This window comes from Enterobacter sp. 01-M-02-SI-ECC, from assembly GCF_047530595.1.
Classification (GTDB): Bacteria; Pseudomonadota; Gammaproteobacteria; order Enterobacterales; family Enterobacteriaceae; genus Enterobacter; species Enterobacter cloacae_M.
In genome coordinates this window covers 1-56197 of the sequence record NZ_JBLKCZ010000005.1, presented here as the reverse complement: position 1 = coordinate 56197, position 56197 = coordinate 1, and the positions used below count along the sequence as shown (strand labels likewise).

Genomic DNA, 56197 nt, shown 5'->3' with positions numbered 1-56197 from the left:
AGCCGTAAATTTTCAGCAGGTGGAATATGGCTCGCGCAAAACTGAAATTCCGGCTTCATCGCGCCGTGATTGTCCTTTCCTGTCTCGCACTACTAGTGGTGCTGATGCAAGGGGCATCGTGGTTTAGCCAGAACCATCAACGGCAACGCAACCCGCAGTTTGAAGAGCTGGCCCGCACGCTGGCCCGCCAGGTGACGCTCAACGTCGCACCGTCCATGCGTACCGAAACGCCGGACGATAAGCGGATAGGCCAGGTTCTACGCCTGCTCACGGAGAACAGCCGCATTCTTGATGCCGGCGTCTATGATGAGCAAGGCAACCTTATTGCCCGCGCGGGCGAGCACGTCGACGTGCGCGACAGGCTGGCGCTGGACGGGAAAAAAGCCGGGGGCTACTTTAACCAGCAGATTGTCGAACCTATTCAGGGGAAGAATGGCCCGCTGGGCTATCTGCGCCTGACCCTCGATACCCACACCCTGCCTACTGAAGCCAAACAGGTCGATAATACCACCAATATTCTGCGCCTGATGCTGCTGCTTTCACTCGCCATCGGCGTTGTGCTGGCGCGCACCCTGCTTCGCGGCAAGCGCTCGCGCTGGCAGCAATCCCCGTTCCTGCTGACCGCCAGCAAATCCGTCCCCGAAGACGAAGAGAGCGAGAAGAAAGATTAGTGATAAAGTAGGCGAACGATTCGGAAAAGGAACTTTGCCATGACGACGTTACGCCTGCTTATCTCTGACTCTTACGATCCCTGGTTTAATCTCGCGGTAGAAGAGTGCATCTTCCGCCAGATGCCCGCTACCCAGCGCGTACTGTTTCTCTGGCGTAACGCCGATACGGTGGTCATCGGCCGCGCGCAAAACCCGTGGAAAGAGTGCAATACGCGGCGCATGGAAGAGGACAACGTCCGTCTCGCGCGCCGCAGCAGCGGCGGCGGCGCGGTGTTTCACGATCTGGGCAATACCTGCTTTACCTTTATGGCGGGCAAACCGGAATACGATAAAACCATCTCAACGTCCATCGTCCTCAACGCGCTCAATTCACTCGGCGTGACGGCAGAAGCCTCCGGGCGTAACGATCTGGTGGTGAAAACCCCCGAGGGCGACCGGAAGGTCTCCGGCTCCGCCTACCGTGAAACGATGGATCGCGGCTTCCACCACGGCACCCTGTTGCTGAACGCCGATCTGAGCCGTCTGGCGAACTACCTGAATCCGGATAAGAAAAAGCTCCAGGCCAAAGGAATTACCTCCGTACGCGGCCGCGTGGCAAATCTGGTGGAGCTGCTGCCGGGGATCACGCACGAGCAGATTTGCGATGCCATCGGTGACGCGTTCTTTGAACATTACGGCGAGCGCGTTGAAGCACAAGTCATCTCCCCTGAAAAAAAACCGGACCTGCCCAACTTCGCCGAAACCTTCGCCCGCCAGAGCAGCTGGGAGTGGAACTTCGGTCAGGCTCCTGCGTTTTCCCATCTGCTGGACGAGCGTTTTACCTGGGGCGGCGTGGAGCTGCATTTTGACGTGGAGAAAGGCCATATCACCCGCACGCAGGTGTTTACCGATAGCCTGAACCCGGCACCGTTAGAGGCGCTGGCGGCACGTTTGCAGGGCTGTTTGTACAGGGCAGATATGCTGCAGCAGGAATGCGACGCGTTGATCGGAGATTTCCCGGAGCAGGAAAAAGAGCTGCGGGAGCTGTCGGCGTGGATTGCACAGGCCGTGCGCTAGGTGCGGTCTGGTGCCCTCACCCCGGCCCTCTCCCACAGGGAGAGGGAGGGAAGAGACAGAATTACTCTTTATCGCCCAGCAGAACGGATTCCAGCGCGATTTTGATCATGTCGTTAAAGGTAGTCTGACGCTCGGCAGCAGTGGTCTGCTCGTGGGTACGGATGTGGTCAGACACGGTGCAGATGGTCAGCGCTTTCGCACCAAACTCAGCCGCGACGCCGTAAATACCCGCCGCTTCCATTTCCACGCCCAGGATGCCGTATTTCTCCATCACGTCGAACATCTCGCCGCCGTCCGGGGCATAGAACAGGTCAGCAGAGAAGATGTTACCCACGCGCGCTTCAACGCCCAGCGCTTTTGCCGCGTCAACCGCGTCACGCACCATGCCGAAGTCAGCAATCGCCGCGAAGTCATGGTCTTTGAAACGCATGCGGTTAACTTTGGAATCGGTGCAGGCACCCATACCGATAACGATGTCGCGCAGCTTCACGTCCATGCGCACCGCGCCGCAGGAGCCTACGCGGATGATTTTCTTCACGCCGAAGTCGGTAATCAGCTCTTTGGTGTAGATAGAGCAGGATGGGATACCCATACCGTGGCCCATAACGGAGATTTTGCGGCCTTTATAGGTACCGGTGAAGCCCAGCATGCCGCGAACGTTGTTCACTTCACGCACGTCTTCCAGGAAAGTTTCTGCAATGTGCTTCGCGCGCAGCGGGTCGCCCGGCATCAATACGACGTCAGCGAAATCACCCATTTCTGCATTAATGTGAGGAGTTGCCATCTTCAGTTCCTTTTACATTGTTTATTCTTTTCACCCTCTCCCTGTGGGAGAGGGCCGGGGTGAGGGCATCAGACCTCACCCAACATGATTCAGAACATGGCCTTGCCATATTCCATGTCAGACGTACCAAAGTATTTCGCCAGAGTCTGGCCGATGTCCGCAAAGGTTTCACGGTGACCGAGCGAGCCCGGCTTCACTTTCGGGCCGTACACCAGCACCGGAATGTGCTCACGGGTGTGGTCGGTACCGGTCCAGGTTGGGTCACAGCCGTGGTCCGCGGTCAGGATCAGAATGTCATCTTCACCCACCAGCTCCATCAGCTCCGGCAGACGACGGTCGAACAGCTCAAGACCGGCCGCATAGCCTGCGACGTCGCGACGGTGGCCCCAGGAGGAGTCGAAGTCCACGAAGTTGGTGAAGACGATAGTCTTGTCGCCCGCTTCTTTCATCTCTTTGATGGTGGCATCAAACAGCGCATCCAGACCGGTGGCTTTCACTTTTTTGGTGATGCCGCAGTTGGCGTAGATATCCGCGATTTTACCCACGGAAACCACGTGGCCGTCTTTCTCTTCAACCAGCTTCTGCAGTACGGTCGGTGCCGGTGGCTCAACGGCCAGGTCATGACGGTTACCGGTACGCTGGAAGTTACCCGCTTTGTCGCCGATAAACGGACGCGCGATCACGCGGCCAATGTTGTAGCCGCCTTCGGTCAGCTCTTCACGGGCGATTTCGCACAGCTCATAGAGTTTATCCAGGCCAAACGTCTCTTCATGGCAGGCAATCTGGAACACGGAGTCAGCAGAGGTGTAGAAAATCGGCTTGCCGGTTTTCATGTGCTCTTCGCCGAGCTGATCCAGAATCACGGTACCGGAAGAGTGGCAGTTACCGAGGTAGCCCGGCAGGTTGGCGCGCTTCACTAGCTTATCGAGCAGCTCCTGCGGGAAGCTGTTCTCGTGATCGGAGAAGTAACCCCAGTCGAACAGCACCGGCACACCGGCGATTTCCCAGTGGCCAGACGGGGTGTCTTTACCGGAGGAGAGCTCGTGAGCCCAGGCGTAGGCGCCCACGACTTCCGCGTTGCCGTCCATACCGGCTGCGATTTTACCGGTAGAACCTTCATGCGCTTTCACCAGACCGAGGCGGGTCAGGTTAGGTAGAGTCAGAGGGCCTTTACGACCGTTATCCGCTTCGCCTTTCGCACAGGCTTCCGCGATGTGGCCCATGGTATCGGAACCCACGTCACCAAAACGTTCTGCATCTTCGGTTGCGCCGATGCCGAATGAGTCCAGCACCATAATAAATGCACGTTTCATAATTGTTCTCCGTACGTAGTGCTTCAAAAATTATCGATCAGATCAGTATACCGCTATTCGGTGATACGGCGATAGACAGTCGGTGTGGTTTCCGGCGCTTTATCGTCAAGCGTAATAGCCGCTTTCACCGCTTTAGCCGCTTCCTGCCAGCTGGCTTCGTCTTTGGCGTGGATCACCGCCAGCGGACGTTGACCGTCAACGCTGTCGCCCAGACGGGCCATATCGGTAAAGCCGACGCTGTAATCAATGGTGTCTGACGCCTGACGACGGCCGCCGCCCATCGAGACCACCGCCATACCCAGCGCACGGGTGTCCATCGCAGAGACAAACCCTTCGCTATCGGCATACACCGCTTTGCTGAGCGTCGCGGTTGGCAGGTATTTCGCGTAGTTTTCGACGAAATCGGTCGGGCCCCTCTGGGCTGCAACCATGCGGCCGAAAATGTCCGCCGCTTTGCCGTTATCCAGCACCGCCTGCAGCTTCGCGCGGGCTTCTGCGTCGTCTTTGGCCAGCTTGCCGGAGATTAACATCTCAACGCACAGCGCCATGGTGACGTCGAACAGACGCGGGTTACGGTATTCGCCTGTGAGGAACTGGACGGCTTCACGCACTTCGACGGCGTTACCGGCGCTGGAGGCCAGCACCTGGTTCATGTCAGTGAGCAGCGCGGTGGTGCGCACGCCCGCGCCGTTGGAGACCCCAACGATCGCTTCGGCAAGCGCAGCAGAAAGTTCATAGGTCGGCATAAAGGCGCCGCTGCCGACCTTCACGTCCATCACCAGCGCGTCCAGCCCTTCTGCCAGTTTCTTCGCCAGGATAGAGGCGGTGATCAGCGGGATGGAGTCAACGGTCGCGGTGATGTCGCGGGTCGCGTAGAAACGCTTGTCTGCCGGAGCAAGAGAGCTGGTCTGGCCGATAATCGCCACACCAACGTCTTTAATAATGTCGCGGAAGCGGTTGTCGTCCGGGAAGATATCGAAGCCCGGAATGGCTTCCAGTTTGTCGAGCGTACCGCCGGTGTGGCCCAGGCCGCGCCCGGAGATCATCGGGATGTAACCGCCGCAGGCTGCCACCATGGGGCCGAGCATCAGAGACGTCACGTCACCCACGCCGCCGGTGGAGTGTTTATCCACAATCGGGCCGTTAAGGTTGAGGCTTTTCCAGTCCAGAACGGTTCCTGAATCTCGCATCGCCATGGTCAGCGACACGCGCTCAGGCATCGACATATCGTGGAAGAAAATGGTCATCGCCAGAGCCGCAATCTGCCCTTCTGAGACGGTGTTATCACGAATGCCGTTGATGAAGAAGCGGATCTCTTCGTCGCTTAATGCATGACCATCACGTTTTTTACGAATAATTTCTTGTGCGAGAAACACGGTAACCTCCATGCGGAATCGGGGGAGTTGTGGCGGGTGGCGTGACGCTTACCCGCCCTACAATCCTGTCGGCCGGATAAGCGAAGCGTCATCCGGCATTGTCTGGCAATCAGTAGCTGCTTGCGCTCTTACCGTCTCCGTGACCCAGCGCTTTCAGCAGGCTAGCCAGCAGGCTGGACGCACCGAAGCGGTAGTGACGGGAATCGGCCCAGTCGGCGCCAAACAGCTCGTCGGCAATCGCCAGGAACTGCTGCGCGTCTTCGGCGGTACGCACGCCGCCCGCAGGTTTGAAACCAACGGTTTTGGATACGCCCATGTCGCGGATCACTTCCATCATGATGCGCGCGCTTTCCGGGGTCGCATTCACCGGCACTTTACCGGTAGAGGTTTTAATGAAATCCGCACCGGCTTTGATGGAGATTTCAGATGCTTTACGAATCAGCGCCTCTTCTTTCAGCTCGCCGGTTTCGATGATCACTTTCAGCAGCACGTTTGCCGCCGCGCACGCGTCTTTACAGGCTTTCACCAGGTCAAAACCGACCTGCTCGTTGCCGGCGATCAGCGCGCGGTACGGGAACACCACGTCGACTTCGTCTGCGCCGTAAGCAATCGCCGCGCGGGTTTCTGCCAGCGCAATCTCGATATCGTCGTTGCCATGCGGGAAGTTAGTTACGGTTGCAATACGCACGTCCGGCGTGCCCTGCTCTTTCAGCGTCTTACGGGCAATCGGGATAAAGCGCGGGTAGATACAGATGGCTGCGGTGTTACCCACCGGCGTTTTCGCCTGATGGCACAGGGCGATGACTTTTTCATTGGTGTCGTCATCGTTCAGGGTCGTCAGGTCCATCAGCTTCAACGCGCGCAGGCTGCTTGCAGTTAAATCGGTCATAACATTCTCCAACGGCAGTGCCGTATAAATTTTACCTTGCGGGTCTGTGAGTATTCTAACATTCACCCGCATCCACACTTCGACATTCATCACAGTTAATGAAAACTGCATACAAATTTGCATTACTGTAATGAGATCTTCTTCAAACTTTAGTGCGTAAGTTGCCGACTAAAGCAGCGATACCCCCTGTCGGATCAAAAGCCCCAACAGGCTGGCTTCCTACAATCCGTTCATCATCCGCAGAACACTCAAGGAAGCGACTATGCCCCACTCCAGCCCCGACGCCCTGCAACAACGTTGCCAGCACATTGTGACAAACCCGGTGTTAACCCCGGAACAAAAACGTCATTTTCTGGCGCTGGAAGCGGAGAACAACCTGCCTTACCCGGCACTTCCTGAGGCCGCACGAGCCGCGCTGGACGAGGGTTTTATCTGCGACATGTTCGAAGGCCATGCGTCTTACAAACCCCGTTACGTTCTGCCGGATTACGCAAAATTTCTGGCTAACGGTTCAGAGTGGCTGGAGCTGGAAGGCGCGAAAGATCTCGACGACGCCCTCTCGCTGTTAACCATCCTCTACCATCATGTTCCGTCCGTCACATCGATGCCGGTCTATCTCGGTCAGCTTGATGCGATATTGACGCCATATGTTAGAATTCTAACACAAGAAGAGGTCGATAGCCGAATAAAACGTTTCTGGCGCTATCTCGACCGTACGCTGCCGGATGCGTTTATGCACGCAAACATCGGGCCTGAAGATACGCCCGTCGCGCGCGCCATTCTGCGTGCCGATGCAGAGCTGAAGCAGGTCGCGCCGAACCTGACCTTTATCTACGATCCCGATATCACCCCGGACGACCTGCTGCTTGAGGTGGCAAAAAACATATGTGAATGCAGCAAACCGCATATTTCTAATGGCCCGATGAATGATAAAATTTTCACAAAAGGCCGTTACGGCGTAGTGAGCTGTTACAACTCCCTGCCGCTTGCTGGCGGTGGCAGCACTCTGGTGCGCCTCAACCTCAAAGCCATTGCTGAACGCAGCGCATCCATTGAAGACTTCTTCACCCGCGCGCTCCCGCACTACTGCCAGCAGCAAATTGCCATCATCGATGCGCGCTGCGGTTTCCTGTACGAGCAATCTGGCTTCTTTGAGAATAGCTTCCTGGTCAAAGAGGGGCTGATTGATGCGGATCGGTTTGTGCCCATGTTTGGCATGTACGGCCTGGCGGAAGCGGTGAATACGCTCTGTGAAAAGGAGGGCATTGAAGGCCGTTACGGAAAAGACGAGCAGGCCAACGCGCTGGGCTATCGCATCAGCGAACAGCTTGCGGCGTTCGTTGAAAGCACGCCGGTGAAGCACGGCTGGAAGCACCGCGCGATGCTTCACGCGCAGTCGGGGATCAGCTCCGACTCCGGCACCACGCCGGGCGCGCGCCTGCCCTACGGCGATGAGCCGGATCCTGTCAGCCACCTGCTGGCCGTTGCGCCGCATCACAAACACTATCACTCCGGAATCAGCGATATTCTCACCCTGGAGGAGACGGTCAAACGCAATCCGCAGGCGGTGGTTCAGCTTTGCCTGGGCGCGTTCAGGGCCGGCATGCGTGAATTTACCGCCAACGTAGCGGGTAACGATCTGGTACGCGTGACCGGCTACATGGTTCGCTTGTCGGATCTGGAGAAATACCGGGAAGCGGGATCGCGCACCAATACTACCTGGCTGGGGGAAGAAGCCGCACGCAATACCCGTATTCTGGAACGTCAGCCGCGCGTGGTTAGCCATGAACAGCATATGCGCTTTAGTTAGTCAGGTCATTCCTTTTTCCTGCGTGGACGGGCCGGGCAGCCGCCTGGCGCTGTTCCTGCAGGGCTGCAACCTGCGCTGCAAAACCTGCCACAACCCGTGGACGATCGGTCGCTGCAACGACTGCGGGGACTGCGTGCCCCACTGCCCGCACGACGCGCTGACGATTCAGGCCGGACGCGTCTGGTGGCAGGAGAGTGACTGCCAGCAGTGCGACACCTGTCTGCACCTGTGCCAGCAGCAGGCAACGCCTATGGCGCACCGCTTCAGCGTGGAAGAGATCCTCACTCATGTCCGCAAATCCTCCCCCTTTATCGAAGGGATCACCGTGAGCGGTGGTGAAGCCACAACGCAATTGCCGTTTTTGATCGCCCTGTTCACCGCGATCAAAGCCGATCCCGCCCTGCGTCACCTCACCTGCCTGGTAGACAGCAACGGTCTGTTAAGCGAAACCGGCTGGCAAAAGCTGCTGCCGGTACTGGATGGCGCGATGCTGGATCTGAAGGCGTGGGGGAACGAGCATCACCGTTTCCTGACCGGGCGCGAAAACCCGCAGATTAAGCAGAGCATCCGCTGGCTGGCAGATCGTCACCGTTTGACGGAACTCCGCCTACTGGTTATTCCGGAGCAGTGTGATTATCTGGAACATCTCAAACCGCTAACGACCTTTATCCACGGACTTGGAAATGTGCCGGTACGAATCAACGCGTTTCATGCGCAGGGCGTTTACGGTGAGGCGGCCTCATGGCGCAGCGCCACGCCCGAGGACGTTGAACCGCTGGCGCTGGCGCTGGAAAAACAGAAGATAACGGTGATCCGTCCGGCGCTTTACCTATAGCGTGATGCCAAATACCGAACGGGTATTTTCCAGCAGCGCATCGGCAATCACCTCTTCAGGCTCTTTTCGCAGTTCACACAGGGTGGTAAATACGCGCGCCGCCAGTTCCGGGCGATTCGGCTGGCCCTGAAAACCATTCAGCGGCATATCCGGCGCATCGGTTTCCAGCAGAAGCGCCGACAGCGGCAGCTGTGCCATCACGTCCCGGGTTTTACTGGCGCGCGGATAGGTGATGGTGCCACCGACGCCGATTTTATAGCCCAGCTCAATAAAACGCTGCGCCTGCTGCAGGCTGCCGGAGAAACCGTGCACGACGCCCCTGCGCGGCAGATCGATGCGTTTCAGGTGCATCGCCAGCTTATCGTGCGTGCGTCTTGAGTGGAGGATCACCGGCAGATCGTGGCGCTTCGCCAGTCTGAGCTGCGCGTCGAGGATCGTCTGCTGGCGCTCAAACTGCTGATCCTCGCGATAAAGATCGAGGCCGATCTCACCGATGGCGACAAGTTTGTCTCCTGCGGTTTGCACGATCTCATCAAGCCTCTCAATGTGCTCATCAAGATGCCGCTCAATCACAATCGGATGCAGGCCGAGCGCGGCATAGAGCGCGGAGTGCCGCGCGGAAAGATCCAGCACCCGGGAAAAATAGGCCGCTTCCACTGCCGGCACAATAATAGCCTGAACGCCTGCCTCAGCCGCTTTCGCAATGCTTTGCTCTTCATCCCCCGTAAACGGCGGAAAATCAAAGTGGCAGTGGGTATCGACAAAGCGGAGCGTCACGCCAGATCCTCGTTATCCAGTAAAGCGTCATTCGCCTGCGGAATATCCACCAGCGGCGTCGTCAGGGCGTCGTTGGCGACAATCGCAGGCGGCAAAATAATGCGTTTATGGCGATGAAGCGGCGGTTGCTCCGCCAGCATTTTCCCCACCGTCGCCAGGAAGTAACGCCCGCACAGCCGCCCCGTTTTGTAATCCATGCGCAGCGCAGGGATGCGGCTGCCCAGGGCCATGCTCAGCAGCGGCTTAGGCGGATAGATTTCAAAAATACGCAGCTTACCCGGCGGTTTTTCAATGAAGCGCTGCATCGCGCCGTAGGTGGTTTCATGCTGCTTCGCGATGTTCACCAGCGGCTGCAGGCTGCTGTCGCCCAACCAGCGCTCCATCCGTTTAAACCACTGCGGCGTGTAATACATTTGCGACGGTACGGTACGGATCACCACAATGGTTTTCGCCCCGCGCCGGGCGGCTTCCTGCACCGGCACAGCGTCACTGATCCCACCGTCCAGATAGCTAATGCCGTCCAGCAGGGCTCCCGTACGATAAAAGCCGGGGATCGCGCTGGAGGCGCGGATGATGTCCAGCCAGTTCTCCTTCTGAGGAGAAAAATAGCCCGGCGAATAGTCATCGCCCCGGCTGGCGCACATCCAGAACTCTTTGCCGCTATCAAACAGACGGGCAGCGGTATCCATGGCCAGCGGCATCTGGCTGGAGGTCGACTCCAGCAGCCAGTCGAGATCGATCAGGTTGCCGCCGCGCACAAAGCGCACCGGATTAAAAAATTCTTTTGCCGTGGTGTAGCGCATGATGACCTTTCGCGCATAGCCAGGCTGGTTACAAACATAGGCAGAGAGGTTCTGCGCCCCGGCAGAGGTGCCGAAGTAAAGGTCAAACGGGTTGAACTGCGCGCGCATAAATTCATCCAGCACGCCGGCGGTAAAAATGCCGCGCTGTCCTCCACCTTCGCAGACCAGCGCCAGTTGTCCTGCGCGAAACGGCTTTAACGTCAGCGGCGCAATATTGCCGAGCGTAACGGGAATTCGTTGCCCCACCTCTGCTTTCCTGTTTTGATTATTTTATAACACCACAGTAACGCACCCGACCTGTTACGCAAATAAGAAAAAGCCAGTCGCAGTGACTGGCTTTATTTTGTTGAAGGAATATTGCGTTTGCTACGGACGTCTGCGACCCGTAAACAGGCTGACCAGGAACAGAATAATACCTACAACGAACACAATCTTAGCTGCCCATGCCGCTGTACCTGCCAGTCCACCAAAGCCCAATGCGGCGGCAATTAACGCGATAACCAGAAATATAATGCCCCAACGAAACATAAGCTTCTCCTTTACCATAGTTAATGTCGGCCGCTAAACGTGAGCGCTCAGGTCACTCACCGGCGTTTTTCCAGAGTCGTTCTTATTTCGCCCGCAGGTTTTAACCAGACGGGCGAATGGTCCAGATTTACTTCGTTTTCAGATCGTTTTTAACGCTTTTCACACCGTCAATCGCTTTCGCGATGGACTCGGCGCGTTCACTTTGCGCCTGCGAATCTACCGTACCGGAAAGCTGAACCACACCATCGGTGGTTTCCACTTTCACCTTACGGGACGGCACGATGTCATCTGCTAAAAGTTTAGCTTTGATTTCGCTGGTAGTAGCGGCATCACCGGCATAACCTTTCACCGACGCGTTTTTACCGTCACGTACGTGCAGCTTATCGCTGACGGACGCAACGCCTTCAACGCCCTTCGCGACTTTCACCGCCTGTTCGGCCTGAGCCTGGCTTTCCACGAAGCCGCTCAGCGTGACCACTTTCTTGTCGGTCTTAACGGAAATATCGGTACTTTTGATGGATTCATCATCCACCAGTGCGGCTTTCACTTTTGCTGTGATTGAGCTGTCGTCCATGAAGTTGCCGACTTTATTCATAGAGCTATCGATTTTTTGCCCTGCGCTATCGGCCGTGGACTGGGCTTTATCCATTGTGCTGCTTTCCGCCAGAGCGGAACCGCTCACCAGAACGCTACCCAGGGTTACAGCCAGCAGAGTTTTCGAAATCTTCAGTCTTGTCATATTCATCGATCTATTCCTGTGTTTACCCGTTATTCGGGCTACATACTTCCTTAGTAGTTTTATATATTGCGAATAAACACGCGGGCAAAATGGATAACCTAAAGTCATGCATTGAACAGTTAATTTATCCACGCCCGGTGTTAAACACTGTGTTAAATATAGATCACTCTCACAGAGCCGCTTTCAGAATTGGGTAAAAAACGCGCGAATAGCGTGAAATTGCGTTGAATTAAGAACATTCCGCAAGGGATTAATAAGACAGGAATTAAAGAAGAGCACGGCGGGAGCCGTGCTCTGAGAGGGGATTAGTGCTCGCGGGTTTTACGGAACTGAACGTCAGGGTAACGTTCCTGCGTCAGGTTCAGGTTCACCATAGTTGGCGCGATATAGGTCAGGTTATCGCCGCCATCCAGCGCCAGCTGAATTTCGTTCTTACGCTTAAATTCTTCGAATTTCTTCACGTCAGAACACTCAACCCAGCGCGCGGTCGCGACGTTCACAGACTCGTAAATCGCTTCCACGTTGTACTCGCTCTTCAGACGCGCGACAACCACGTCGAACTGCAGCACGCCGACCGCGCCAACGATCAGGTCGTTGTTCGCGATTGGGCGGAACACCTGCACGGCGCCCTCTTCGGAGAGCTGAACCAGGCCTTTCAGCAGCTGTTTCTGCTTCAGCGGATCGCGCAGACGGATACGACGGAACAGCTCCGGTGCGAAGTTCGGAATACCGGTGAACTTCATCATTTCACCCTGGGTGAACGTATCGCCGATCTGAATAGTGCCGTGGTTGTGCAGACCGATGATGTCGCCCGGATACGCCTCTTCAACGTGCGAACGGTCACCCGCCATAAAGGTCAACGCGTCGGAAATCACCACGTCTTTACCGGTACGCACCTGGCGCAGCTTCATGCCCTTTTCATACTTACCAGACACCACGCGCATAAAGGCCACGCGGTCGCGGTGTTTCGGGTCCATGTTGGCCTGAATTTTAAACACGAAGCCGGTGAACTTCTCTTCTTTCGCTTCCACTTCACGGGTGTCGGTGTTACGCGGCATCGGCTGCGGCGCCCACTCCACCAGGCCGTCGAGCATGTGGTCAACGCCGAAGTTACCCAGTGCGGTACCGAAGAAGACCGGGGTAATTTCGCCGCTCAGGAACAGCTCTTTGTCGAATTCGTGAGACGCGCCTTTGACCAGCTCCAGCTCGTCGCGCAGCTGCGCGGCCAGCTCTTCGCCGACTGCCACGTCCAGCTCAGGGTTATCCAGACCTTTCACCACGCGAACTTCCTGAATGGTGTGGCCTTTACCGGTCTGATACAGATAGGTTTCGTCTTTATAAAGGTGATACACCCCTTTGAACAGCTTACCGCAGCCAATTGGCCAGGTGATGGGCGCACAGGCGATTTTCAGCTCGCTTTCCACTTCATCCATCACTTCCATCGGGTCACGGATGTCGCGGTCAAGTTTGTTCATGAAGGTGAGGATCGGCGTATCGCGCAGACGGGTGACTTCCATCAGCTTGCGGGTCCTGTCTTCTACACCTTTGGCGGCGTCGATCACCATCAGACAGCAGTCCACCGCCGTCAGGGTACGGTAGGTATCTTCGGAGAAGTCTTCGTGGCCCGGGGTATCCAGCAGGTTCACCAGGCAGTCGTGATACGGGAACTGCATCACGGAGGTGGTAATCGAAATACCACGCTGCTTTTCCATCTCCATCCAGTCGGATTTTGCATGCTGGCTGGAGCCACGGCCTTTAACGGTACCCGCAGTCTGGATCGCCTGTCCGAACAGCAACACCTTCTCAGTGATGGTCGTTTTACCGGCATCCGGGTGCGAGATAATGGCAAAAGTGCGGCGCTTGGCCACCTCTTGCAGATAAGGAGACAACGTCATAATTAAATCTTCTTTTATAAGCGCGGCAGCACGCCACGCATCATGGAATACAAAATTGCGGCTATTTTACCCATCAATGGGGGGCAGGCAATCATTGTTTACACAGGAGTTGCTCCAGTTCGTTCAACGACGTCACGGTCCAGGTCGGCTCGATGCCTTCAGGCTTCACGCGGCCATGCGCGTTGAGCCAGACGGTCGACAGACCGGCCTTCATGCCGCCCAGAATATCTGACTCTGCTGTATCACCCACCATCAGGACGCGATCGCGGTCGGGATTTCCGGCCTGCGCCAGCGCGTAGTCGAAAATTCGCGGATCCGGCTTCGGCACGCCAACCTCTTCCGAGATCACCAGCGCGTCGAAATGATCGCGCAGGCCGGTGCGCTCGAGGCGGATCTGCTGCAGGGCGGTAAAACCGTTGGTGATGATCCCCAGTTTCACCTTGCCTTTCAACGCATTCAGCAGGGAAACCGCACCCGGCAGTGGCGCACAGATATCCGCCATCGCGTTCAGGAAGGCATCATTCAGCGTCCCCGGACTGACCTTTAAGCGTTCCGCCCAGACGTCAAAGCGCTGGTGCTGAAGTTGTAACGCGGTGATGGCACCGTTCTGGTAATCCACCCACAGCGGCTTGTTTACCGCCTGATAGTCCTGAAAGTCTTCAGCGGTGAAGGTCACGCTATAGTCGAGAAACATCCGCTGCAGGCCGCCGAACGAATCGAACGTAAACAGCGTTTCGTCGGCATCAAAGAAAATCCAGTCCCATTTCATCGTTACAACCTTATATTCGTTATCCAATCGGCAGAGCCATTATGATGGCGTCTTCACGTCCCTCTGCGGTGGGGTAGTAGTTACGGCGGATTGTCGCCTCGTTAAAGCCTAAGCTTTCATAGAGCGCGATGGCGGCGACATTCGACGCGCGCACCTCCAGCCACAGGGTGAAAACGTCACGGGTTTCGAGCTCGCGAATGAGGTGCTCGAGCAGTTCTCTTCCCAGCCCACGGCGCTGAAACGCGGGATCAACCGCAATATTAAACAGCGTCGCTTCATCAAGAACAACCTGCGTGATCGCGAAGGCGGCCATGGTGCCGTCAACGTCCAGACGGAAGTTCAGATACCGTTCGCCCTGATTGCTGGCGAAGTTTTTTTCGCTCCACGGAAACGCGTGGGCGCGTGTTTCAATCGCAAACGCAGTGGTCAGGTCAGGCGTCGTGAGGGAAGAAATCGTGTTCATATTCGCAGATTTGTTGCCATAGCGCGCTGCGCGCTTTTGGGTTGGCTTTCAGTTCGTCCAGCGCTGGCGTGCAGATCTGGCTCCCCTGGAGGGGGATCTCGTTTGTTTCTCCGATACGCCAGCTGTTACAGCGGCTATCAGGAGGAAGCATCGCGACACGCTCTGGCGTCAGCTGTAAAACCTGGTCGGCCGTCATCTTCAGGCTGCGAAGGACATCATCGATCAGGGGTTCATTCAGGGCAGGCAGTTCTTCCGCCACCATCACCAGGCGTACGTGCGCAGGGATGGAAATGGCGATTTCGCCCTGCAACGCCGTCGGGCGACGCAAAGCCCACTGGGTAATGCCCAGCTGCTGCAACTGCCAGTCTCGTCGGGATGTCATAGGGAAAACTCCTGTCTCTCAGGCGCGCAAATATAGCAAATGTGTCGAAAGTGCGCCATCTACCTACTATAATCCCCGCCTGAGTTTATTGAGGAACAATTCATGTCTGCATTTACCCCGGCAAGTGAAGTCTTGCTGCGTCACAGTGATGATTTCGAAGAAAGCCGTATTCTGTTTGCCGGAGATATGCAGGATGACCTGCCTACGCGTTTCGACTGTGCTGAAAGCCGTGCCCACACCCAATACTACCACCACTGGCAGGTGCTGAGCCGCCAGATGGGCGAGCGCGCGCGCTTTAGCCTGGTGGCGGAGCAGAGCGATATCGCCGACTGCGATACGCTGATCTACTACTGGCCGAAGAACAAGCCGGAAGCCCAGTTCCAGCTGATGAACCTGCTCTCCCTGCTGCCGGTCGGCTGCGATATTTTCATTGTGGGTGAGAACCGCAGCGGCGTGCGTAGCGCTGAACAGATGCTGGAAGGCTACGCGCCGCTGAATAAAGTCGACAGCGCACGCCGCTGTGGTCTGTACCATGGCCGTCTGGAAAAACAGACAACGTTCGATCCACAGGCTTACTGGGACGAGTACCAGCTTGACGGCCTGACCATCAAAACCCTGCCGGGCGTGTTCAGCCGTGACGCGCTGGATACGGGCAGCAAGCTGCTGCTCTCCACCCTGACGCCGCACACCAAAGGCAAAGTGCTGGACGTGGGCTGCGGCGCGGGCGTGCTCTCTACCGTGCTCGCCAGCCATTCACCAAAAGTGCGCTTAACCCTGTGTGACGTGAGCGCCCCGGCGGTAGAAGCCAGCCGCGCAACGCTTGCCGCAAACGGCATTGAAGGCGAGGTGATTGCCAGCAACGTCTTCTCCAACGTCACCGGTCGCTTCGACATGATTATCTCCAACCCGCCGTTCCACGACGGCATGGAGACCAGCCTTGAAGCGGCACAAACGCTGATCCGTGGCGCAACCCGTCACCTTAACAGCGGCGGCGAGCTGCGTATTGTCGCGAACGCCTTCCTGGCGTACCCGAAAGTGCTGGACGAAACCTTCGGCTTCCACGAAGTGATCGCGCAGACCGGCCGCTTTAAGGTCTACCGTACCGTCATGACGCGCCAGGCCAAAAAGTAATCTCCACTCCAGCAGGCCGGATAAGCGCAAGCGCCATCCGGCTCCGCATGGCGCCTGCATCGGCCATTTTTGCAGCAATCAAGGCGTAGCGCGCACTTTTCTGTTGACGTAAAGCTGAAAACATCTAGAATGCGCCTCCGTGGTTACGATACTTTTACAGTATCGATGGTATGCGAAGGTGGCGGAATTGGTAGACGCGCTAGCTTCAGGTGTTAGTGTCCTTACGGATGTGGGGGTTCGAGTCCCCCCCCTCGCACCATAAATCACAATGATATTGCTCGCACTGGGCGAAGGTGGCGGAATTGGTAGACGCGCTAGCTTCAGGTGTTAGTGTCCTTACGGATGTGGGGGTTCGAGTCCCCCCCCTCGCACCAACGAGGCGATATCAACAATAGTAAGATGACTGTGCGAAGGTGGCGGAATTGGTAGACGCGCTAGCTTCAGGTGTTAGTGTCCTTAGGATGTGGGGGTTCGAGTCCCCCCCCTCGCACCAATTATCTTACATCCCTTCTGAAGTTCCTCTTGTTTTCCCTGTTATTTCAAACTCATCAGTATCACCAGAATTCCACTGACCAGTGCTACGCATGATGGCAGTAAAACAAAGTGGCGCAGCTGCTTATGCCAGATCATGCCTGACGTGACTAACAGTCCTGACACGATGATCGCTTTCCAGGTATCAAGGGAGAGATCGGCAAACATCAACCCGCCGAGAATGGCTCCCGGTAGCAATACCCCCCAACCACTGCCAAGCGCCCTGTTCAACATGATCTGCCCTCCCACAACGATAATGATAACCAGTATCATATGACACACATTATCATTTGTCAGCTGAATGAATCAAAATCCATCGACCTTTACCTTTCCCGTAATGACAGGAATTGCCTAAGGTGATAAATTGCACACCTGTTAACAACATCTAAAGATTTTCTGATAATTACTCTTTGAGTTTTTTGCATGTTTTATTGCGAAACGGCACCTACTTATTTGTTTTAATTAAATTTTAATAAAAACGCACGACTATGACATCACAATCCTGGCGGTCTTTGGTTCACAGAAAATATCAATTGTCGTTACGTTTATTTTTATTTCTGAACGCAACCTCGGCAGTGTTCTCGGTAACAAATCCGCTCAATTCTGTACGCCTGTTATCTGCCCCACTTATTGCTATTTTCTCCATCAGCACCGGCCTGTTCATCTGGCACTGGAGAAAGCGCGCGCGGAAGATAAATATTCCCGTTGTTTCAGGGATCTTCGGTATTTTGTGGGCCTCGCAAATTGTGTCTAAATTCGCCTTAATTACCCACGACCACGCGACATATTTGTTAATCGCCCTATTAACGGTGCTTTTTATCGGAACGCTGGCATTCGCCAGTAATATCAAAGCATTTACGCTGCACTCATTGCCCACCTTTATTGCCTGCCTGTGGTTAAGCGATCACGATATATGGCTGAGAATGACCTATTCTTTCGCACTTCCTGTGGTGGCAATTGCTATTCATAACATTTTGCAAACGCGTAACGATCGTTTCGCTCAGGAATTGCTCTCACGCCTGTTGGAAGAGCGAGAAACCCTTACCGATCTCAGCATGATGGACCCGCTTACCGGCCTCTATAATCGTCGCGGTCTGCAAAGCCGTCTGGAGAACCTGCCGACGGTAGAAAATGGCGAGCACTTTGTTCTGCTGATGGATATCGACCACTTTAAAGCCTATAACGATCATTATGGCCATATGATGGGCGACCAGGCGCTTAAGCGCGTCTCTGCGGCAATCCGCGACGCCGTGCGTTCTCGCGATATTGTGGCGCGTTTTGGCGGAGAAGAGTTTATGGTGCTGCTGACCAATATTTCTCTCGAACATGCCCGCCAGACGGCCGAGCGGATCCGTCAGAAAGTCTACGATTTGAAAATCCCGCATCTATTTAACGAGAGTGTCGCGACAAACGTCACCATCAGCATTGGTATTGCCATTTTCGAGGATGAAGACGTGGAAGGCGCGCTGGAAAAAGCGGACAAAGCCCTCTACGAAGCAAAGCATATGGGGCGCAATAACATTCTGTTGAGTGAAGAGCTGCAGACGGCGTAAACATCACGGCGGTGTCACCCGGACAAAAGTCTTGCCATTGGTATGAGCAATAGTTAGGATTGGCAATCATTATCATTTAGATTTCTATCTATACTATGGCTACGCATACCGCACACATCGTCGAACCCCTCCTCTGGCGAGCGCCCCTCACCAGCGGGAATGCTTCGCTTGCGGATGCCATACGGGATAAGATTGCAGAAACGCGCGCCCACCTGCTGGACTTTATCCGCCTTGATGAAGCGCACCCGAACCACGCCATGACGCTCTCAGAGTGGCGTAAACCAACAAAACTGCAGTCGCTATTGGCCACCTATTCCGACCATATCTATCGCAATCAGCCCACTCTTACGCGGGAAAATAAACCACTGCTCTCTCTTTGGGCGCAGTGGTATATCGGGCTGATGGTGCCTCCCCTCATGCTGGCGCTGTTAACCCAGAAGAGCATGCTGGAACTCTCGCCGGATAATTTCCACGTCGAATTTCACGAAACCGGGCGCGCAGCCTGTTTCTGGATTGATCTGCACGAAGACCAGAACGCGGAACGCCTGACGGCTCAGGAACGTATGGAGCGGCTTATCACTCAGGCCCTGATCCCGGTGGTGGAAGCGCTTGAAGCGACGGGAGAGATTAACGCGAAGCTTATCTGGAGCAATACGGGCTATTTAATCCACTGGTATTTAACGGAAATGAAGCCTCTGCTTGGTGATGAGAACGTTGATGCCCTGCGTCAGTCCTGTTTCTTTGCAAAACAGCTTTCCGATGGCCGCGACAACCCGTTATTCCGTACCGTCGTGCTCCGTGATGGGCTTCTGGTTCGCCGCACCTGCTGCCAGCGCTACCGCCTGCCGGATGTTAAGCAGTGCGGGGATTGCACGCTGAAGTAGTCGGCCCCGGCCTGATGCCCTCACCCACAGGGACAGGGAACAAACCCTAAAAACGGCAACCTGAGTTGCCGTTTTGCTTTTAGCTAAGCCACCTGCTGATTGTCCTCTTCCGCGTTACGCTGTGCCTCTTCCGCTTCCTGCTCCAGCAGCTGTTTCTCGTACACTTTGAAGAACGGGAAGTAGATGATTGCCGATACGCAGGCCAGAACCACAACCAGAATAGCCGCGCGGAAATCCCAGCCCAGAGCCCACGCTGCGCCTATTGGCGCCGGTGCCGTCCAGGGGACCACTGAGATGACGCGGCCAATCAGGTCAAACGTCATCGCCGCCCAGGCCAGCACTGCATTTACCATCGGTGCCAGCAGGAACGGAATAAAGAACACCGGGTTCATCACAATTGGCGTACCAAAAATGACGGGTTCGTTGATGTTAAAGAAGCTGGGTACCACGCTCAAACGCCCGATAGAGCGTAAATGCGCTGAACGGCTACGCAGATAGCAAATCACCAGCCCCATCGTGGCGCCCGACCCGCCAATCACGATAAAGAACGTCCAGAACGCCTCCATAAAAATATGCGGGAGAGGCTGGCTGGCGGCCAGCGCGGTCTGGTTCGCACCCAGGTTGGTCAGCCAGAACATCTGCAGCATCCCGGAGACGATGGCGGCGCCGTGGATCCCAGCGAACCACAGCAGATGGCCAATCAACACGGCCAGCAGGATCGCAGGCAGGGAATCCGCTGCGGAAACCAGAGGTTTAAAGACCGACATAATGGCCTGCGGGATCAGCATACCGAACTGAGACTGAATGAGCAGGCTCAGAGGATAGAGCGTCAACACCACCACCAGCACCGGGATAAGCAGATCAAAAGAGTTCTTGATCATCGGAGGTACCTGGTCTGGCAGACGAATACCGATGTTATGCGCCTTGAGGAAACGCATCATCTCAACGCAGTAGATCGCCACCAGAATCGCGGTAAAAATGCCCGTCCCACCCAGGCTGTCGACTGGCAGCGTGCCTTTGGTTTTCGGTGCCGCGACCAGCAGAAATGCCATCAGCGACAGCATGGCGCACATAAACGGGTCTAACTGGTGCGATTTGACATAGTGTTTGCCAAGGTTGTAGGCAATGGCCGCACAAATATAAATGGACATAATGCCCATCGTCATATCAAACGGCGTCAGGATCTGGCCTTCAAACTGCTTCGCCATATCCAGCCAGGCTCTGGCGAAACCCCAGGTGGTATCCGGCGAAAACGGCGGGTATGCGAACACTAACAAAAATGAACCCACAATCATAAATGGCATCGCGGAGATAAACCCATCACGGATAGCCATGACATGACGCTGGGAAGAGATCCGCCCGGCAATCGGGCTGACGTAATTTTCAACAAAACGGAATATCAGGTTAAACGCAGCATGGTTGGCAGACATGGCAGATCTCCTGTCAGACGTTTGTTACGGGCACATTTGCGCCGCACGTTGTTCCATAAATCACCTTCACAACCTTGCTGGCTTGTGGACCAGGGGTACTGCTCAGACGGAATGGTTTCATAATTTGCTCTTATTATTGGGTACAGGGGACGTTACGTACTCAGTATTAATCGACGCATCACGCTCTGCAACCGGTTACTGTAACCGGTTTCCGTGATTGTGAAGAGGATCCAGAAATTAGCCGTTCGGGATATTTGTTACTGAAGAGATATTTACAGAGCATAAATTCTTATGACAGATTACGCAGGATATTTGTCAGGAGGAAACAATGAGTTTGCAGTCTGTACAGCAGTTTTTTGCCGACAACGCGCCGGATATAGACGTTATTGAACTTAGTCAGAGTACCGCTACCGTTGCGTTGGCTGCTGCCGCCCATCGTGTTGAACCGGGACAAATCGCCAAAACCTTGTCATTAAAGGTGAAAAATGAGGTGATTCTGGTGGTAGCGAAAGGCGATGCGCGCCTGGATAACAAAAAGCTGAAAGACACGTTTGGTGCAAAAGCGCGCATGCTCAGCAGTGATGAAGTGGTGACCATCACCGGTCATCCCGTTGGCGGCGTATGCCCGTTCGGCCTGGAAAACCCGCTCGCGGTTTACTGCGATATTTCATTAAAGCAGTACGCCGAAGTCCTGCCCGCCGCAGGCGCAATTCATAGTGCCGTTCGTATCTCACCTGACAGAATGGCAGAGCTGACGTCCGCAAAATGGGTTGATGTTTGCATCTGATTGATGCGCCAGATCCTTTCTGGCGCGCAACAGGCAGGTTATAAAAAGGTCGGCTTGCTGAGTACCGAACTTCGCGGTTCTCTTGCAGAAAGGTGGGTAATAATATCCGCCGCATCGAGTAGCCCTACGTCAGAGTTTACCCCCAACTTCACCATCGCATTAAACTTATGCGCCCGGATGGTCTTAATATTGCGTTCAAGCTGTGCCGCGATTTGAGGAATGGAATAGCCGCAAGACATATAACGCAATATTGCCCGTTCCGTTGGGCTTAACATTCTGCTTTGACTCCGGTACCAGTGATTCATCATATTGTCATTGATGCGCAGGGTTTCACTCAGCAATACCATGAGTTCATTCTGCAGGCGCTCAAGCGTCAGCGATTTGCTGACCACACCGTGAAGGCGTGACGGGGAAAGATGACTAATTAATCTTGCTTCCATCTCATCAGCGACCAGGATAATGCGCTGGATATGGCCATGCGTAAACGCAAAATCCCGCAGGTGCGCCAGGCAGCTACGACGCTCTTCTCGCGCATCGGAATATGAATAGATCAGCGAGAAAAAATTGATGTGCTGAAGTGCTTTCTTAAAGCTGTCAAACTCACTAAACAGATGCAGCTGATAATGATTCAGGCCGGGCGTCGCAAAAAGATGCTTTAGCCCAACAGCACTCATCGTGCAATTTTCGACGATGGCGATATGTCTTGTTGAATCGGTTTTTTCCATTCCTCGAACTCTCCATAGGCTGACATCAAACTCAGCTCTCGCATTCCCTGTGTACTGTTTATCCAGGCGTACATATCGGCATTACTGCGTAATGACAGCCGTCGCATCGCACTGTTTTTCTGCGCACTGACGGTTTTATTGCTCTTCTTGAGCAATGTGGCGATTTGGTTAATCCCCCATCCTTTACCTAACAGCCGCAATACTTTGCGTTCGGAGTGCGTGAGCGCGATAACCTGTTCGTCTTCTTCCCCCATACTTTGAGGTTCCGGGGTTAGCAACGCCTGGCTTACCCGCTCTGCGCGTTCGCTACCTGCCCGAATAGCGTTAACCAGCCCTTCAATGGGTTCAATATCAGAAAGCAACGTACTTTCCGGGCGCACAAGTAACTCAACGGCAATAGGGTTAAGCGGACGCGAAACTAAAAAGATCCAGTGAATGTTCCGGTATTGATTCAATAAACTGAAATACTCTTCGAGCGCGCCCCGAGGATTCCAGTATTCGCCTGAAATATCGGCAATGATGACGTCAGCGCGGCGTAGCTGGAGCAGCGTTAACTCCTGCAATGAGCTGCAATAGGTCAATTCAAAATCGGGGAAATGGCGAGTCATCACGCCCCCTAACCCGTTTTGCATGACCGGTATCCGGCTAATGATAACGCTATGCTTACCGTGCAAAGACAACATAGACCCTCCGTGTCCATTCTTCATTTGATGAGTAACGTTAAAACGCATCAACGTATGAGTATTTTTCGTCCCTGAGTGTAAAGCAGGTTAATACAAGCAGAAGATGAGATGTATTCTTAGTTTAAGAAATGCCTAAACAGCAGTAATATCTCACAAAGCGAAATTAATTTTAATTGCAGTGTCATTAAAATAACTACAATATAAAATTAGAATAACTAAATATAAATAACTTATATTTTAATATTAATAATTCACCAAAATGATGAATTAATCCCAACCCCTTCCGCACTTAAGGGCAGCAACTGTTTGCATAAACCTTGATCTGACCCACAGCAAGAGGCACTGCACTTTGTGCTAAAAATAATCGCTATGGGCCAACCGGCAACTTTCCACCTTCTTCAGGACAATACATGCAGGCAGATCGGTCAACGCAGCGTGCTATCACGCGGCTATGTATTCAGTGCGGTCTTTTTCTGCTCCAGCACGGCGCGGAAAGCGCGCTGGTTGAGGAGCTTTCCACCCGGCTGGGACTGGCGCTGGGTATGGATAGCGTTGAAAGCGCTATTTCATCCAACGCCATCGTGCTGACCACGATCAAAGACGGACAGTGCCTGACCTCCACCCGCAAAAACCATGACCGCGGCATTAACATGCACGTCGTAACCGAAGTGCAGCACATCGTCATCCTTGCTGAACATAAGCTTCTCGATCTTCGTGAGATTGAAAAACGGTTCAGCCAAATTAAGCCATTACGTTATCCGCGCTGGCTTGTCGTGGTGATGGTAGGGCTGTCTTGCGCCTGCTTTTGTAAGCTCAATAAAGGCGGCTGGGACGGCGCGATCGTCACCTTTTTTGCCAGCAGTATCGCCATGTATGTTCGCCAGCTGCTGACGCACCGGCAGCTGCATCCGCAAATTAACTTCTGCATTACCGCGTTTGTCGCCACCACGGTTTCCGGCCTGCTGCTGCGCCTGCCGCAGTTTGCCACTACCCCGACGATTGCCATGGCCGCCAGCGTGCTTCTGCTTGTTCCGGGCTTTCCGTTGATCAACGCCGTTGCCGACATGTTTAAAGGACACATCAATACCGGTCTGGCACGCTGGGCTATTGCCAGCCTGCTGACGCTGGCGACCTGCATCGGCGTAGTGATGGCCATGACGCTCTGGGGGTTACGCGGATGGGCGTGATAGATTTTCTGCTGGCGCTGGCACAGGACATGCTTCTGGCCGCCATTCCTGCCGTCGGCTTTGCGATGGTGTTTAACGTTCCGCAACGCGCTCTGCGGTGGTGTGCGCTGCTGGGCGCGATTGGTCATGGCTCGCGAATGGTGATGATGACCGCAGGATTTAACATCGAATGGTCGACATTTATGGCCTCCATGCTGGTTGGCAGTATCGGCATCCAGTGGTCGCGCTGGTATCTGGCGCATCCCAAGGTGTTCACCGTCGCCGCCGTGATCCCGATGTTCCCGGGCATATCTGCGTATACGGCGATGATTTCCGCGGTGAAAATCAGCCATTTTGGCTACACTGAGCCGCAGATGATCCTCCTCCTGAGCAACTTTCTTAAGGCCTCGTCCATCGTCGGCGCGCTCTCCATAGGGCTGTCGATCCCCGGGCTGTGGCTGTACCGCAAACGCCCACGCGTTTGATATTTGTGTTATTTCGCTGCCATGGAGATAATCCTTCTGGTCCGTTTGGTGAAAATAAGGAAAGGATGTGGCTAACCCTGGCAGCGAACACCCCGAGCACAGCGAAGAATCCAGCCTGAAAGAGAAAATTTTTCAGAGCGCCATCGCGCTTTTTGCCGAGTATGGATTGAACGGTGCCCGCATGGAGCAGATCGCGGAGAAAGCGGGTACCACCAAACGCATGGTGGTTTACCATTTTAAGAATAAAGAGAATCTCTATCTCCTGGTTCTGGAACATGTTTACACCCAGATTCGCGCCAGTGAAAAAGCGCTAAGCCTGGCGGGAATGCCCCCCGTCGAAGCGCTGGTCAATCTGGTTGAAGCCACCTTTGACTATCATGCCGACCACCCGGACTACATCCGGATTATCTGCATGGAAAACATGCAGCGGGGCCGCTTTATGCAGCAGTCGAGCTATCTTCGCCAGGTCAACCGTAGCGCGCTCGACCTGCTGGAGAGCATCCTGCACCGGGGCAAAGAAAAGCAGCTCTTCAGCCAGACGGTTGACGCCCGCGATCTTCACCGCCTGATAAGCAGCTTCAGCTTTCACTACGTTGCCAACAGTTACACCTTCACGCTGCTGTTTGAAGACGGGGCGGACGAACAGGCTCAGCGCCAGCACTACCGCAAAATGGCCGTTCAGGTGGCGCTCCGCTACACCTGCCCATAAAATTGCTTGCAATTAAATCGCACACTACCTATATTCATTTCATGAACGCGAAAACGAACGACGCAACCGCTGCGCTCAAGCTGGATAACCAGCTCTGCTTTGCCCTTTATTCGGCAAATCTGGCGCTTAACAAGCTGTACCGGCAACTGCTGGCACCGCTGAACCTGACTTACCCGCAATATCTGGTAATGCTGGTGCTGTGGGAGCAGGATGACGTCACGGTGTCGGACATCGGCGAACGCCTGTTTCTGGACTCTGCGACCCTGACGCCGCTTTTGAAGCGGCTGGAAAGTGCCGGGTTAATCAACCGTCATCGTTCACGCAAAGACGAACGTCAGGTCGCCGTCACCCTGAGTGAAGCGGGACGTGAACTACAGCAGCAGGCATTGGGTATTCCCCATGCGGTGGGTTGCGCGGCGCAGTGTGATACCGACACTTTGCTGGCGCTCAAACAGCAACTCGAACTTTTGCGACAACAGCTACACCGCGCGTAAAGCTATACTTTATGCGTGATTATCACCCATATATATCGCACGCTATTTAATAGCACACATTAAAGCAAGATGAGGAATCTGCCATGTCTTTAGAAAAAGTTGTTTATACCGCCAAAGCAAAAGCAACCGGTGGCCGTGACGGTCGCGCGACATCTTCCGATGGCGTACTGGACGTAAAACTGGGCGTGCCAAAAGAGATGGGCGGCATGGGCGGAGAAGTAACTAACCCTGAGCAGCTGTTTGCTGCGGGCTACTCTGCCTGCTTCCTGGGCGCGATGAAGTTCGTGGCCGCACGCGACAAATTCACCCTGCCAAAAGATGCCTTTATTGAAGGCGAAGTGGGTATTGGACCGCTGCCAACCGGTTTTGGTATCGAGGCAAAACTGAACATCCACGTTGAGGGTATGGATCCCGCGGAAGCTAAAAAGCTGGTCGATGCGGCGCACATTGTTTGCCCGTACTCTAACGCGACCCGCGGCAACATCGACGTGACCTTGAATATCATCGCGTGATAAATGCCTGATGGTGCTGCGCTTATCAGGTCTATGACTGTAGCCCCGGTAAGCGCAGCGCCACCGGGGAAATCCCCTCCTTCCCTTTCCTCTCTCTGTGCTACCATAAGCCCATATCACGCCCGTAGTAATCAGTAGAGTAAGCGTTATGTCCTCCAGAATTCTGACCACCAGCATTGCTGGCATTGATGCCTTTATGCGCGACCCACGCGGTGTGTTGACCCATGCCGAAGGCGGCACGGTTGCGGTTTTTGCCGACAACGCGCCAGCGTTCTACGCAATCACGCCGGAACGCCTGGCGCAGCTTCTGGAGATTGAAGCGCAACTGTCACGCCCGGCGAGCGATATTACGCTGGATAACCAGTTCTTTGATGAACCGGTTAACGTCCCCGTGACCGTTCCGATGGGAAAATTTGCCCTGTACGCGGGCTGGCAGCCGGATGCGGATTTTCAGCGGCAGGCCGCGCTGTGGGGCATTGCGCTAACCCAGCCGGCCACCGCGGAAGAGCTCGCCGCGTTTACCGCCTGGTGGCAGGCGGAAGGGAAAGTCTTCACCCATATTCAATGGCAGCAAAAGCTCGCGCGTCATCTTCAAATTACCCGCGCCGGCAACAACGGCCAGCCCAAACGCGATATCAACGCGTTTTCCGAACCGGATAAACAGATCCCCAGCGGATTCCGAGGTGCGAAATGAAGAACGTCGGCGACCTGATGAAACGTCTGCAAAAAATGATGCCTGCCAACGTGAAGCCCGCGTTTACCACGGGTGAAGAGCTTCTGGCGTGGCAAAAAGAGCAAGGTGAGATCCGCGCCGCCGCGCTCGCCCGGGAAAACCGGGCGATGAAAATGCAGCGCACCTTTAACCGCTCCGGTATACGTCCCCTGCACCAGAACTGCTCGTTCGATAACTATAAAATCGAGACCAGCGGGCAGATGAACGCCCTTGCCGCCGCCCGTCAGTACGTGGATGAATTCGACGGCAATATCGCCAGCTTCATCTTTAGCGGCAAGCCGGGCACCGGAAAAAACCACCTTGCAGCCGCTATCTGCAACGAGCTGCTTCTGCGGGGTAAATCGGTTCTTATCATCACCGTGGCCGATATCATGTCCGCGATGAAAGATACCTTCAGCAACCGCGAAACCAGCGAAGAGCAATTGCTCAACGATCTGAGCAATGTTGATTTACTGGTCATCGACGAGATTGGCGTTCAGACAGAATCCCGCTATGAAAAAGTGATCATCAACCAGATTGTCGACCGCCGCTCCTCGTCCAAGCGCCCCACCGGCATGCTGACGAACCACAATATCGACGAGATGACCCGCTTACTGGGTGAACGCGTCATGGACCGCATGAAGCTGGGTAATAGTCTTTATGTCATCTTCGACTGGGAAAGTTACCGCAGCCGCGTTACCGGCAAAGAGTATTAAGACAGTTCCAGGAATCGCCGCCAGGGCATAGGTATATACTGGAACCCCTTCGGCCCAAAACGGACCTTTTTGAGAGAGCCAAGATGAAAAAACAGATTCTAATCAGCACCTTTTTAGGCGCGCTGCTGGTGAGCGGCGCAGCGCAAGCGGCGTCCTGGCAGGAGTCCCTGTCAAGCGCGGCAAATGAGCTGACCAAAGAGAGCAGCAGCTCTCAGGGTGGACTCTCCGCCTCTTCCCTCACCAGCCTGCTGGGCAGCAGCTCTCAGAGCCTCAGCGCGGGCACGATGAACAACGCGGCGGGGATTCTGGAATATTGCGCGAAGCAAAAGCTGGCCTCCGTGACCGACGCGCAAAACGTGAAAAACCAGGTGCTGGGTAAACTGGGTCTGGATACTCAGGAGCAGAAAGCGGACACCAACTATATGGACGGCATTCAGGGCCTGCTTAACGCGCAAAACGGGCAGCAGCTAAACCTGAGCACCCTCGGCAACTCTTCTCTGGCAAAACAGGTGAAAACCAAAGCCTGCGATCTGGTGCTGAAACAAGGCGTTAATTTCATCTCCTGATCCACCCCTTTTTCTGCCACAACACGCCGCGTTTAATGCGATAGTCTTGCAACGCGGCGCTAAACGAGCGTTTTTCCTGGTTGCCACCGTCTCAGCGTCCGTTTGTCAGGATGCGACCTTCTTCATAAAAACGATTTTCTAAACCAAATCCTAACAACAGCACACTTTCGTGACACTAAAATTGCAGCTTAACGACATCGCAATTACATTGTATGACCCAAAAAATAAACAGTTAGCCAGCGAAGCACCTGGCGTCATGAGGATATGCTGTTGTCAGAATTCATGTCTCTTATCCTTTTTCTGGCTTCTGTCGGCGTTTACGCCTGGAAAGCCGGCCGTCACACCTGGTGGTTTATCGCCACGCTGGTAGTACTCGGCATTTTTATTATTTTAAACATTACCTTATACGCCAGCGACTATTTTACCGGTGACGGTATTAACGATGCGGTGCTCTACACGCTGACGAACAGCCTGACGGGCGCGGGCGTGGGCAAATACATTCTTCCGGGGCTAGGCCTTATCGCCGCGCTGGTGACGATTTTTGGCGCGCTGGCCTGGGTGCTGCGCCGACGTCGCCATCACCCGCACCATCATGGCTATAGCCTGCTGGCGTTGTTCCTGGCGCTGGCCTCCGTCGACGCCAGCCCGGCGTTCCATCAGATCACCGAGCTGGTGAAATCCCAGTCTCGCGACGGCGATCCGGATTTCGCGGCTTACTACAAAGAACCGTCCAAAACGATCGCCAGCCCGAAGCTCAATCTGGTCTACATCTACGGTGAAAGCCTGGAGCGCACGTACTTTGATAACGATGCCTTCCCCAACCTGACGCCGGACCTGGGCGCGCTGAAAAATGAAGGTCTCGATTTCAGCCACACCATGCAGCTGCCCGGCACGGATTATACGATTGCCGGTATGGTTGCCTCCCAGTGCGGTATCCCGCTGTTCGCGCCTTTTGAAGGTAACGCCTCAGCCTCAATGTCGACGTTCTTCCCACAGAATATTTGCCTCGGCGATATCCTGAAAAACTCCGGCTACGAAAACTATTTTGTGCAGGGGGCAAACCTGCGCTTTGCCGGAAAAGACGTGTTCCTGAAATCCCACGGTTTTGACCACCTGTATGGCTCAGAAGAGTTAAAAACGACGGTTGCCGATCCGAGCTACCGCAACGACTGGGGCTTCTATGACGATACGGTACTCGACGAAACCTGGAAGAAATTCGAGGAGCTTTCCCGCGCGGGCAAGCGTTTCTCCCTCTTTGCGCTGACGGTGGATACCCACCATCCGGACGGGTTCGTCTCGCGCAGCTGCAAACGCAAAAGCTACGACGTGGACGGCAAAAACAACAAGTCCTTCAGCGCCGTCACCTGCAGTCAGGAGCACATTGCCGCGCTGGTCGAGAAAATCAAAGCCTCGCCCTGGTTTAAAAACACTGTCATCGTCGTTTCGTCTGACCATCTGGCGATGAAAAACAGCGCCTGGGATCGGCTCAACAAGCAGGACCGCAGCAACCTGTTCTTTGTCCTGCGCGGCGACCAGCCGCAGCAGGAGGTAATTGCCACCAAACGCAACTCCATGGATAACGGCGCAACCGTGCTGGACATTCTGGGCGGCGACAACTTTATTGGCCTGGGCCGCAGCACGCTGTCGGGACAATCCCTGTCGGAAGTGTTCCTCAACATGAAGGATAAAATCCTCGCCTGGAAGCCAGACATTATCCGCCTGTGGAACTTCCCGAAAGAGATGAAAGACTTCACCGTCGATCGGGATAAAAACACGATTGCCTTCTCGGGCAGCAGCTTCCGTCTGCCGCTGCTGGTGCGCGTGTCGGAGGGTCGCGTCGAGCCGCTGCCGGAAAGCGAGTACTCCGCGCCGCTGCGCTATCAGCTGGCCGATTTTGCGCCACGCGATAATTTTGTCTGGGTCGACAGGTGTTACAAAATGGGCCAGCTCTGGTCGCAGCCGCTGGCGCTTTCTACCGACTGGTGCGTCTCTCAGGGTCAGCTCGGCGGGGAGCAAACCGTGCAGCACGTGGATAAAGCCCAGTGGAAAGGCAAAACCGCGTTCAACGATACGGTGATTGATACCGCGCGCTATCAGCACAACATCGACATGCTGAAAGTCAGCGATAACGATATTCGCTACAAAGCGGACAGCTTTATCTTTAACGTGGCCGGCGCACCCGAGGAAGTGAAGCAGTTTAGCGGCATCTCGCGTCCTGAGTCCTGGGGACGCTGGTCAAACGCGCAGCTGGGCAACGAGGTGAAAATTGAATACACCCATCCCCTGCCGGAACAGTTCGACCTGGTGATCACTGCCAGAGCGTATGGCCCTAACGCTAACAAGCCCGTACCCGTGCGCGTGGGCGATCGGGAGCAGACGCTGACGCTCGGGAACGACGTGAGCACGCAGACGCTGCATTTTGAGAATCCTTCGCGCAGCAATACCCTGGTGATCGTGCCGCCGGACCCGCAGTCCACGAACGAGGGGAATATCCTTGGGCACTCACCGCGCGAGCTCGGGATCGGCATGGTTGAAATCAAAATCGTCAGCAAAGCGGGTTAACACGCGTCGCGCCCGGCGTGCTGCCGGGCGCTTATGAAAATAAATAATCCTATATCAGGATTATAAATTAGATAAAAACACTTTATATAAGCCATTTTTATCTATAAATATCCCGCAAAAATACAAATCCATAAAATGTGCGACTCCTGAAATCACAACGGAGCGTTACGCACTTTTATCATGCTAACCGGCTATAAGTTCGAATCCATCCGGGCACTGCGCAGTGAAAATGTGATTGCCTGGGAGGTATTGTCTACGGCAAAGCCCCACGTCAATCTTGAAGATTACTTTAGCTCGATGCCCGCGACGCAGCGTAAAGCGCACTTCTTTGCGCAGCTTCGTCATGCCATGTTTTGCAAGGATGGCGACAAGTATTATCTCAATGCGACATCGGATTTACTGCTGGAAACGGACTTCCTCGACAGGCTAAAAGAAGAGACACCCTGCCCGGAGAGACTTGCTATCGAGGTCACCGATCTCCATACGATGGTCCAGCTCGAGGATACGCAAAGCCTGGCACTGCGGAAATGCATCGCGACGCTCCATCAGTGGGGGATAGAAGTGTGGGCAGACGATGTCTGCGAAGACCTTCTTCCCGATCTTCTGACCAGCCAGATCCGCTTCTGCGGCATCAAAATTGACAAACATACCTTCTGGAACGGGCGGATCGAGCAGGCAAAGTTTCTGCATCTCACCCACCAGTGCAAGCGCGTCGCCAGCAAGGTGCTGATCGAAGGCATCGAAACCACGTGTGATTTCGCGCTGGCCCGCGCCAGCGCGGCCGATTACGGTCAGGGCTATCTGTGGGGTAGAAAATGACCCCTTTCATTCCGAATGCTGGTTATCAGGTTATCGTTCTGAGCGGGAATACGTTTTTATGGCTTGGCCTCACTTCGATGATCTCGACGGCCGTTACCCCGCGCCCGAAGATGTATTGGATCCATGACGTTAATCCTGAAGGGCTTTTGCACCTGCAGGAACGGCTGCTTAATACACACGCTGGAGAGAACTGGCTGGTATTTACGGATGCCGCGCGGGTCTGCGACGTTCACGCCTGCCTGCGCAACGAGCGGGTCCGAGTGGTCGCGGACAACCTCTCATTTGCGCAGCTAAGCCACTGTTTTAGCAACACGACATTCGCCATCGAAAACGCCGCCACGCTCTCGCATCAGGAGAGGCGGGTTTGCATGTTGCTCCATAAAGGATTTAGTCCGGTGCGCATCGCAAAAATCATGAATAAGTCCCCTAAAACGATCTACACCCACAAGCGTAACGCGATGAACAAATTCTGTTGTCACAGCCTGGCGGAATTCCATCGAAAACTCTGCCTGCTGGACGCTCAGTCATTCGCTTTGTAATTGCACTGTTACTCACGTCAGGAAATAAGATCATGAAAATTATTCCCACCCTTGTATGTTGTTCCGCTCTCCTGCTTCCTGCTGCTGCGATCGCCGCAGACAGTACCGCAAGCGCGACGATGCACGTATCACTTGAGGTCGTGAAGTCGTGCACCCTTAAAGCCAACGACCTCAACTTCTCGCGTCACGGCTCCGATGAGTCGAGCGAAATCCAGGCCAAAACGCAGGTCGATATTGTCTGTACCAACGGCACGCCTTTCACCCTTACAGCCACCAGCAACGACGGCGAAAACGGTACCTTCTGGCTGAAGCCGGAAAACGGCGAAACGGGCGCGCAGAAGATTGCGTGGAAACTCTTTGCCGACGAAGGCAAACAGACGCAAATCACCGGCACGAATGGCCTGGACGATACCGGCAACGGTGCGGAACAGGAGGAAACGCTGTATGGCGTCATTGACGCCGGGGCGCTGACAACCGCCCAGGCAGGTACCTACAGCGACGATATCACGTTAAAACTGGAGTACTGATCGTGCGTCGCTACCTTCCCTGCTTCATTCTGTGGCTCATGATGCTGGCGCTGCTGTCGCGCTACGCGCTGGCCGCCACGCTTCAGGTGGCCCCGGTAACGCTCGACCTGCAGAGCAATCAGCGGGCAGCGGCGGTCTATCTCACTAACAGTGGGAAAGCGGCCATCCATGCGCAGATTCGGGTGTACGAATGGACGCAAAAAAACGGTAAAGATGTTCTGGTGGCCACCGAGGAGGTGGTCAGCAGCCCGGCGATGACATCACTGGCGCCGGGCCAGCAGCAGCTGGTGCGCATTATCGTCATGCAGCCTGGCGTCCGTGCACAGGAGCAAAGTTACCGGCTGGTCATTGACGAGCTGCCGGACGCCACGTCCCGTGCCGCCAATCCCAACGCGGTGCACTTCCTGCTGCGCTACTCGATTCCGGTGTTTATTGCCGGGAACCAGGACGCGCCAGCCAGCCACGATGCACTGAGCTGTGAGCAGGCAGAAATGCCGGCCACCCTCCGCTGCTTTAACGCCGGAAACCGCCACATCCGCCTGAGCCACCTTGAGGCCCTGACGGCCGATGGGCAGGTTGTAGGGTCGATTAAAGGCCTGGCGGGCTATGTGCTCCCGGGACAAACCGCCCTTTTACCGCTTAAGCAGGCTTCACGACACGCGCTCAGCACGCTACGCGTCTATCTCAATGATGACCACCATGCCAGCCAGATACCCTTGCGCCCGCTCGCTTCTCGCGCTCCTGTTTTGGGTACCGCTCATGCTGTCAGCCCGGACTGAACCCGCCGACACCGTGCAATGGCTGGCCATTACCGTGAACCACGCTCCGCGAGGAGAGCTCTGGGCCTGCCGGGTGGTGGATAATGCGCTATGGATAAGCCGCAGCGACATGAAAAAGCTGGGGCTTCACGCCCCGGACGATGGCGCCGGGTGGGTTGAACTGACGTCCCTGCCGGGCCTGAAGGTCAATGTCGACGTGCTGTCCCAGCAGGTGTCGATTACCGCAGAGGCAGAGGCGTTCGAGGGCCAGCAGCATCTGACCGTCACAAAGCCCACGCCGCTGTTTCGCTATCCTGATGCGCAGCCCGTCAACGCTTACACGCTCGGATACGCGCTCTACGCCAGCGACGCGCAGGGGAAACGCCAGCTTAATGCCCAGACCATACTGACCGCGTCCGGAGGGCTACCCGGAACGTTCAGCAGCAGTTTTTCAAGCCATGCCGGGGAGGAAAACAGCGCCGGTCGACCGACCCACACGCGTCTCGAAACCCGCTGGCAGTGGGATAACACCGACTCGCTGACCACGCTGGCGCTGGGCGACAGCATCACCACCGGCACCCGCTGGAGCCGGCAGGTACGCTTTGGCGGTCTGCACTGGGCACGTAATTTTGAGCTCAATCCCCAGCTCAATACCGAACCGCGCAGCCGCTACAGCGACACGGCCGTGCTGCCTTCCACGGTCGATCTGTATATCGACGGCCTTAAGCAGAGCAGCCAGCGCGTCACGCCGGGAGACTTTCTGCTGGATACCCTGCCCTCCTTCACCGGAAGCGGGCAGGCGGAGGTGGTCATTACCGATATCAACGGCCAGCGTCGCGCCGTACAGCTCGATCTCTACGGCGCGCCGGGCATGCTGGCGGAAGGGCTCAGCAGCGGCTCGCTGGACATCGGCTGGATGCGGGAAAACTACGCCCTGCATTCCGACGACTATGCCGCCTCGCCTCTGCTGGACGCGGGCTGGCGCTATGGGGTTAATAATGACCTGACGCTGGCGCTGCATACGGAGCAGCAGCGCAGGCTGCGCAACGTGGGTATGGGCACTGACTGGCTGGTCTCTCCCGCCGTAGGGGTGGTCAGCCAGCACGTTGCCGTGAGCGACAGCCCTTACGGCCAGGGCGTTCAGTGGGGCCTCGGCTGGCAGTGGAGCGGCAGAGGAACGGGCATTTCAGCCAGCACCGTCCGTACCGGGGCGGATTTCACCGACAACGCCCGCATGAGCGGTGCTGCGCCCGTCAGACGCAGCGACAGCGTTTGGGTAAGCCACTCCGTCCCCCACTTCGGCACCGTGGGCGCGGGCTGGGTACAGCAAAACATTCAGGGCAGCACACAGCGCTACCTCAACGCCTCCTGGTCGCTGTCGCTGCCGGCACACATCTCCACCACGCTGAGCTATACCCGCTCGTTTACGGATTCATCGAGTCACGTTCAGCTGCTGTTTTCCGTCCCATTGGGTCGCGAGGACACGCTCTCCGTCCAGGCCAGCCGGGATAAACCGCGCATGGATTACCGCCACCAGCCGGACGATGAGGCCGGCGGCTGGTCATGGGAGCTGGGCCAGGGCTTTGGCGAACGACGTGAAAGATATGCGGACGTAGGCTATCTGGGCCGGGCGGGCGAATGGCACGTTGGGCTGCAGCAAAGTGCTCACCAGGGCAACCAGTACGCCTCAGCCGAAGGTAGCCTGACGCTGCTGGACGGCAGCCTGCACGCGCTGCGCTACATCCAGCAGGGCATGGCGCTGGTGTCCACGCGCGGCATTGGGCACGTACCGGTGATGCTGGAAAACCGCCCGGCCGGTGAAACGGATAAGAACGGTTATCTCCTGCTGACCGACCTGCCGCGTTACCACAACAGCAAAGTCAGCATTAACCCGCTCGATTTGCCTGCCGACGTGATCGCACCCGTCACCGACATGCATGCCAGACCGGGCAACAGCAGCGCGGTAAAAGTCGAGTTTAACGTCCATCACGCCGTCACGGTTCAGGCCCGGCTGGTCGACAGCCGCCGCAGGCCGCTCCCGCTGGGCAGCGTCGTGTCAACGCCGCAGGGTGCCACCATCGTAGGACGCGACGGCTTTATCTGGCTTGAAGATCCGCCTCTGCCGGGTGAACTGGTGGTGAAGACCGGTGAGGGGGAGTGCCGGGTCACGCTTCCGGCGCCGCGTACCGCGTCATCAATACAGAATATCGGAGAACAACTGTGTCATTAAGGGCGCCATTATTATTGCTGCTCGTCCTGTCCGTGAAGGCGATGGCGGCAGCCTGCTGGATCACCTCCACGCCCGCCATTAACTTTGGCAACGTCGTGGCGGGCAATACAACCTCCGTCAACACCGAGGTCAAATTTAGCTGCCAGGCCGACCAGGTCGACAACGAGGGCAGGATGGAATATATCAACGTCTGCCTGAGCAGCGTTGATGCACCGCCCATTGAGATGATCTCGCAGGGGGATCAGGAGGGGAAACAGTACACCCTCCTCTTCCGCCTGCTTAACGGCGCAGCGCGCTCTCAGGAGCTGGCGCCTGCCAGCAGCGGGAACCTGATCCAGCAGACCCTTGCCGCGAAAAGCAATGCCAACGTCAGCGGTATCTTTCCGCTTATCGCTACCATTCCGGCAGGGCAAAGCCAGCTCCCGGCATACCACTATTACAACTACAACATGAATCTGCGCATCGCCTGGCACAGCGCGGTGCGTCAGGATGCGCTGCAAAACTGCTCGGACGGTTCTGCTGAGGGAGAGCAGGTGCAGGGCGGCACCAGCGCGCAGGCCGAAATCAGCCAGGGATGCTACATCGAGCGCGTGACGCCGCTTAACTTCGGCACCCTGACCAGCACCGCTACCCTGCGCCCGACGCGATCCACCGCCACCGTCACCACGCGCTGTCCGGCCGGAATCGCGTTCACCCTTGCCATGGGCAACGGCAACCATGCCAGCGGTAGTCAGCGGCAGCTCTGTAACAGCGAGGGCCAGTGCCTGCGCTACGGGCTCTGGCAGGATGAGGCGGCCACGCAACGCTGGGGGGATCAAAGCAGCGGTGATGCGCTGCAGGTCACCAATCCCGCTGGCGGCACCCAGAACTACACCGTTTACGGCGAAGTCCCGGCACAGCCAACCGGTACCGGGGAATTTATTGATGACGTGATTATCACGCTGACTTATTAAACCACCCAAAATCCTGTCTGGATCAATGTTATCGGTAACAGTGGCGTTAAAATAGCCAGCAGTGCTGCCCGGAAGGCGTAAGCCTTCTCTTTTTATTCGTTATCTCTGTTTTTAATACAAGAACTTATGAAATACCTGCTTGCTGACGCCATCGTCTATAACGACGAGGACGGTTCTGTTTCTCTTATCAATGCGCCGGATGAAGATGCGCAGCTCCTCACCTGTACGGCGAATACCATCCTGAGGCTGCTGGTTCAGCATCATGGGAACGTGGTCGAACGGGAAACCTTTCTTCAGGAAGTCTGGGATCGGCGAGGGCTCCAGGGGTCTAACAACTCCTTAAACCAGTACATCAGCATTCTGCGCAAAATGCTGGCGACTCTGCTTCCCGACGAGCTCTTTATCGTTACCGTACCGAAAACAGGCTTTATGCTCAGCGCAGACGTCACGGTCACCCCGCTTGAGGAGGCCCCGCCGACCGCGGAAACGGCGAAACCGGCAAGGCGCGTTCGCCCGGAATGGCTGTTCTGCGGCGCGCTCACGCTGGTCGTCGTTGCGCTATGCCTCTGGATCGCGCTCATCAAGCCAGAAAACTCGCAGCGGGAGATCCATCTGCTCACGCATATAGGCACCTGTCCGGTCTACACCTTTACGCCGCTGGCGGACGTTTTTCACGGGAAGGCGATTACGCTCGCGCAAACGCTTCAAAAGGACGGCCATCTTCCGTGCCTGAAAAATTCGATTTTCTACATGCACATTCAGAGAACGCTTTTCTACGGCCACGAAGGGCGGCTGGTGCTCTCCCAGTGTTCCCTCACGCGGGGTAAAGCCAGCGCCTGTCGTACGCTTTACTATTACGAGTGGTGATATGAGACACAAAAAAGTTTGGCTAATCCTGATCCTGAACCTGCTGCTGCTGGGCTCCGCGCTGGCCTGGTACTTCCACACGCCCCCGCTCTCGGTAGCCTGCGATGGAAACCTGACCTTCTCCGACAGGCGCGACAGCCACGATTTCACCTTTGACGGTGAGATCATTATGCGTTTTCATCCCGACAAAACGGGATACATCACGCTAAACGGCAGCGTGGTGAATGCCCCGCGCAGCTGGGAGGTTTCCCGCCAGGAGATGTTTAAATGGCGTCACGTGGAGGGCGAACTGTATGAGATCGCTATTCAAAAAGTGGAGCGTTTTAGCCACGATGCCATGCCGCCAGGAGTCTTTGAAAAGTACGTCGCGGGCCTGACGCTGGGCAATAAAAGGCTCCTGACGATAGAGCGCACGCCGGAAGACGCGCTGGTGATCAGCAATTTTTACTCGCCGGTGCTGATCTGCTCGGAATAATGTCGACGGGTCAGGCTATACTTGCCGCCATGCACATTCATATTCGCCCCACTACCCCTAACGACATTATCGCCCTGCCCGCCATTGAACGCGCGGCGGGCGAGCGCTTTCGTGAAAGCCCGGATCTCGCCTGGCTTGCCGACGGCGAGGTCATTTCCGCTGAGCAGCACCTTGAGTATGCCGAACGTGGGCTAAGCTGGCTGGCGCTGGCGAACGACCAGCCCGTCGGGTTTATCCTTGCCGAGGCCCATCCTTCATCACTGTTTATTGTCGAACTCTCGGTTGATCTGGACTGGCAGGGAAAAGGGATCGGCAGGCAGCTCATCGCCTGCGTGGCAGACCATGCCCGTAAAAGAGGGCTGACAGCGCTGACGTTGACGACGTTCAGGGACGTACCGTGGAATGCGCCGTTCTATGCGCGGCTGGGGTTTGAAAAAATGACGACGCTGACGCCTGAACTGCGTCAGAAAAGGGAAGAAGAGACAGCGCACGGTTTCGCCTTTGAAACGCGCTGCGCCATGCGCCTGCCTCTGTAATATCGCCCGGTGGCGCTGCGCTTACCGGGCCTACAAAACCCTGAACCGTAGGCCGGGTAAGGCGCAGCCGCCACCCGGCACAACGCACCGGGTTAGAACGTTTCCCAGTTATCGCCTGAATCGGCCGTCGCGGTTTTACGCGCCATCACCGGCGTGGAAACCGCTTTAGCCGCAGCGAACTCGCGCGCTTTCATCTGCTCATGTTGAATGCGGAACACCGCCACGGCCTGAGTCAGACGGCTCGCCTGCTCTTCAAGCGCGGCCGCCGCTGCGGCAGATTCCTCAACCAGCGAGGCGTTCTGCTGGGTCACGCGATCCATCTCAGCTACCGCCAGACCCACCTGGTCGATACCGCGGCTCTGCTCGTCAGACGCAGAGGCGATTTCACCCATGATGTCCGTTACGCGGGTCACCGCGTTCACGATCTCACCCATGGTTTCACCGGCGCTTTCTACCAGCGTTGAGCCCACTTCCACGCGGCCCACGGAGTCTTCAATCAGGCTCTTGATCTCGCGAGCCGCCTGGGCGCTGCGCTGGGCCAGGTTACGCACTTCACCTGCCACCACCGCAAAACCACGACCCTGCTCGCCCGCACGCGCCGCTTCTACCGCCGCGTTCAGTGCCAGAATGTTGGTCTGGAAGGCAATGCCGTCGATCACGCTGATAATGTCGGCAATTTTCTGCGAACTGCCCGCGATATCACGCATGGTCTGCACCACGTTATCCACCACTTTGCCGCCTTTCTGCGCGGTTTCAGAGGCGCTCAGCGCAAGATGGCTCGCCTGACGGGCGTTTTCGGCGTTCTGCTTAACGGTCGCCGTCAGCTGCTCCATGCTGGCCGCGGTCTCTTCCAGGGAAGCGGCCTGCTGTTCAGTACGGGAAGAGAGGTCGTTATTGCCCATCGCAATTTCGCTCGCGCCGCTGTAGATCGCGTTCGCGCCGTTACGCACGTCGCCGACGGTACGCACCAGCTCACCCTGCATATGGCGCAGCGAATCGGCCAGTTCACCCATCTCGTTGGTGCCCTGAACCTCAATGCGCTTCACCAGGTCGCCGCTGGCGATATGGCGAATGTTGTCGATCAGACGATTCAGCGGAGAGATCAGCGTCTGCTTGATGTTGAGCCAGACGGCCACGATCACCACCAGCACGGCAATCAGGACGCCGATCAGCACCCAGATAGCCTGGCTGAAGGAGCTGTTGCTGTCTTCGACCGCCATCTGGTACAGCTTGTCGTTCTGCTGCAGGTAGCTCACGTACTGCTTCTCAAAACCGTCCTGATAACTCTGGGTCGGCTGGTCGAAGAAGGCGTTGATTTTGCCGGCACCCAGCAGCTGAATCAGCTCCGCCAGCGCGCCGTGGTAAATATCATAGTTGCGCTTGATCTCCATGGCATCCGCATCGCTTTGACGCGGATCGCGCGGCAGGGCTTCGTAGGCAGCCCAGTTTTTTTCCGCCTGTTTCAGAGACGCAGACGCGATTTGCATCAAATCGTTAACGGTCGCGCCGCTGCCGATATTGCTCTGATCCATCATGTAGCGGATACCCGCACGGTTCAGGGTATTACGGGTTTGCAGCAACGCTACCCAGCTGGCGTTCAGCGTGGATTGTTGCTGGCGAATGGTTTGCAGGACGGTGAAATTCTCTTTGTCATTCTTAAGGGCATTAAAGAAAAGACCACCGGACGTGAGTTGTAAAAGGCCAAATATCGCTAAAACCAGCATTAAGCTGGTGACAATCTTGATACGGTTTAACATGTTTTCTCTTTCCTCAGACAGATACAGAATTTTCGGCCTGGAAAGGGAAAACTTTACGAAAATCATCCTGGAATTTGTGGTTTTTACTCTTCTTCCCGCGCTGCGTTATGCTGGTTTCCGAGTTCAATAAACTCTTCCAGCAGCGCCGTCAGCTGTTTCATCTTCTCCGGCGTATATTCCGCCTCAATCTGCTGATACGCCTCTTCCACCTGCGCCTGGGCGTGCTCATACAGCGCATTGCCCTCTTTGGTCAGCGAGACGTACAGCTTGCGCTGGTCGTTCACCGGCTTTAAGCGCAGCACCAGGCCGTCGCGCTCCATCCGAGTCAGAATGCCGGTCAGGCTCGGACGCAGGATGCAGGTGCGAAACGCCAGATCGTGAAAATCCATCGACGGATGTTCAGCCAGCACGCGCACGATGCGCCACTGCTGCTCGGTCAGGTTATGGCGCTTCACGATCGGGCGGAAGTAGGACATCGCCGCTTCCCGCGCCTGCAGCAGCGCGATGGTTAATGAATCATGCATAGCCTTTCCCCTTAACATCATTAACAAGTAAACAATCACTAAAAGATGTTTTTATAAACAACACGTTTTCCGTCAAAAAGTCTAACAGAAACCCAATAATTTTATTAACTCTATGATTTTACTATAAACAAATCACAGAATGTAAATTTATTGTTACTCCCATCACAAATCTTTCACTTCTGATTGCGAAATAAACAGCAAAAGCATAAAACCAGATCATTAACATATTAATGAAATCCAAACCGGACCTCCGGCCTGAGGAGTATGTGAATGAAAGGTACCGTTTTTGCCGTCGCCCTCAACCATCAAAGCCAGCGTGAAGCCTGGCGTGAGGCCTTTGAAAAAGCGCCCTACAACACACCGCCGAAAACGGCGGTGTGGTTTATCAAGCCGCATAACACGGTGATTCGTGCGGGCGAGCCGATCCCCTTCCCTCACGGGGAAACGGTGCTGAGCGGTGCGACGGTGGCGCTGGTCGTGGGCAAAACCGCCAGCAAGGTGCGCCCGGAGGACGCCGCGGAGTACATCGCGGGATATGCGCTCGCCAACGAGGTGAGCCTGCCGGAAGAGAGCTTCTACCGCCCGGCCATCAAGGCCAAATGCCGGGACGGATTTTGCCCGCTCGGCGAACTTGTCGCCGTTGGTAACGTGGATAACCTGACCATCATCACCGAGATCAACGGCCGCGAAGCGGACCACTGGAGCACGGCCGATCTTCAGCGTAACGCCGCCGAACTGCTGAGCGCCCTGAGCGAGTTCGCCACCCTCAATCCCGGCGATGCGATCCTGCTCGGCACCCCGCAAAGCCGCGTGGAGATCCGCCCGGGCGATCGCGTGCGTGTTCTGGCAGAAGGCTTTCCGCCGCTGGAAAACCCGGTGGTGGATGAACGCGACGTCGCTATCACGCACAGCACGCCGCCGCACGCCACGCTGTTTGCCCTCGGTCTGAACTATGCCGATCACGCCAGCGAGCTGGACTTTAAGCCGCCGACCGAGCCGCTGGTATTTATCAAAGCGCCAAACACCTTCAACGGCGACGGCCAGACGTCGGTGCGCCCGAACAATATCGAATACATGCATTACGAAGCGGAGCTGGTGGTGGTCATCGGTAAAACCGCGCGTAAGGTCAGCGAAGCCGAGGCGATGGACTATGTTGCGGGCTATACGGTCTGCAACGACTACGCCATCCGCGACTACCTGGAAAACTACTACCGCCCGAACCTGCGGGTAAAAAGCCGCGACGGGCTGACGCCCATTTCCCCCCACATCGTGCAGAAAGCGGCAATTCCCGATCCGCACAACCTCGCCCTGCGCACCTTCGTTAACGGCGAGCTGCGCCAGGAAGGCACCACCGCCGATCTCATTTTCAGCATCCCGTACCTTATCGCGTACCTGAGCGATTTTATGACCCTGCAGCCTGGCGACATGATCGCCACCGGCACGCCGAAGGGGCTGTCCGACGTGGTGCCGGGCGATGAGGTGGTGGTGGAAGTGGAGGGTGTGGGACGCCTGGTGAACCGAATTGTCAGCGAGGAGACTGCAAAATGAAAAAGATTAACCACTGGATCAACGGTAAAAACGTCGCCGGAAGCGAGTACTTCCACACCACCAACCCGGCTTCCGGCGAGGTGCTGGCAGAAGTCGCCTCCGGCGGTGAAGCTGAAATTCACCAGGCCGTCGCCGCTGCCAAAGAGGCGTTCCCGAAATGGGCCAACCTGCCGATGAAGGAGCGCGCGCGCCTGATGCGTCGTCTGGGCGACCTGATCGACCAGAACGTGCCCGAAATCGCCGCCATGGAAACCGCCGATACCGGCCTGCCGATCCACCAGACCAAAAACGTGCTGATTCCGCGCGCCTCGCACAACTTCGAGTTCTTCGCCGAGGTGTGCCAGCAGATGAACGGCAAAACCTACCCGGTCGACGACAAGATGCTCAACTACACCCTGGTGCAGCCGGTGGGCGTCTGCGCGCTGGTGTCGCCGTGGAACGTGCCGTTTATGACCGCCACCTGGAAGGTTGCGCCGTGCCTGGCTCTCGGAAACACCGCGGTGCTGAAGATGTCTGAACTCTCCCCGCTGACCGCCGACCGTCTGGGCGAGCTGGCGCTGGAGGCGGGCATTCCGGCGGGCGTGCTCAACGTGGTGCAGGGCTACGGCGCGACGGCGGGCGACGCGCTGGTGCGCCATCACGACGTGCGCGCCGTCTCCTTCACCGGCGGCACCGCCACCGGGCGCAACATCATGAAAAACGCCGGGCTGAAGAAGTACTCCATGGAGCTGGGCGGCAAATCCCCGGTGCTAATTTTTGAAGACGCTGACATCGAGCGCGCGCTGGACGCCGCCCTGTTCACTATCTTCTCGATCAACGGCGAGCGCTGCACCGCGGGCTCGCGCATCTTCATCCAGCAGAGTATCTATCCGGAATTCGTGAAGCGATTTGCCGAGCGCGCCAACCGCCTGCGCGTAGGCGATCCGACCGATCCGAATACCCAGATTGGCGCGCTCATCAGCCAGCAGCACTGGGAGAAGGTTTCCGGCTACATCCGCCTCGGCATTGAAGAAGGGGCAACCCTGCTGGCAGGCGGCCCGGACAAACCGACCGACCTGCCTGCGCACCTGAAGGGCGGCAACTTCCTGCGACCAACCGTGCTGGCGGACGTCGACAACCGCATGCGCGTGGCGCAGGAAGAAATCTTCGGGCCGGTGGCCTGCCTGCTGCCGTTTAAGGACGAAGCGGAAGGGCTGCGCCTGGCCAACGACGTGGAGTACGGCCTGGCGTCATACATCTGGACCCAGGACGTCAGCAAGGTACTGCGCCTGGCACGGAATATCGAAGCGGGGATGGTGTTCGTCAACACCCAGAACGTGCGCGACCTGCGTCAGCCGTTTGGCGGCGTGAAGGCCTCCGGCACCGGCCGCGAGGGCGGGGAGTACAGCTTTGAAGTGTTCGCGGAGATGAAGAACGTCTGCATCTCCATGGGCGACCATCCGATTCCAAAGTGGGGGATCTGACCATGGGTAAATTAGCGCTAGCGGCAAAAATCACCCACGTGCCGTCGATGTACCTCTCCGAGCTGCCGGGGAAAAACCACGGCTGCCGCCAGTCGGCCATCGACGGGCATAAAGAAATCAGCAAGCGCTGCCGCGAGCTGGGCGTGAACACCATCATCGTGTTCGACACCCACTGGCTGGTGAACAGCGCCTACCACATCAACTGTGCGGACCATTTTGCGGGCGTCTACACCAGCAACGAGCTGCCGCACTTTATCCGCGACATGACCTACGACTACGACGGCAACCCGGAACTCGGCCAGCTGATCGCCGACGAGGCGGTGAAGCTCGGCGTGCGCGCCAAAGCGCACAACATCCCGAGCCTAAAGCTGGAGTACGGCACGCTGGTGCCGATGCGCTACATGAACGCGGATAAACACTTCAAAGTAGTCTCCATCTCGGCGTTCTGCACGGTTCACGACTTCGCCGACAGCCGCAGGCTGGGCGAGGCCATCGTCAGCGCCATTGAGAAATACGACGGCACCGTGGCGGTGCTCGCCAGCGGCTCGCTATCGCACCGCTTTATCGACGACCAGCGCGCGGAGGAAGGGATGAACAGCTACACCCGCGAGTTCGACCGTCAGATGGACGAGCGCGTGGTGAAGCTGTGGCGCGAGGGGCAATTCAAAGAATTCTGCAGCATGCTGCCGGAGTACGCCGACTACTGCTACGGCGAGGGCAACATGCACGACACGGTGATGCTGCTGGGGATGCTCGGCTGGGACCAGTACGACGGTAAGGTGGAGTTCCTCACCGAGCTGTTCGCCAGCTCCGGCACCGGCCAGGTTAACGCCGTTTTCCCGCTGCCCGCGTAAGGAGTCACCATGCCGCACTTTATTGCTGAATGTACCGACAACATCCGCGAGCAGGCGGACCTGCCGGGGCTGTTCGCCAAAGTCAACGAGGCGCTGGCCGCCACGGGCATCTTCCCCATCGGCGGCATCCGCAGCCGCGCCCACTGGCTGGACACCTGGCAGATGGCCGACGGCAGGCACGACTACGCCTTTGTGCATATGACGCTGAAGATTGGCGCCGGGCGCAGCCTGGAGAGCCGGGAAGCCGTGGGGGAGATGCTTTTTGCGCTGATCAAGGCACATTTCGCGGAGCTGATGGCCGACCGCTATCTGGCGCTGTCGTTCGAGCTCGACGAGCTGCACCCGACGCTCAATTACAAACAAAACAACGTGCACGCGTTGTTTAAGTAATACCGGCACGGCCAGCCCCCTGTCCCTTTGGGAAAGGGTTAGGGTGAGGGGAAATCTCTGCGGCCTGATGCCCTCACCCCGGCTCTCTCCCACGGGGAGAGGGAGAAAACAAACGTAAAACAGGATATCGCCATGCTCGACAAACACACCCATACCCTGATCGCCCACCGCCTGCATCAGGCGGAACAAACCCGGGAGCAGATCCGCGCGATCTCGCTGGACTACCCTGAGATCACCATTGATGACGCCTACGCCGTTCAGCGCGAATGGGTCAGCCTGAAAATCGCCGAAGGCCGCGTGCTGAAGGGCCATAAGATCGGCCTGACCTCCAAAGCGATGCAGGCCAGCTCGCAGATTAGCGAGCCGGACTATGGCGCGCTGCTGGACGACATGTTTTTCCACGACGGCAGCGACATCCCGGTCGATCGCTTTATCGTTCCGCGCATCGAAGTGGAGCTGGCCTTCGTGCTGGCGAAACCGCTGCGCGGCCCGAACTGCACGATCTTCGACGTCTACAACGCTACGGACTACGTCATCCCCGCGCTGGAGCTGATCGACGCCCGCTGTCACAACGTTGATCCGGAAACCCAGCGCCCGCGCAAGGTGTTCGACACCATCTCCGATAACGCCGCCAACGCGGGGGTGATCCTCGGCGGCCGCCCGATTAAGCCCGACGAACTGGATCTGCGCTGGATCTCCGCCCTGCTCTACCGCAACGGCATGATCGAAGAGACAGGCGTCGCCGCAGGCGTGCTTAACCACCCGGCGAACGGCGTGGCGTGGCTGGCGAACAAGCTGGCACCGTACGACGTGCAGCTTGAGCCCGGCCAGATTATTCTCGGCGGCTCGTTTACCCGTCCGGTGCCCGCCAGCAGAGGCGACACCTTCCACGTCGACTACGGCAACATGGGCTCCATCAGCTGCCGCTTTGTTTAGGAGAGGACCATGCAAAACGCATTCAAAGCGGCGCTGAAGGCGGGCCGCCCGCAAATCGGTTTATGGCTGGGGCTCACCAGCAGCTACAGCGCTGAGCTGCTGGCCGGGGCAGGCTTCGACTGGCTGCTGATCGACGGCGAGCACGCGCCGAATAATGTGCAAACTGTCTTAGCCCAGTTACAGGCCATCGCGCCCTATCCCAGCCAGCCGGTGGTGCGCCCGTCGTGGAACGACCCGGTGCAGATCAAACAGCTGCTGGACGTGGGGGCGCAAACCCTGCTGGTGCCGATGGTGCAAAACGCCGACGAAGCGCGGCTGGCGGTACGTGCCACCCGCTACCCGCCCGCGGGCATTCGCGGCGTCGGAAGCGCCCTGGCGCGCGCCTCGCGCTGGAACCGCGTCCCGGATTACCTGCAGCAGGCCAACGACGCCATGTGCGTGCTGGTACAGATTGAAACTCGCGAGGCGCTGAAAAACCTGCCGCAGATCCTGGACGTGGAAGGCGTCGACGGCGTGTTTATCGGCCCGGCGGATCTGAGCGCCGACATGGGCTTTGCCGGCAATCCGCAGCACCCGGAGGTGCAGGCCGCCATCGAGCAGGCTATCGCGCAGATCCTCAGCGCGGGCAAAGCGCCCGGCATCCTGATGGCGAACGAGCCGCTGGCGAAACGCTACCTCGAGCTTGGCGCGCTGTTTGTCGCCGTCGGCGTCGACACCACCCTGCTCGCCCGCAGCGCCGAAGCGCTGGCGGCACGTTTTATCGAACAACCGGTTACGTCAGTTAATAACAATAAATCCGTCTACTAAACGTAAGATCTGGAGCGCACCATGACGACCTCTCCCCTGCAAACTCATGATAATAAAGCTGTTGAACATCGCGCCATTAACAAGCTGTTCCGACGCCTGATCGTCTTTCTCTTTATCCTGTTTGTCTTTTCGTTTCTCGATCGCATCAACATCGGCTTTGCCGGGCTGACGATGGGCAAAGATCTGGGCCTTACGTCGACCATGTTTGGCCTGGCCGCAACGCTGTTTTACGTCACCTACGTGCTGTGCGGGATCCCGAGCAACATCATGCTGGCGAAGATCGGCGCGCGGCGCTGGATCGCCGGGATCATGGTGGTGTGGGGCATCGCCTCCACCTGCACCATGTTCGCCACCAGCCCTGAAACGCTCTACGTCCTGCGCATGCTGGTGGGCATTGCCGAAGCGGGCTTCCTGCCGGGGATTTTGGTCTACCTCACCTGGTGGTTCCCGGCCTATCACCGCGCCCGCGCCAACGCGCTGTTTATGATCGCCATGCCGGTGACCATGATGCTCGGCTCGATCCTCTCCGGCTATATTCTGGCGATGGACGGGCTGTGGAACCTGAAGGGCTGGCAGTGGCTGTTCCTGCTGGAGGGGCTGCCGTCGGTGGTGCTCGGCGTGGTGACCTGGTTTTACCTCAACGACACGCCTGATCAGGCCACCTGGCTGGACGACGACGAAAAGCAGGCGCTGAAAACGATGATCGCCCGCGAGCAGGAGGTCGCCGTTGCCCAATCCGTCACGCCGCGCTCGACGCTGCGCGAAGTGCTGACCCCGGCGGTGCTGCTCTACACGCTGGCCTACTTCTGCCTGACCAACACGCTCAGCGCCATCAACATCTGGACGCCGCAGATCCTGCAAAGCTTCAACACGGGAAGCAGCAATATCGTCATCGGCCTGCTGGCGGCGATCCCGCAGTTTTGCACCATTCTCGGGATGATCTGGTGGAGCCGACGCTCCGACAGGCTGAAAGAGCGAAAAAAGCACACCATCCTGCCGTACCTGTTCGCCGCGGCGGGATGGATGCTGGCCTCGGCCACCGATCACAGCCTGATCCAGCTGCTTGGCATCATTATGGCCTCAACCGGATCCTTTACCGCCATGGCCATATTCTGGACCACGCCGGATCGGGTGATTAGCCTGAAGTCCCGCGCGGTGGCGCTGGCGGTGATCAACGCCATCGGCAACGTCGGATCCGCCGTTAGCCCGCTGCTGATCGGCATTCTGCGCGACGCGACCGGCAGCTTCAGCTCCGGGCTGTGGTTCGTGGCCGGGCTGCTGGTGGTCGGCGCGCTGGTGTTGACGCGCATCCCGATGACGCAGCGCGAAAGCCTTGAGCGCGAGCCGGGCATCGCGGCGCAGAAGATCCACTAGGGAGCCGCCATGTGCCAGAACCCCATTACCAACATCGACATCAGCAAGGAATACGACGAAAGTCTGGGCACCGACGACGTGCACTACCAGTCGTTCGCCCGCATGGCGGCCTTTTTTGGCCGCGACATGCAGGCGCATCGTCACGACCAGTATTTTCAGATGCACTTTCTCGATACCGGACAGATTGAACTCCAGCTCGACGATCACCGCTACTCGGTGCAGGCGCCGCTGTTCGTCCTCACGCCGCCGTCGGTGCCGCACGCGTTTATCACCGAATCCGACAGCGACGGGCACGTGCTGACGGTGCGCGAGGATCTGATCTGGCCGCTGCTGGAGGTGCTCTACCCCGGCACGCGGGAAGCATTTGGCCTGCCGGGGATCTGCCTCTCGCTGGCGGATAAGCCGGACGAGCTGGCGGCGCTGAAGCACTACTGGCAGCTGATTGCCCGGGAATCCACGGAACAGCTGCCGGGGCGCGAACACACGCTGGTCCTGCTGGCGCAGGCGGTCTTTACCCTGCTGCTGCGCAACGCGAAGCTTGACGACCACGCTTCAGGCGGCATGCGCGGCGAACTGAAGCTGTTCCAGCGCTTTACCCAGCTGATCGACATCCACTACCACCAGCACTGGACGGTGCCGGAATACGCCAGCGAGCTGCACCTGACCGAATCCCGCCTGACCGATATCTGCCGCCGCTTTGCCAACCGCCCGCCGAAGCGGCTGATCTTCGACCGCCAGCTGCGGGAGGCCAGACGCCTGCTGCTCTTCTCCGACAGCGCGGTCAGCGACATTGCCTGGCAGCTGGGGTTTAAGGACCCGGCCTATTTTGCCCGGTTTTTTAACCGCTTAGTGGGGTGCTCGCCGAGCGCGTATCGGGCGCAGAAAGTACCGGTATCGCCTGTTCCCCTCACCCCGGCCCTCTCCCAAAGGGAGAGGGATTAACCGTCCCCTCTCCCTTTGGGAGAGGGTTAGGGTGAGGAAAATCACACTCTGCGATCTCTCGCGAAAAGTACCCGCCGTTGTCCCAATCGTCCCTTCACGTTCCGCCCCTCTCAGGCTTCAATTAAACAACAAAAACAAAACATAAATTTAACAACCCTATTCCGATACGAGGTCCCTATGAAGCCTGAAGATTTCCGCGCTGATGCCAAACGTCCGTTAACCGGCGAAGAGTATTTAAAAAGCCTGCAGGACGACCGTGAGATTTACATCTACGGCGAGCGCGTCAAAGACGTCACCACCCATCCGGCGTTTCGCAACGCGGCGGCCTCCATCGCGCAGATGTACGACGCGCTTCACAAGCCGGACATGCAGGATACCCTCTGCTGGGGCACCGACACCGGCAGCGGCGGCTACACCCACAAGTTCTTCCGCGTGGCGAAAAGCGCCGACGACCTGCGCCAGCAGCGCGACGCCATCGCCGAGTGGTCGCGCCTGAGCTACGGCTGGATGGGCCGCACGCCGGACTACAAAGCCGCGTTCGGCTGCGCGCTCGGCGCCAACCCGGCCTTCTACGGCCAGTTCGAACAGAACGCCCGCAGCTGGTACACGCGCATTCAGGAAACCGGCCTGTACTTCAACCACGCCATCGTTAACCCGCCGATCGACCGCCACAAGCCGGCGGACGAGGTGAAAGACGTCTACATCAAGCTGGAGAAAGAGACCGACGCCGGGATCATCGTCAGCGGTGCGAAGGTGGTGGCAACCAACTCGGCGCTGACCCACTACAACATGATCGGCTTCGGATCCGCGCAGGTGATGGGCGAAAACCCGGACTTCGCGCTGATGTTCGTCGCGCCGATGGACGCCGAGGGGGTGAAGCTGATCTCCCGCGCCTCTTACGAGATGGTGGCAGGCGCAACCGGATCCCCGTACGACTACCCGCTCTCCAGCCGCTTTGATGAAAACGATGCGATCCTGGTGATGGATCACGTGCTGATCCCGTGGGAAAACGTGCTGATCTACCGCGATTTCGACCGCTGCCGTCGCTGGACGATGGAGGGCGGCTTTGCGCGAATGTACCCGCTGCAGGCCTGCGTGCGCCTTGCGGTGAAGCTCGACTTCATCACCGCCCTGCTGAAGAAATCCCTGGAGTGCACCGGTACCCTGGAGTTCCGCGGCGTGCAGGCGGATCTCGGCGAAGTGGTGGCCTGGCGCAACATGTTCTGGGCGCTGAGCGACTCGATGTGCTCCGAAGCTACCCCGTGGGTGAACGGCGCGTATCTGCCGGATCACGCCGCGCTGCAAACCTACCGCGTGATGGCGCCGATGGCCTACGCCAAGATCAAGAACATCATCGAGCGTAACGTGACGTCCGGTCTGATCTACCTGCCGTCCAGCGCCCGGGATCTGAACAACCCGCAGATCGACCAGTATCTGGCGAAATACGTGCGCGGCTCCAACGGGATGGATCACGTCGAACGCATCAAGATTTTGAAGCTGATGTGGGACGCCATCGGCAGCGAGTTTGGCGGTCGTCACGAGCTGTACGAAATCAACTACTCCGGGAGCCAGGATGAGATCCGCCTGCAGTGTCTGCGCCAAGCGCAGAGCTCCGGCAACATGGACAAGATGATGGCGATGGTCGACCGCTGCATGTCCGAGTACGACCAGCACGGCTGGACGGTGCCGCACCTGCACAACAACAGCGATATCAACATGCTCGACAAGCTGCTGAAATAGCGCAGCGGGAGGTTGCAATGCATTCAGATGAACAACGCCTGCGTTTTCGCGACGCAATGAGCAGCCTGTCGGCTGCGGTTAATGTGGTCACCACCGAGGGCGAGGCCGGCCGCTGCGGCATTACCGCCACCGCCGTCTGTTCGGTCACGGACACCCCGCCGTCGGTTATGGTGTGCATCAACGCCAACAGCGCCATGAATCCGGTATTTCAGGGCAACGGCAGGCTGTGCGTTAACGTACTGAACCACGAGCAGGAGATCATGGCTCGCCATTTCGCCGGGATGACCGGTATGACGATGGAGGAGCGCTTTGCCCTCTCCTGCTGGCAGAAAGGGCCGCTGGCGCAGCCGGTGCTCAAGGGCGCGCTCGCCAGCCTTGAAGGCGAGATTAGCCAGGTGCAAACCATCGGCACGCATCTTGTCTACCTTGTTGAAGTTAAGAACATCATTCTGAGTGACGCGGGACACGGTCTGATCTACTTCAAGCGCCGCTTCCACCCGGTCATGCTGGAGGCGGAAGCCGCCGTGTGATCCCCCCTCGCGCTGGCCTTTTTCTTCGGCCAGCGCCGCTTTCTACAAAAACTCCTAAGGTTTCCGCTAAATCACGCCGTTATATAACCATAAGAGAAATTTTCTGTGACTGAATACTGACACCCTTTGTCAGTGCATCCGCATCATTCAGCGCATACCTAAATATACAGGATGACCTTATGGCTAAAACGACGCGGAGCCGCTCGGCTGAACGTCTGGTCGATATTCTGGTTGAGCTACATTTAAACGGTGTGGTAAACCGCAGTGCGCTAATGGAAAAATTTAAAATTACCGAGCGTACCGTCTACCGGGATTTAAATGCCCTATCTCCTATTGTTGAACATACCGGTAACGGGCTATATCGACTGATCCATTCTGCGCAATCGCCCGGCGGACAAGGCTTACATCACACCCTTGCTAACTTCCTGAATGCTGACAGCTTTTTCCCTGAAAGAAATACGGAATTCTGGCAGAAGCTCGAAACGCGCGTTGACGAAAACCATATTCTTATTCTTGGCAATGAGGCAGAACACACGGTAGAACGTGATATTCGCCGTCATTTAACGAAAATCGAGAAATCGATTAAAAACCATAATGTTTGTCAGATCGTTTATAAGGGGAAAACCCGTCTGATTAATCCCTATAAACTCATTAACAAAAAAAATATATGGTATTTACAAGCCACCGAAAATAGCCGCCTGAAATCCTTCTCATTGAGCCAGATTAGCTGGTTTGATATTCAGAAAACGACCTTCACGCCCGAAGAAAATGTCCTTGAGCTGCTGGAGAAAAGCCTCGACCCTTGGGTCTCTGAAAATACTTTCGCAGTGAAAATATTTATCAAAGATAATATTTCACATTACTTCCTGCGCCGCGATCTTCTGCCGGAACAGGAGCTGGTGGAGGAGCAACAGGGCGGCGTCACGCTGCGCTGCCAGGCGGCGCACGAGAACCAGATCCTGCCGCTGCTGTTCTACTGGCTGCCCCACATTCAGATTCTGGAACCGAACTGGCTGAAGGAAAAACTGATTAGAACCCTGGAGAACTATCTGGCCGTGGAGCGTAATCCGAATAATCAAGTGATCTCAATCACATAATTTCGCCCCCTGGCGGCGAGCCGGAACCGCTCGTCACCCCCTTTGACCGCTCACCCGGCACTTTCAACCACTCATTCATTTACCGTCCTTTACACGCGCGAGGATCTGGCACGATCGCTCCAGCATTAATCAATACCTCCTCACAACGAACCCTGACCCTTTTTTCTTTACATAAAAAACCAGGTCTTACTATGGATACTAAAAAACTACTGAAGCACGTGCCCTGGGCCTTACTCGGGATCCTCGGCGCTTTCTGTCTGGCGGTTGTCGCATTACGCCGGGGCGAACACGTAAGCGCCCTGTGGATCGTGGTCGCGTCGGTTTCCGTCTATCTTGTTGCTTATCGCTACTACAGCTTGTACATCGCGCAGAAGGTCATGAAGCTCGACCCGACGCGCGCCACCCCGGCGGTCATTAACAATGACGGCCTGAACTACGTGCCAACCAACCGCTACGTGCTGTTTGGTCACCACTTTGCCGCTATCGCCGGCGCAGGCCCGCTGGTGGGCCCGGTGCTGGCCGCGCAGATGGGCTACCTTCCGGGAACCCTGTGGCTGCTCGCCGGCGTGGTGCTGGCGGGTGCGGTGCAGGACTTTATGGTGCTGTTTATCTCTTCTCGCCGTAACGGGGCCTCTCTGGGTGAGATGGTCAAAGAAGAGATGGGCCGCGTGCCGGGGACTATCGCCCTGTTCGGCTGCTTCCTGATTATGATCATCATCCTCGCGGTGCTGGCCCTGATCGTGGTGAAAGCGCTGGCCGAAAGCCCGTGGGGTGTCTTCACCGTATGCTCAACCGTGCCGATTGCGCTGTTCATGGGTATCTACATGCGCTTCCTGCGTCCGGGACGCGTGGGCGAAGTGTCGGTGATTGGTATCGTGCTGCTGGTGGCCTCCATCTACTTCGGCGGCGTGATTGCGCACGACCCGTACTGGGGCCCGGCGCTGACCTTCAAGGACACCACCATTACCTTCGCGCTGATTGGCTATGCGTTTATCTCAGCGCTGCTGCCGGTCTGGCTGATTCTGGCCCCGCGTGACTACCTCGCGACCTTCCTCAAAATCGGCGTTATCGTCGGTCTGGCGATCGGCATCCTGGTGATTAACCCGGATCTGAAAATGCCGGCAGTGACCCAGTACATCGACGGTACCGGCCCGCTGTGGAAAGGCGCCCTGTTCCCGTTCCTGTTCATCACCATCGCCTGCGGTGCGGTCTCCGGCTTCCACGCCCTGATTGCCTCCGGTACCACGCCTAAGCTGCTGGCGAACGAGAAAGACGCGCGTCTGATCGGATACGGCGCGATGCTGATGGAGTCCTTCGTGGCGATCATGGCGCTGGTTGCAGCCTCCATTATCGAACCGGGTCTCTACTTCGCGATGAACACCCCACCGGCGGGCCTCGGCATCACCATGCCAAACCTGCACGAAATGGGCGGTGACAACGCGGCGCTGATTATGGCGCAGCTGAAGGACGCCAGCGCACACGCGGCGGCGACCGTTAGCTCCTGGGGCTTCGTGATTTCGCCGGAGCAGATTATGCAGACGGCGAAGGACATCGGCGAACCGTCCGTGCTGAACCGCGCCGGTGGTGCACCGACGCTGGCGGTGGGTATCGCACACGTGTTCCACAAGGTGCTGCCGTGGGCGGACATGGGCTTCTGGTACCACTTCGGTATTTTGTTCGAAGCGCTGTTCATCCTGACCGCGCTGGACGCCGGTACCCGTGCGGGCCGCTTCATGCTGCAGGACCTGCTCGGTAACTTCGTGCCGTTCCTGAAGAAAACCGACTCTCTGGTAGCGGGCATTCTGGGTACTGCGGGCTGCGTCGGACTGTGGGGCTACCTGCTGTATCAGGGCGTTGTCGACCCGCTCGGCGGCGTGAAGAGCCTGTGGCCGCTGTTCGGTATCTCTAACCAGATGCTCGCAGCCGTTGCTCTGGTGCTGGGTACCGTGGTCCTCGTGAAGATGAAGCGCACCAAATACATCTGGGTAACCGTTGTTCCTGCGCTGTGGCTGCTGCTCTGCACCACCTGGGCGCTTGGCCTGAAGCTGTTCAGCGCCAACCCGCAGCTGGAAGGCTTCTTCTTCATGGCTAACCAGTACAAAGAGAAGATTGCCGCAGGCGGCGCGGACCTTACCGCGCAGCAGATTGCCAACATGAACCATATCGTGGTGAACAACTACACCAACGCGGGTCTGAGCATTCTGTTCCTGGTGGTGGTGTACAGCATCATCTTCTACGGCATCAAAACCTGGCTGAACGTTCGCAACGCCGACGGCCGTACGGATAAAGAAACCCCGTACGTGCCGGTGCCGGAAGGCGGCGTGAAGACCTCTTCACACCATTAATCCGCAATCCCAGCCCTCTCCCTTTGGGAGAGGGCTGGGATGAGGGAAACATAAGCCCAGCGGACTCACATCGCCGGGCTTTTTCTGTCTGGAACCCACAATGTTTGGTAACTTAGGCGAAGCAAAAAAATACCTCGGTCAGGCGGCGAAAATGCTGATTGGCATTCCGGACTATGACAACTACGTTGAGCACATGAAGACCAACCATCCGGATAAGCCGTACATGACCTACACCGAATTCTTCCGCGAGCGTCAGGAAGCGCGCTACGGCGGAAGTGGAGAAGGCGGCGTCCGCTGCTGCTAAAGGAGAGACCATGACCCCGATTGCCGTTACCCTGCTGACCGGTTTTCTCGGCGCCGGTAAAACCACCCTGCTGCGCCACATCCTGAACGAACAGCACGGCTTCAAAATCGCCGTCATCGAAAACGAATTCGGTGAGGTCTCCGTTGACGATCAATTGATCGGCGATCGCGCCACCCAGATCAAAACTCTGACCAACGGCTGCATCTGCTGCACCCGCTCTAACGAATTAGAAGACGCCCTGCTGGACCTGCTCGACAGCCGCGATCGCGGCGAGATCGACTTTGACCGCCTGGTGATCGAATGCACCGGCATGGCCGACCCCGGCCCGATTATTCAGACCTTTTTCTCTCACGAGATCCTCTGCCAGCGCTACCTGCTGGACGGCGTGATTGCCCTGGTGGATGCGGTTCACGCCGACGAGCAGATGAACCAGTTCACCATCGCCCAGTCTCAGGTGGGCTACGCCGACCGCATCCTGCTGACCAAAACCGACGTGGCGGGCGAAAGCGAAAAACTGCGCGAGCGCCTGACGCGCATTAACTCCCGCGCGCCGGTTTACACGGTGACGCATGGCGACATCGATCTGTCTCAGCTGTTCAACACCAATGGCTTTATGCTGGAAGAGAACGTCACCGCGAAACCGCGCTTCCACTTTATGGGAGACAAGCAAAACGACGTGGCGTCGATTGTGGTGGAGCTGGACTACCCGGTGGACATCGGCGAGGTTTCGCGGGTGATGGAAAACCTGCTGCTGTCGTTTGCCGACAAGCTGCTGCGCTACAAAGGGATGCTATGGATTGACGGCGAGCCAAACCGCCTGCTGTTCCAGGGCGTGCAGCGCCTGTACAGCGCCGACTGGGACAGACCCTGGGGCGAGGAAGCACCGCACAGCGTGATGGTGTTTATAGGCATACAGCTGCCGGAAGAAGAAATTCGGGCGGCGTTTGCGGGGCTGAAGAAATAACCGCTATGCATCTCCTCTCCTCTGTGGGGCTGAGGGATCCCCGGTAATTTTTTAACCTGAAGCGATGAATGTTGCTTCAGAAAAATTAATGGCTTACAGCGATGCCCTGGTCCGGCTGTAAATCGCCGAGGCGTTTCCGTAAGGCCGAGGCGAGGCGCAGGGATGCGCCGAGAGGGCGGGCT

General features: G+C 56.9%; 58 protein-coding genes and 3 tRNA genes. 43 read left to right on the top strand and 18 right to left on the bottom strand.

The genetic code is table 11. The features are described from left to right. Positions 1–26 precede the first annotated feature (26 nt). On the top strand, positions 27–671 hold the full coding sequence (locus tag ACMWLG_RS09235; protein WP_023310324.1) for a YtjB family periplasmic protein: 645 nt from the start codon (positions 27–29) through the stop codon (positions 669–671). A 39-nt stretch (positions 672–710) separates the two neighbouring features. Then, positions 711–1727 (top strand): lipoate--protein ligase LplA, encoded by a 1017-nt coding sequence (lplA, locus tag ACMWLG_RS09230; RefSeq protein WP_045400929.1) that lies wholly within the window; start codon positions 711–713, stop codon positions 1725–1727. Between the two features lie 61 nt (positions 1728–1788). On the opposite strand, the gene deoD is transcribed toward lplA, so the two are convergent. From deoD to deoC, 4 genes are all read right to left on the bottom strand, one after another. Further along, entirely contained in the window at positions 1789–2511 is a 723-nt protein-coding gene (gene deoD / locus ACMWLG_RS09225) for a purine-nucleoside phosphorylase (RefSeq protein WP_010427122.1), read from the bottom strand. Positions 2512–2600: 89 nt separating this feature from the next. Continuing rightward, a complete protein-coding gene (deoB, locus tag ACMWLG_RS09220) occupies positions 2601–3824 on the bottom strand; it encodes a phosphopentomutase (protein WP_033144579.1) in 1224 nt (407 codons plus the stop codon). A 53-nt stretch (positions 3825–3877) separates the two neighbouring features. Continuing rightward, positions 3878–5200, bottom strand: coding sequence for a thymidine phosphorylase (gene deoA, locus ACMWLG_RS09215; protein ID WP_045400926.1), 1323 nt, complete (start codon positions 5198–5200; stop codon positions 3878–3880). Positions 5201–5309: 109 nt separating this feature from the next. Next, a complete protein-coding gene (deoC, locus tag ACMWLG_RS09210) occupies positions 5310–6089 on the bottom strand; it encodes a deoxyribose-phosphate aldolase (RefSeq protein ID WP_023310320.1) in 780 nt (259 codons plus the stop codon). 262 nt (positions 6090–6351) lie between these two features. On the opposite strand from deoC, the gene ACMWLG_RS09205 reads away from it, so the two are divergent. Continuing rightward, entirely contained in the window at positions 6352–7899 is a 1548-nt protein-coding gene (locus ACMWLG_RS09205) for a YjjI family glycine radical enzyme (protein WP_045400922.1), read from the top strand. Beyond that, positions 7874–8734, top strand: coding sequence for a YjjW family glycine radical enzyme activase (locus ACMWLG_RS09200; protein WP_045400919.1), 861 nt, complete (start codon positions 7874–7876; stop codon positions 8732–8734). Before ACMWLG_RS09205 ends, ACMWLG_RS09200 begins: the two co-directional genes overlap by 26 nt. Here the strand turns inward: ACMWLG_RS09200 and ACMWLG_RS09195 are convergent. The 8 genes from ACMWLG_RS09195 to ACMWLG_RS09160 all read right to left on the bottom strand — a co-directional run bounded on the left by ACMWLG_RS09195 (position 8729) and on the right by ACMWLG_RS09160 (position 15090). Then, a complete protein-coding gene (locus ACMWLG_RS09195) occupies positions 8729–9511 on the bottom strand; it encodes a TatD family hydrolase (RefSeq protein ID WP_045400916.1) in 783 nt (260 codons plus the stop codon). The two genes, ACMWLG_RS09200 and ACMWLG_RS09195, sit on opposite strands and share 6 nt — an antisense overlap. Further along, a complete protein-coding gene (locus ACMWLG_RS09190; protein ID WP_045400913.1) occupies positions 9508–10560 on the bottom strand; it encodes a patatin family protein in 1053 nt (350 codons plus the stop codon). The genes ACMWLG_RS09195 and ACMWLG_RS09190 overlap by 4 nt, the downstream gene beginning before the upstream one ends. A gap of 120 nt (positions 10561–10680) precedes the next feature. After that, positions 10681–10842 (bottom strand): DUF1328 domain-containing protein, encoded by a 162-nt coding sequence (locus ACMWLG_RS09185; RefSeq protein WP_003856556.1) that lies wholly within the window; start codon positions 10840–10842, stop codon positions 10681–10683. 127 nt (positions 10843–10969) lie between these two features. Then, a complete protein-coding gene (gene osmY, locus ACMWLG_RS09180; protein WP_045355076.1) occupies positions 10970–11587 on the bottom strand; it encodes a molecular chaperone OsmY in 618 nt (205 codons plus the stop codon). A 299-nt stretch (positions 11588–11886) separates the two neighbouring features. Further along, positions 11887–13476, bottom strand: coding sequence for a peptide chain release factor 3 (gene prfC / locus ACMWLG_RS09175; RefSeq protein ID WP_045400911.1), 1590 nt, complete (start codon positions 13474–13476; stop codon positions 11887–11889). Positions 13477–13567: 91 nt separating this feature from the next. Then, a complete protein-coding gene (gene yjjG / locus ACMWLG_RS09170) occupies positions 13568–14245 on the bottom strand; it encodes a pyrimidine 5'-nucleotidase (protein ID WP_045400908.1) in 678 nt (225 codons plus the stop codon). A 19-nt stretch (positions 14246–14264) separates the two neighbouring features. Then, a complete protein-coding gene (gene rimI / locus ACMWLG_RS09165; protein WP_045400906.1) occupies positions 14265–14708 on the bottom strand; it encodes a ribosomal protein S18-alanine N-acetyltransferase in 444 nt (147 codons plus the stop codon). Beyond that, on the bottom strand, positions 14677–15090 hold the full coding sequence (locus ACMWLG_RS09160) for a DNA polymerase III subunit psi (protein WP_029740017.1): 414 nt from the start codon (positions 15088–15090) through the stop codon (positions 14677–14679). The genes rimI and ACMWLG_RS09160 overlap by 32 nt, the downstream gene beginning before the upstream one ends. A 102-nt stretch (positions 15091–15192) precedes the next feature. Here ACMWLG_RS09160 and rsmC point away from each other — a divergent pair, with 102 nt between their 5' ends. The 4 genes from rsmC (at position 15193) to ACMWLG_RS09140 (ending at position 16714) form a co-directional block, all read left to right on the top strand. Beyond that, positions 15193–16221: a 16S rRNA (guanine(1207)-N(2))-methyltransferase RsmC gene (gene rsmC, locus ACMWLG_RS09155; protein ID WP_045400903.1), complete on the top strand. Its 1029-nt coding sequence runs from the start codon at positions 15193–15195 to the stop codon at positions 16219–16221. A gap of 172 nt (positions 16222–16393) precedes the next feature. Next, a tRNA-Leu gene (locus ACMWLG_RS09150) sits at positions 16394–16480 on the top strand. A gap of 28 nt (positions 16481–16508) precedes the next feature. Further along, a tRNA-Leu gene (locus tag ACMWLG_RS09145) sits at positions 16509–16595 on the top strand. Between the two features lie 33 nt (positions 16596–16628). Next, a tRNA-Leu gene (locus tag ACMWLG_RS09140) sits at positions 16629–16714 on the top strand. Positions 16715–16755: 41 nt separating this feature from the next. Here the strand turns inward: ACMWLG_RS09140 and ACMWLG_RS09135 are convergent. Continuing rightward, on the bottom strand, positions 16756–17025 hold the full coding sequence (locus tag ACMWLG_RS09135) for a DUF1435 domain-containing protein (RefSeq protein ID WP_045400900.1): 270 nt from the start codon (positions 17023–17025) through the stop codon (positions 16756–16758). 215 nt (positions 17026–17240) lie between these two features. On the opposite strand from ACMWLG_RS09135, the gene ACMWLG_RS09130 reads away from it, so the two are divergent. Then, positions 17241–18305 carry a GGDEF domain-containing protein gene (locus ACMWLG_RS09130; RefSeq protein ID WP_045400899.1) on the top strand — a complete coding sequence of 355 codons (1065 nt, stop codon included), beginning with the start codon at positions 17241–17243 and terminating at the stop codon, positions 18303–18305. Between the two features lie 95 nt (positions 18306–18400). After that, a complete protein-coding gene (fhuF, locus tag ACMWLG_RS09125; RefSeq protein ID WP_045400898.1) occupies positions 18401–19189 on the top strand; it encodes a siderophore-iron reductase FhuF in 789 nt (262 codons plus the stop codon). 83 nt (positions 19190–19272) lie between these two features. On the opposite strand, the gene ACMWLG_RS09120 is transcribed toward fhuF, so the two are convergent. Continuing rightward, positions 19273–20619: a PTS sugar transporter subunit IIC gene (locus tag ACMWLG_RS09120; protein ID WP_023310306.1), complete on the bottom strand. Its 1347-nt coding sequence runs from the start codon at positions 20617–20619 to the stop codon at positions 19273–19275. 328 nt (positions 20620–20947) lie between these two features. Between ACMWLG_RS09120 and ACMWLG_RS09115 the strand changes: the two genes are divergently transcribed. After that, positions 20948–21406 (top strand): YbaK/EbsC family protein, encoded by a 459-nt coding sequence (locus tag ACMWLG_RS09115; protein ID WP_008502085.1) that lies wholly within the window; start codon positions 20948–20950, stop codon positions 21404–21406. Positions 21407–21444: 38 nt separating this feature from the next. On the opposite strand, the gene bglJ is transcribed toward ACMWLG_RS09115, so the two are convergent. After that, the gene (bglJ, locus tag ACMWLG_RS09110) at positions 21445–22080 is read right to left on the bottom strand and encodes a DNA-binding transcriptional activator BglJ (RefSeq protein ID WP_045400897.1); all 636 of its coding nucleotides are present in this window, start codon (positions 22078–22080) and stop codon (positions 21445–21447) included. Beyond that, the gene (locus tag ACMWLG_RS09105; protein ID WP_045400895.1) at positions 22077–22814 is read right to left on the bottom strand and encodes a helix-turn-helix transcriptional regulator; all 738 of its coding nucleotides are present in this window, start codon (positions 22812–22814) and stop codon (positions 22077–22079) included. Before ACMWLG_RS09105 ends, bglJ begins: the two co-directional genes overlap by 4 nt. A gap of 410 nt (positions 22815–23224) precedes the next feature. On the opposite strand from ACMWLG_RS09105, the gene ACMWLG_RS09100 reads away from it, so the two are divergent. The 18 genes from ACMWLG_RS09100 (at position 23225) to ACMWLG_RS09015 (ending at position 38440) form a co-directional block, all read left to right on the top strand. Next, the gene (locus ACMWLG_RS09100) at positions 23225–24001 is read left to right on the top strand and encodes a threonine/serine ThrE exporter family protein (RefSeq protein ID WP_023310303.1); all 777 of its coding nucleotides are present in this window, start codon (positions 23225–23227) and stop codon (positions 23999–24001) included. Next, on the top strand, positions 23992–24465 hold the full coding sequence (locus ACMWLG_RS09095; protein ID WP_023310302.1) for a threonine/serine exporter: 474 nt from the start codon (positions 23992–23994) through the stop codon (positions 24463–24465). The genes ACMWLG_RS09100 and ACMWLG_RS09095 overlap by 10 nt, the downstream gene beginning before the upstream one ends. 67 nt (positions 24466–24532) lie before the next feature. Then, positions 24533–25174, top strand: coding sequence for a TetR family transcriptional regulator (locus ACMWLG_RS09090; RefSeq protein WP_045400893.1), 642 nt, complete (start codon positions 24533–24535; stop codon positions 25172–25174). Positions 25175–25215: 41 nt separating this feature from the next. Continuing rightward, on the top strand, positions 25216–25668 hold the full coding sequence (locus ACMWLG_RS09085; RefSeq protein WP_023310300.1) for a MarR family winged helix-turn-helix transcriptional regulator: 453 nt from the start codon (positions 25216–25218) through the stop codon (positions 25666–25668). Between the two features lie 83 nt (positions 25669–25751). Beyond that, positions 25752–26180, top strand: a complete 429-nt coding sequence (locus ACMWLG_RS09080) for an organic hydroperoxide resistance protein (protein WP_023310299.1) — start codon at positions 25752–25754, stop codon at positions 26178–26180. Between the two features lie 148 nt (positions 26181–26328). Next, entirely contained in the window at positions 26329–26874 is a 546-nt protein-coding gene (dnaT, locus tag ACMWLG_RS09075; RefSeq protein WP_029742210.1) for a primosomal protein DnaT, read from the top strand. After that, positions 26871–27608: a DNA replication protein DnaC gene (gene dnaC, locus ACMWLG_RS09070; RefSeq protein WP_023310297.1), complete on the top strand. Its 738-nt coding sequence runs from the start codon at positions 26871–26873 to the stop codon at positions 27606–27608. Before dnaT ends, dnaC begins: the two co-directional genes overlap by 4 nt. Before the next feature lie 83 nt (positions 27609–27691). Beyond that, on the top strand, positions 27692–28174 hold the full coding sequence (locus ACMWLG_RS09065; RefSeq protein ID WP_045400890.1) for a DUF2501 domain-containing protein: 483 nt from the start codon (positions 27692–27694) through the stop codon (positions 28172–28174). Between the two features lie 270 nt (positions 28175–28444). Further along, positions 28445–30736, top strand: a complete 2292-nt coding sequence (gene opgB / locus ACMWLG_RS09060; protein ID WP_045401132.1) for a phosphatidylglycerol--membrane-oligosaccharide glycerophosphotransferase — start codon at positions 28445–28447, stop codon at positions 30734–30736. A gap of 180 nt (positions 30737–30916) precedes the next feature. Further along, positions 30917–31555 carry an EAL domain-containing protein gene (locus ACMWLG_RS09055; RefSeq protein WP_045400888.1) on the top strand — a complete coding sequence of 213 codons (639 nt, stop codon included), beginning with the start codon at positions 30917–30919 and terminating at the stop codon, positions 31553–31555. Continuing rightward, positions 31552–32094 (top strand): helix-turn-helix transcriptional regulator, encoded by a 543-nt coding sequence (locus ACMWLG_RS09050; protein ID WP_045400885.1) that lies wholly within the window; start codon positions 31552–31554, stop codon positions 32092–32094. Before ACMWLG_RS09055 ends, ACMWLG_RS09050 begins: the two co-directional genes overlap by 4 nt. A gap of 32 nt (positions 32095–32126) precedes the next feature. Beyond that, positions 32127–32621 carry a spore coat U domain-containing protein gene (locus ACMWLG_RS09045; protein WP_045400883.1) on the top strand — a complete coding sequence of 165 codons (495 nt, stop codon included), beginning with the start codon at positions 32127–32129 and terminating at the stop codon, positions 32619–32621. Positions 32622–32623: 2 nt separating this feature from the next. Further along, positions 32624–33400 (top strand): molecular chaperone, encoded by a 777-nt coding sequence (locus ACMWLG_RS09040; RefSeq protein WP_045400881.1) that lies wholly within the window; start codon positions 32624–32626, stop codon positions 33398–33400. Next, positions 33381–35609 carry a fimbria/pilus outer membrane usher protein gene (locus tag ACMWLG_RS09035; RefSeq protein ID WP_045400878.1) on the top strand — a complete coding sequence of 743 codons (2229 nt, stop codon included), beginning with the start codon at positions 33381–33383 and terminating at the stop codon, positions 35607–35609. Before ACMWLG_RS09040 ends, ACMWLG_RS09035 begins: the two co-directional genes overlap by 20 nt. Before the next feature lie 14 nt (positions 35610–35623). Then, on the top strand, positions 35624–36562 hold the full coding sequence (locus ACMWLG_RS09030) for a spore coat U domain-containing protein (protein WP_414762979.1): 939 nt from the start codon (positions 35624–35626) through the stop codon (positions 36560–36562). A 126-nt stretch (positions 36563–36688) separates the two neighbouring features. Next, entirely contained in the window at positions 36689–37429 is a 741-nt protein-coding gene (locus ACMWLG_RS09025) for a winged helix-turn-helix domain-containing protein (RefSeq protein WP_023310288.1), read from the top strand. A 1-nt stretch (position 37430) separates the two neighbouring features. After that, positions 37431–37904, top strand: coding sequence for a hypothetical protein (locus ACMWLG_RS09020; protein WP_023310287.1), 474 nt, complete (start codon positions 37431–37433; stop codon positions 37902–37904). 29 nt (positions 37905–37933) lie between these two features. Then, positions 37934–38440, top strand: a complete 507-nt coding sequence (locus tag ACMWLG_RS09015) for a GNAT family N-acetyltransferase (RefSeq protein ID WP_045400872.1) — start codon at positions 37934–37936, stop codon at positions 38438–38440. A 92-nt stretch (positions 38441–38532) separates the two neighbouring features. Here the strand turns inward: ACMWLG_RS09015 and tsr are convergent, their stop codons facing one another. Then, entirely contained in the window at positions 38533–40197 is a 1665-nt protein-coding gene (tsr, locus tag ACMWLG_RS09010) for a methyl-accepting chemotaxis protein (RefSeq protein WP_045401130.1), read from the bottom strand. A gap of 83 nt (positions 40198–40280) precedes the next feature. Next, complete coding sequence (gene hpaR / locus ACMWLG_RS09005; protein WP_023310284.1) at positions 40281–40721, bottom strand: homoprotocatechuate degradation operon regulator HpaR; 441 nt, start codon at positions 40719–40721, stop codon at positions 40281–40283. 270 nt (positions 40722–40991) lie between these two features. On the opposite strand from hpaR, the gene hpaG reads away from it, so the two are divergent. The 14 genes from hpaG (at position 40992) to yjiA (ending at position 56015) form a co-directional block, all read left to right on the top strand. Further along, positions 40992–42269, top strand: a complete 1278-nt coding sequence (gene hpaG, locus ACMWLG_RS09000; RefSeq protein ID WP_045400871.1) for a 4-hydroxyphenylacetate degradation bifunctional isomerase/decarboxylase — start codon at positions 40992–40994, stop codon at positions 42267–42269. Beyond that, positions 42266–43732, top strand: coding sequence for a 5-carboxymethyl-2-hydroxymuconate semialdehyde dehydrogenase (hpaE, locus tag ACMWLG_RS08995; RefSeq protein WP_045400869.1), 1467 nt, complete (start codon positions 42266–42268; stop codon positions 43730–43732). The genes hpaG and hpaE overlap by 4 nt, the downstream gene beginning before the upstream one ends. A gap of 2 nt (positions 43733–43734) precedes the next feature. Continuing rightward, complete coding sequence (gene hpaD / locus ACMWLG_RS08990; RefSeq protein WP_045620716.1) at positions 43735–44586, top strand: 3,4-dihydroxyphenylacetate 2,3-dioxygenase; 852 nt, start codon at positions 43735–43737, stop codon at positions 44584–44586. Positions 44587–44595: 9 nt separating this feature from the next. After that, positions 44596–44976, top strand: a complete 381-nt coding sequence (locus ACMWLG_RS08985; RefSeq protein ID WP_045400867.1) for a 5-carboxymethyl-2-hydroxymuconate Delta-isomerase — start codon at positions 44596–44598, stop codon at positions 44974–44976. Between the two features lie 132 nt (positions 44977–45108). Beyond that, complete coding sequence (hpaH, locus tag ACMWLG_RS08980) at positions 45109–45912, top strand: 2-oxo-hept-4-ene-1,7-dioate hydratase (protein WP_045400864.1); 804 nt, start codon at positions 45109–45111, stop codon at positions 45910–45912. A gap of 9 nt (positions 45913–45921) precedes the next feature. Next, entirely contained in the window at positions 45922–46719 is a 798-nt protein-coding gene (hpaI, locus tag ACMWLG_RS08975) for a 4-hydroxy-2-oxoheptanedioate aldolase (protein ID WP_045400863.1), read from the top strand. A gap of 21 nt (positions 46720–46740) precedes the next feature. Further along, the gene (gene hpaX / locus ACMWLG_RS08970) at positions 46741–48093 is read left to right on the top strand and encodes a 4-hydroxyphenylacetate permease (protein ID WP_045400861.1); all 1353 of its coding nucleotides are present in this window, start codon (positions 46741–46743) and stop codon (positions 48091–48093) included. 9 nt (positions 48094–48102) lie between these two features. Then, positions 48103–49035, top strand: a complete 933-nt coding sequence (hpaA, locus tag ACMWLG_RS08965; RefSeq protein ID WP_045400859.1) for a 4-hydroxyphenylacetate catabolism regulatory protein HpaA — start codon at positions 48103–48105, stop codon at positions 49033–49035. Positions 49036–49212: 177 nt separating this feature from the next. Next, positions 49213–50775 carry a 4-hydroxyphenylacetate 3-monooxygenase, oxygenase component gene (gene hpaB / locus ACMWLG_RS08960; RefSeq protein ID WP_045400857.1) on the top strand — a complete coding sequence of 521 codons (1563 nt, stop codon included), beginning with the start codon at positions 49213–49215 and terminating at the stop codon, positions 50773–50775. 17 nt (positions 50776–50792) lie between these two features. Then, on the top strand, positions 50793–51305 hold the full coding sequence (locus ACMWLG_RS08955; protein ID WP_023310274.1) for a 4-hydroxyphenylacetate 3-monooxygenase reductase subunit: 513 nt from the start codon (positions 50793–50795) through the stop codon (positions 51303–51305). A gap of 179 nt (positions 51306–51484) precedes the next feature. Then, positions 51485–52402: a helix-turn-helix transcriptional regulator gene (locus ACMWLG_RS08950; protein WP_023310273.1), complete on the top strand. Its 918-nt coding sequence runs from the start codon at positions 51485–51487 to the stop codon at positions 52400–52402. A 191-nt stretch (positions 52403–52593) separates the two neighbouring features. After that, entirely contained in the window at positions 52594–54747 is a 2154-nt protein-coding gene (locus tag ACMWLG_RS08945; RefSeq protein ID WP_023334384.1) for a carbon starvation CstA family protein, read from the top strand. Positions 54748–54847: 100 nt separating this feature from the next. Continuing rightward, positions 54848–55051, top strand: a complete 204-nt coding sequence (locus ACMWLG_RS08940) for a YbdD/YjiX family protein (protein ID WP_003856610.1) — start codon at positions 54848–54850, stop codon at positions 55049–55051. A gap of 10 nt (positions 55052–55061) precedes the next feature. Further along, positions 55062–56015 carry a GTPase gene (yjiA, locus tag ACMWLG_RS08935; RefSeq protein WP_045400855.1) on the top strand — a complete coding sequence of 318 codons (954 nt, stop codon included), beginning with the start codon at positions 55062–55064 and terminating at the stop codon, positions 56013–56015. The last annotated feature ends 182 nt before the right edge of the window (positions 56016–56197 follow it).

Bases quoted from the DNA above. Each gene is read 5' to 3' on its own strand.
- osmY (WP_045355076.1), bottom strand. From the start codon at position 11,587: ATGAATATGACAAGACTGAAGATTTCGAAAACTCTGCTGGCTGTAACC.
- tsr (WP_045401130.1), bottom strand. From the start codon at position 40,197: ATGTTAAACCGTATCAAGATTGTCACCAGCTTAATGCTGGTTTTAGCG.
- hpaE (WP_045400869.1), top strand. From the start codon at position 42,266: ATGAAAAAGATTAACCACTGGATCAACGGTAAAAACGTCGCCGGAAGC.
- ACMWLG_RS09050 (WP_045400885.1), top strand. From the start codon at position 31,552: ATGACCCCTTTCATTCCGAATGCTGGTTATCAGGTTATCGTTCTGAGC.
- ACMWLG_RS08950 (WP_023310273.1), top strand. From the start codon at position 51,485: ATGGCTAAAACGACGCGGAGCCGCTCGGCTGAACGTCTGGTCGATATT.
- ACMWLG_RS09120 (WP_023310306.1), bottom strand. From the start codon at position 20,619: ATGTCTGCCAACCATGCTGCGTTTAACCTGATATTCCGTTTTGTTGAA.
- rimI (WP_045400906.1), bottom strand. From the start codon at position 14,708: ATGAACACGATTTCTTCCCTCACGACGCCTGACCTGACCACTGCGTTT.
- hpaG (WP_045400871.1), top strand. From the start codon at position 40,992: ATGAAAGGTACCGTTTTTGCCGTCGCCCTCAACCATCAAAGCCAGCGT.
- ACMWLG_RS09235 (WP_023310324.1), top strand. From the start codon at position 27: ATGGCTCGCGCAAAACTGAAATTCCGGCTTCATCGCGCCGTGATTGTC.
- hpaI (WP_045400863.1), top strand. From the start codon at position 45,922: ATGCAAAACGCATTCAAAGCGGCGCTGAAGGCGGGCCGCCCGCAAATC.
- ACMWLG_RS09025 (WP_023310288.1), top strand. From the start codon at position 36,689: ATGAAATACCTGCTTGCTGACGCCATCGTCTATAACGACGAGGACGGT.
- hpaA (WP_045400859.1), top strand. From the start codon at position 48,103: ATGTGCCAGAACCCCATTACCAACATCGACATCAGCAAGGAATACGAC.
- deoB (WP_033144579.1), bottom strand. From the start codon at position 3,824: ATGAAACGTGCATTTATTATGGTGCTGGACTCATTCGGCATCGGCGCA.
- lplA (WP_045400929.1), top strand. From the start codon at position 711: ATGACGACGTTACGCCTGCTTATCTCTGACTCTTACGATCCCTGGTTT.
- ACMWLG_RS08945 (WP_023334384.1), top strand. From the start codon at position 52,594: ATGGATACTAAAAAACTACTGAAGCACGTGCCCTGGGCCTTACTCGGG.
- ACMWLG_RS09080 (WP_023310299.1), top strand. From the start codon at position 25,752: ATGTCTTTAGAAAAAGTTGTTTATACCGCCAAAGCAAAAGCAACCGGT.
- ACMWLG_RS09045 (WP_045400883.1), top strand. From the start codon at position 32,127: ATGAAAATTATTCCCACCCTTGTATGTTGTTCCGCTCTCCTGCTTCCT.
- deoC (WP_023310320.1), bottom strand. From the start codon at position 6,089: ATGACCGATTTAACTGCAAGCAGCCTGCGCGCGTTGAAGCTGATGGAC.
- ACMWLG_RS09160 (WP_029740017.1), bottom strand. From the start codon at position 15,090: ATGACATCCCGACGAGACTGGCAGTTGCAGCAGCTGGGCATTACCCAG.
- prfC (WP_045400911.1), bottom strand. From the start codon at position 13,476: ATGACGTTGTCTCCTTATCTGCAAGAGGTGGCCAAGCGCCGCACTTTT.
- ACMWLG_RS09200 (WP_045400919.1), top strand. From the start codon at position 7,874: ATGAACAGCATATGCGCTTTAGTTAGTCAGGTCATTCCTTTTTCCTGC.
- ACMWLG_RS09130 (WP_045400899.1), top strand. From the start codon at position 17,241: ATGACATCACAATCCTGGCGGTCTTTGGTTCACAGAAAATATCAATTG.
- ACMWLG_RS09100 (WP_023310303.1), top strand. From the start codon at position 23,225: ATGCAGGCAGATCGGTCAACGCAGCGTGCTATCACGCGGCTATGTATT.
- dnaC (WP_023310297.1), top strand. From the start codon at position 26,871: ATGAAGAACGTCGGCGACCTGATGAAACGTCTGCAAAAAATGATGCCT.
- ACMWLG_RS09105 (WP_045400895.1), bottom strand. From the start codon at position 22,814: ATGTTGTCTTTGCACGGTAAGCATAGCGTTATCATTAGCCGGATACCG.
- ACMWLG_RS09065 (WP_045400890.1), top strand. From the start codon at position 27,692: ATGAAAAAACAGATTCTAATCAGCACCTTTTTAGGCGCGCTGCTGGTG.
- ACMWLG_RS09020 (WP_023310287.1), top strand. From the start codon at position 37,431: ATGAGACACAAAAAAGTTTGGCTAATCCTGATCCTGAACCTGCTGCTG.
- ACMWLG_RS09055 (WP_045400888.1), top strand. From the start codon at position 30,917: ATGCTAACCGGCTATAAGTTCGAATCCATCCGGGCACTGCGCAGTGAA.
- ACMWLG_RS09115 (WP_008502085.1), top strand. From the start codon at position 20,948: ATGAGTTTGCAGTCTGTACAGCAGTTTTTTGCCGACAACGCGCCGGAT.
- bglJ (WP_045400897.1), bottom strand. From the start codon at position 22,080: ATGAGTGCTGTTGGGCTAAAGCATCTTTTTGCGACGCCCGGCCTGAAT.
- hpaB (WP_045400857.1), top strand. From the start codon at position 49,213: ATGAAGCCTGAAGATTTCCGCGCTGATGCCAAACGTCCGTTAACCGGC.
- ACMWLG_RS09035 (WP_045400878.1), top strand. From the start codon at position 33,381: ATGCTGTCAGCCCGGACTGAACCCGCCGACACCGTGCAATGGCTGGCC.
- ACMWLG_RS09185 (WP_003856556.1), bottom strand. From the start codon at position 10,842: ATGTTTCGTTGGGGCATTATATTTCTGGTTATCGCGTTAATTGCCGCC.
- ACMWLG_RS08955 (WP_023310274.1), top strand. From the start codon at position 50,793: ATGCATTCAGATGAACAACGCCTGCGTTTTCGCGACGCAATGAGCAGC.
- hpaH (WP_045400864.1), top strand. From the start codon at position 45,109: ATGCTCGACAAACACACCCATACCCTGATCGCCCACCGCCTGCATCAG.
- hpaX (WP_045400861.1), top strand. From the start codon at position 46,741: ATGACGACCTCTCCCCTGCAAACTCATGATAATAAAGCTGTTGAACAT.
- deoD (WP_010427122.1), bottom strand. From the start codon at position 2,511: ATGGCAACTCCTCACATTAATGCAGAAATGGGTGATTTCGCTGACGTC.
- rsmC (WP_045400903.1), top strand. From the start codon at position 15,193: ATGTCTGCATTTACCCCGGCAAGTGAAGTCTTGCTGCGTCACAGTGAT.
- ACMWLG_RS08940 (WP_003856610.1), top strand. From the start codon at position 54,848: ATGTTTGGTAACTTAGGCGAAGCAAAAAAATACCTCGGTCAGGCGGCG.
- fhuF (WP_045400898.1), top strand. From the start codon at position 18,401: ATGGCTACGCATACCGCACACATCGTCGAACCCCTCCTCTGGCGAGCG.
- dnaT (WP_029742210.1), top strand. From the start codon at position 26,329: ATGTCCTCCAGAATTCTGACCACCAGCATTGCTGGCATTGATGCCTTT.
- yjiA (WP_045400855.1), top strand. From the start codon at position 55,062: ATGACCCCGATTGCCGTTACCCTGCTGACCGGTTTTCTCGGCGCCGGT.
- ACMWLG_RS08985 (WP_045400867.1), top strand. From the start codon at position 44,596: ATGCCGCACTTTATTGCTGAATGTACCGACAACATCCGCGAGCAGGCG.
- ACMWLG_RS09015 (WP_045400872.1), top strand. From the start codon at position 37,934: ATGCACATTCATATTCGCCCCACTACCCCTAACGACATTATCGCCCTG.
- ACMWLG_RS09095 (WP_023310302.1), top strand. From the start codon at position 23,992: ATGGGCGTGATAGATTTTCTGCTGGCGCTGGCACAGGACATGCTTCTG.
- ACMWLG_RS09135 (WP_045400900.1), bottom strand. From the start codon at position 17,025: ATGATACTGGTTATCATTATCGTTGTGGGAGGGCAGATCATGTTGAAC.
- hpaD (WP_045620716.1), top strand. From the start codon at position 43,735: ATGGGTAAATTAGCGCTAGCGGCAAAAATCACCCACGTGCCGTCGATG.
- hpaR (WP_023310284.1), bottom strand. From the start codon at position 40,721: ATGCATGATTCATTAACCATCGCGCTGCTGCAGGCGCGGGAAGCGGCG.
- ACMWLG_RS09085 (WP_023310300.1), top strand. From the start codon at position 25,216: ATGAACGCGAAAACGAACGACGCAACCGCTGCGCTCAAGCTGGATAAC.
- ACMWLG_RS09205 (WP_045400922.1), top strand. From the start codon at position 6,352: ATGCCCCACTCCAGCCCCGACGCCCTGCAACAACGTTGCCAGCACATT.
- yjjG (WP_045400908.1), bottom strand. From the start codon at position 14,245: ATGAAATGGGACTGGATTTTCTTTGATGCCGACGAAACGCTGTTTACG.